Source organism: Streptomyces sp. NPDC051020 (assembly GCF_040683105.1).
GTDB lineage: Bacteria > Actinomycetota > Actinomycetes > Streptomycetales > Streptomycetaceae > Streptomyces.
Genome location: NZ_JBFBCG010000027.1, coordinates 1 through 55,540, shown reverse-complemented (window position 1 = coordinate 55,540; position 55,540 = coordinate 1). Strand labels below are relative to the sequence as shown.

The window sequence follows — 55,540 nt, the reverse complement described above, 5'->3', positions numbered from 1 at the left end:
CGTCGCCCCCGTCGAACGGGCTCTGTGGCTGCGCTACACCGACCAGTCCGAGCAGGCGCGGCGGCTGCTGCGCCGGCTCGCGCTGGCCGGGCGCGCCAGCCTGGGCGCGGCGGCGGCCGCGGCGCTGCTGTCCGCCGAGGAACAGGAGGCGCAGTCACTGCTGACGGCGCTGTCCCGGGCCGGGCTGCTCGACCATGTGCGGGGTACGCGCTACCGGCTGCACGATCTCGTACGCGGTTTCGCCCTGGCCCGGCTGCGCGACGAGGAGGAGGCGGCGGACCGTACCGCCGCGCAGGAGCGGCTGATCCACAACTATGCGGAGCTCGCCGGTGCGGTGATCCGAATGGTGGACGGGAAGATGTCCACCCGGGCGGGACAATTCGGTTCGCACGGGTTCGGTTCGCTCGACGCGGCGCTGCACTGGCTGGACGACGAGTCGAGCTTCATCACCTCCGCGCTGCGGCATGCGGAGGGCGTCGACCAGGGAGCCCTGCTGGACCTGCTGGGCGCACTGTGCGACTACTGCCTGCTGCGCGGCGACCTCTACCGCCTGGGTGAGATCAGCGAGCTGACACAGGCCGTCGACAGGGAGCTGCTGGAACGGTCGGTCCAGTGGCGTACGGGCATCGCGGCCCGGCAGCTCGGCGAGCTGGACAAGGCCCGCACCACACTGTCCTCGGTCGTCGGTCTCTACCGCGAGGCGCAGAACGACGCGGGCACCGCGCTGGCGCTCTGCTCGCTCGGCATCACCCTGCACCACCAGGGGAACCTCACCGACGCGTCGGCGCGGCTGCGCGAGGCGATCGCACTGCAGTCCTCCGACGGACAGGCCGAGGACCGGGCGTGGTCGCTGCACGCCCTGGCCGCCGTCGAGCGCGACCGGGCGAACCTGGCGGAGGCCCTGACCCTCCTCGAAACAGCACTGACCCTGCACCGGGAGGGCGAGTCGCTGCACGGCGAGGCGTGGACGCAGTTCCAGCTGGGCCAGGTGCGGCTACGGATGGGCGATGTGCCCGGAGCCGAGGAGACGCTGCGTACGGCCCTGGACCTGTACGGCCGCACCCGTGACGAGCGCGGCGAGGCGTGGGCGCTGACCCAGCTGGCCCGCGCCCGGCTGCTCGACGGCGCCCCGGACGCGGCGGTCGACGAGTTGCGCCGGGCGCTCTCCCGCCACCGTGACAACGAGGACGCGCGCGGTGAGGCCTGGACGCTGTACTACCTGGGCCAGGCGCTGGAGGAGGCGGGCGACACCGACCAGGCGGTGCGGGAGCTGGAGCGGTCGCGCACGATGTTCTCGCGGATGCGGGACGTCTACGGGCTGGCGTGTGCCCGGCACCACTCGGGCCGGGTCACCCGCGACCAGCGGGCCGCCCAGACCGGCAATCTGCGCAACTCCGGTTTCGCCCGTCAGCTCCTGGTCGACGCCCGGGCCGACTTCCGGCGCATCGGGGTCGCCCACGGCGAGGCGTGGACGTGTCTGGAACTGGCCCTGGTCGACGCGGGGAACAACCGGGCGGCCCAGGCGCTCGCGCTGTGCGACGAGGCGGTGGGGCTGTTCGGCTCGTACGGCGACTCGCGGGGTGCCGACTGGGCCCGCTTCCTGCGCTGCACTCTGCTGCCGTACGCGTCCGCGGGCGGCACGGAGGTGGGCACCGTGGTGGCCCAGCAGGAACTCGCCGACCTGCTCCGGGCCGGGCACCCGAACCGCGACAGCAAGCTGGAGGACTGTGCGGAGGCGTTCACCGTGGTCCTGAACCGCGGGATCGACCTGGAGGACGGCTGGCAGGCCTGGCGCCTGGGCATGACGCCGACCCGGCACGCCCGGGAAATCATGGGCGTGGCAGTGGAAGCACGGTCATAGCCGCCGTCCCGGCACCGTCGCCGGACGGGCCTCTTAAGACCGACCGGTACATGGGGGGTGGCGTCGCGGGGTTGGGTGCGTACATCTGCGGCGTTGTCGTCGGTCAACAACTCCCCCATGGCCCGAAAGGCGTGGGAGGGGGCCCCTTCGCGTTGCCTCCCTCCTCCGCCTTGCAGCTGCACGCACCCAGCCCCGCTCCTTCTGCCACCCCCATGTGCCGGGCGGCCTAAGCCCGTCCGGCGATTGAGGACAAGGGCGCCAACGGGGTGCGCCGGAACCCGCTACTTCGCGGACCCGGCCCCCGCGCCGGATACGTCGGCCCCGGCCGACCCCGCATCCGGATCCGGCGCCTCCTCGAAGTTCACCTTGCCCATGTGCCGGTTCATGGACTTCATCAGCAGCCACACGCCCACCGCGAGCGCCGCGAAGACGAGGAAGCCGAGGACGCCGGGTGTCACCTTGTTCTTGTCGAATTCCTGGGCGAGAGGAACGACGTGGGTCAGTGCCTGGGTCGCGTACATATCAGGCATTGTCGCGGATACCCGCGAAGAGGTCGCTCTCGGGGAGGGAGGTATCGACGAGAGACTTCGCCAGCTCGTACTCCTCGGTCGGCCAGACCTCCCGCTGGATGTCCATCGGCACCCGGAACCAGCCGCCGTCCGGATCGATCTGCGTGGCGTGCGCGATCAGCGCCTTGTCCCGGGTCTCGAAGAACTCCGCGCACGGAACGTGCGTGGTCAGCGTCCGCTCGACGCGCTCGAACTCCTTCCAGCGCTCCAGCCACTCGCCGTACGGCGACTCCAGGCCGCGGGCGAGCAGTGCCTCGTGCAGCGCCACCGTGCGCGGACGGTTGAAGCCCTGGTTGTAGTAGAGCTTCTGCGGCTGCCAGGCGGGGCCGAACTCGGACTCGGGGAACGTCTCGGTGTCCGTGGCGCCCTCGAACGCGATCATCGTGATCGTGTGGGTCATGATGTGGTCGGGGTGCGGGTAGCCGCCGTTCTCGTCGTACGTGGTGATGACCTGCGGCCGGAACGCGCGGATGGAGCGGACGAGACGCCCTGCCGCCTTCTCCTCGTCCTCCAGCGCGAAGCAGCCTTCGGGCAGCGGGGGCAGCGGGTCGCCCTCGGGCAGCCCCGAGTCGACGAAGCCGAGCCACTCCTGCTTGACGCCCAGGATCTCCCGGGCCTCGTCCATCTCCTTCTTCCGTACCTCGTGGATGTGCTCCTCGATGTACGGGTCGCCCTGGAGTTTCGGGTTGAGGATGGAGCCGCGTTCGCCTCCCGTGCAGGTCACCACCAGCACGTCCACCCCCTCGGACACGTACTTGGCCATGGTGGCCGCCCCTTTGCTCGACTCGTCGTCGGGGTGGGCGTGGACGGCCATCAGTCGAAGCTGTTCAGTCAAGACTCGATCCTCAGTGATTCGGCCGCCATCGGGCGCCGTCCCGGAGGGACGTCGGTGTGGGGCGGCGGTCGGGTGGCGGGTGGGAGGCTTCTATAGTGACCGAACCGGGGGGCGGAAAATTCCTCGATCCCCGGCACGGGAGGAACGATCATGACTGCGGTGCGTGAAGCATTTCCGGAGGGCCGCTACGGGCGCTCCGCGGACGAGCGCGCGGACCGCAAGCTCAAGATCATCGGCTCGGTGCTGGGCGTGGCCCTGCTCGGCGTGGTCGGCTGGATCGGTTACGACTACGTGACCGGCCAGGGCATCAGCGCCGAGGTGATCAAGTTCAGGATCGCTTCGGACGACCGGGTCGACGTCCACCTCGAGGTGCGCAAGGACCGGGACGCGAAGGGGTACTGCACCCTCCGCTCCCAGCAGGTGGACGGCAGCGACGTGGCCAGGAAGGACGTCCGTTTCGACGACCGTTCCGACCGGATCGACCGGATCGTCTCGCTGCGTACGACCGCGCGGGCGACCAGCGTCGAGCTGCTGGGCTGCACGGTTGACGGCGGGTCGTCGAACTGACCGGCGCGGACCGGCTCTGACCTGCGACGATCGTGGCTGACCTGCGTTGACGCGGTCGTAGCGGTTTACCTTCTCCCCCTTTTCCTGGGGAATTGTTAGGCTCGTGGTTTCGCCCACCCTTGGAGGCACATGCTTCTGGGTAGGGCGATGCTTTGTATTCCCAGTACCGACGCTTGAATATCCAGTACCGACTAGGAGCACCTGTGACCCAGACCAGCGAAAACGTCACCTGGCTCACGCAGGAGGCGTACAACCAGCTCAAGGCCGAGCTGGAGTACCTGTCTGGTCCCGCGCGCACGGAGATCGCCGTCAAGATCGCGGCGGCCCGTGAGGAGGGTGACCTCCGGGAGAACGGCGGGTACCACGCGGCCAAGGAGGAGCAGGGCAAGATGGAGTTGCGGGTGCGCCAGCTCACCCAGCTCCTGGAGCATGCGAAGGTCGGCGAGGCCCCCGCCGACGACGGCGTGGTCGAGCCCGGCATGGTCGTCACCATCGCGTTCGACGGTGACCCCGACGACACCATGACGTTCCTGCTCGCCTCGCGCGAGTACGCGAGCGCGGACATCGAGACGTACTCTCCGCAGTCTCCGCTCGGTACCGGCGTGAACGGCAAGAAGATGGGCGAGGACGCCGAGTACGAGCTGCCGAACGGCAAGCGGGCCTCGGTGAAGATCCTCGCGGCGAAGCCCTACTCGGGCTGAGCCGGCCACCGGACCCCGCAGAACCAGGAAGCCCCGGCCGCCGACGGCCGGGGCTTCCTGGCGTTCCTCAGGCGGTCGCCGAACGGTACTTGCGGACCGCGAGGGTCCGGAAGACCACGATGATCAGCACGGACCAGATCAGCGAGGCCCAGACGGGATGCTGCATCGGCCAGGCATCGGACGGGGAGACGCCCGGGTTCCCGAAGAGTTCGCGGCAGGCCTGGACGGTCGCGCTGAACGGGTTCCATTCGGCGACCGGCTGGAGCCAGCTCGCCATGTTCTCGGTGGGCACGAAGGCGTTCGAGATGAACGTGACCGGGAACAGCCAGATGAGACCGCCCGACGTGGCTGCCTCGGGGGTGCGGACCGACAGACCGATCAGCGCCCCGATCCAGGAAAAGGCGTACCCCAGCAGGAGCAGCAGCGCGAAGCCGCCGAGCACCTTGCCGACGTTCTCGTCGGTGCGCCAGCCGACCAGCAGGGCGACGGCCGCGAGGACGACCAGGGTGAGCGTCGTCTGGACGAGGTCGGCGAGCGTACGGCCGGTGAGGACCGCGCCGCGCGCCATCGGCAGCGAGCGGAACCGGTCGATGAGGCCCTTATGCATGTCGTCCGCGATGCCCGCACCGGCGCCCGCGGTGGCGAAGGTCACGGTCTGCGCGAAGATGCCCGCCATCAGGAAGTTGCGGTAGTCACTGGGGCTGGTGGAACCGCCGATCATCATGGAGCCGCCGAAGACGTAGCTGAACAGCACCACGAACATGATCGGCTGGATCAGCCCGAAGATCACCATCTCCGGGATCCGGGTCATCCGGATCAGATTCCGCTTGGCGACGACGAGGGAGTCGCGGACCGACCCGCTGATGCCGCCGCCCGCCCTGGGGGCTGCCGCGAGGTGCGGCGTGTCCGTCGTGGCAGTCACTTCCTGACCTCCTGTCCGGCCTTCCTGCCGGTCGGCGCGGCGGGACCCGGGACCGTCCCGTTCTCGTCGGTCTCCGGTGCCTCGGCGACATGGCCGGTGAGCGAGAGGAAGACGTCGTCGAGGGTCGGGCGGCGCAGTCCGATGTCGTCGATCTCGACCCCGCGGGTGTCGAGATCGCGGATGATCTCGGCGAGCAGCTTGGCGCCGCCGAAGACCGGGACCGTCAGTTTGCGGGTGTGCTGGGCGACGGTGACCTCGCCCTTGCCGAGGTGGGCGAGGACGGCGCGGGCCGGATCGATCTGGTCGGGGTGGTGGACGACGACCTCGACGCGCTCGCCGCCTGTCCTGGCCTTCAGTTCGTCGGAGGTGCCGCGGGCGATGACGAGGCCGTGATCGATGACGCAGATGTCGTGCGCCAGGCGGTCGGCCTCCTCCAGATACTGCGTGGTCAGCAGCAGCGTCGTGCCGCCTGCGACGAGCTCCTCGATGACCTCCCACAGCTGCTGCCGGTTGCGCGGGTCGAGTCCGGTCGTCGGCTCGTCCATGAACATCACCGGCGGGGAGACGACGAGCGCCGCCGCCAGGTCGAGGCGGCGGCGCATGCCGCCGGAGTACGTCTTCGCGGGGCGGTCGGCCGCATCGGCGAGGTTGAACCGCTCCAGCAGCTGCACGGCGCGGGCCTTCGCGTCGCGCCCACTCATCTGGTAGAGCTGACCGACCATCTGCAGGTTCTCGCGGCCCGTCAGATACTCGTCGACCGCGGCGAACTGGCCGGAGAGGCCGATCGAGCGGCGTACCTCGTTGGGTTTCTTCAGCACGTCGATGCCTGCCACGACGGCCCGGCCGCTGTCGGGTCTGAGGAGTGTCGTGAGGACACGCACGGCAGTCGTCTTACCTGCGCCGTTGGGACCGAGGAGGCCCAGGACCGTCCCCTCCGGCACGTCGAGATCAACACCGCCGAGTGCTCGTACATCGCCGAAGGTCTTCACCAGACCTTCGGCGTAGATGGCGCCTGGCATACGGGATTCCCCCAGAGCGATTTTCGGCTTCCTCGACAGATCCTAGGTTTGTGCGCCTTTCCCCGCCCGGTGAACGCCAAACCCGACGGCGTGTCAGTCCGTCACCACCAGGTAGCCCGCACCGCGCAGTTCCGCGGTGACCTCCTCGCAGTGCTCGGGACCCTTGGTCTCCAGATGCAGGTCGACCTCCGCCTCGGTGAGTCCGAGCCGCGGATCGGTCCGCACATGGCCGATGTCGAGGATGTTGGCGTCGGCGACGGTCAGCACGGAGAGCAGCGTGGCCAGTGCCCCCGGACGGTCCGTGAGCCGGACCCGCAGGCTGAGATAGCGGCCCGCGGTCGCCATGCCGTGGGTAAGGATGCGCTGCATCAGCAGCGGGTCGACATTGCCGCCCGACAACAGGGCGACGACCGGTCCGCGGAACGACTCCGGGTTGCTCAGCAGCGCCGCCACCGGGCTCGCCCCCGCCGGTTCGACGACCAGCTTCGCCCGCTCCAGGCAGAGCAGCAGCGCACTGGAGAGTTCGGCCTCGGAGACCGTACGGACCTCGTCGACCAGTTCCTGGACGAGCCCGAACGGTACGTCGCCGGGGCGCCCCACCTTGATGCCGTCCGCCATCGTCTGGAGCGATCCGATCGCCACCGGGTAGCCGGCGGCGAGCGACGGCGGGTAGCAGGCGGCGCCCGCCGCCTGGACTCCGACGATTCGCACGTCGGGCCGGATCGCCTTCACGGCCACGGCGATGCCTGCGGCGAGTCCCCCGCCGCCGATCCCGACGACGATGGTGCGGACCTCCGGGCACTGTTCGAGGATCTCCAGGCCCACGGTGCCCTGTCCGGCGATGATGTCCGGGTGGTCGAAGGGGTGGATGAAGACCGCGCCGGTCTCCTGGGCGTACTCCTCGGCGGCGGCGAGGGTCTCGTCGACGACGTGGCCGTGCAGCCGGACCTCGGCGCCGTACTCGCGGGTCGCGGCGACCTTCGGCAGCGGCGCCCCGACGGGCATGAAGACCGTTGAGCGTACGCCGAGCAGTGCAGACGCGAGTGCGACACCCTGCGCATGGTTTCCGGCGCTTGCGGCGACGACTCCGGCCGCGCGCTCGACCGGGGAGAGGCCGGCGATCCGCACGTACGCGCCGCGCAGCTTGAACGAACCGGTCCGCTGGAGGTTCTCGCATTTGAAGTGGACCGGCGCCCCGACCAGCGCGGACAGGTGACGACTGCCCTCCATCGGGGTCATCCGGGCCACGCCGGAGAGCATCTTCCGTGCGCCGCGGACGTCGTCGAGGATCACTGGGGGAAACGGGTGTGGCGTACGGAAGTTCATAACCGCAAGTCTTGCAGCTGGACGCGGAGCCGGACGCCGCGCTGGTGTCGTCCTGCGTCGTTGTTCGCAGGTTTGTGCAGTGCTGGTACATGTTGCCCCGTGGCCGCGTACTCTGTCCCCCACCCATCCGAACACCGCACGAAGAGAGCCCCCGGCCATGCCCCCTCAGGACATGACGACTGCTGCGTCTCCTTCCGGGGGCGCCACCCCGGATTCCCTGGGTCCCGACCACCTCCTCGATGTTCTGCAGCACCAGGTGGCCGTCTTCGCCCGCCGTGCCGAGCAGACCCGCCTCGGCGGCGTCGGCCAGGTCCGCAACTCCATGGACCGGGCGGCGTATCTGCTGCTGAACCGACTGGACCGGGAAGGCCCGATGGGCGTCAAGGCGCTGGCCGCGGGCATGGGGATCGACTCCTCGACCGTGACCCGTCAGGTCGCGCCGCTCGTCGACACCGGGCTGGTCAAGCGGACCTCGCATCCGGAGGATGGCCGCGCGGTCGTGCTTCAGCTGTCGCCGCGCGGACACGCGCGGCTGGACGAGGTGCGTGCGTCGCGGCGGGAGCTGATGTCGCAGGTGACGGGGGAATGGACGGCGGAGGAGCGCGAGACGTTCTGCACGCTTCTGATCCGGTTCAACGCGGCGCTGGCTGCGCGGCAGCAGCAGCCCACGGGGGGCTGACCGCTGGAATACGCCTGCACAACCTCTTGACCCGCGGACCTCCCCGGCGCTGCGATGTGGGTGTGCGAGAGCGGCAGACGGGACTTCAACGGCGGCGCGCCCGGCAGTTCGAGACTTTTGTAGCGGGCGCCGCGGGCCGACTGCTGCATACCGCCACCCTGCTCACCGCCGAGCCCACGCAGCCGCCCGGCGCGAACGAACGGGCGCAGCGGCTGCTGACCGCCGCCCTGGCCCGCACGTACGCGGCCTGGGACGGGCTGCACGGTGAGGATCCATACGACCGCACCCGGCAGGAGCTGGCCCTCCGGTTCGCCCGTGAGGCGTGGCGGCACCATCGGCCGCGCGGCGGGCTATTGGATCCGCTGACCCCGCGGGAGCGGCTGGTTCTCGTGCTGCGGCTGTACGAGGGGGTCGCCGAGGAGCAGACCGCCGCATTGCTGGGGCTTCCGGTGGACCGGATCCGGGCGCTCTGCAACCGGTCGGTGGCCACGATGCGCGGCACCCGCAGGCCCACGGCGCGGCGGCTGTCCGTACGACTGCTGGGGGCGGGGTCATGAGACGTCAGGACCAGAAGGAGGACCAGGTCCGGCGGATGCTGGACGTGCCGCATCCGCAGGTCCCCGCCGATCTGGCGGAGCGGGCGGCCGAGCGGGGCGGCCGGATGCTGCGGCGGCGCCGTGCGCTCCGTGCGCTGGTGATGTTCGTGCTGTGCGCGGCCGTGGTCGCGTTCACGGTGTGGGTGGTGATCGCCGAGCCCTGGCAGGTGCCGTCCACGGAGACGACCCCGCCCCTGGACGGACCGTAAAGCCCGAAAAGCCCGGTTCCTGAAGGCTCGATTCCTGCGGTTCTATCCTGGATGTGACGGCATGCCGCACGAGCCGAGGAGGCCGTCATGACCAGGAAGATCGCGGACTGCCGCAAGCACCCGAGCGTCACGAACTGCTCGCTCACCATCGCCGGTGAGGAGGAGGAAGTGGTGCGGGCCGCGACGGAACACGCGGTCTCCGTCCACGAACACGCCGACAGCCCGGAGCTGCGGGAGCAGATCCGGGCGTCGCTGGAGGACGAGAAGCTCGACGCCTGACCCCCAGGACGCCGGACGGGCGGGACGAGTGCCTGCCCGCCCGGTTCTCTGCTGCGGGAATCCTTCCGGGGGCTCTCCCCCGGATCACGCCGGGCTCGCGAGCCCCGGCACGCACATCTGCCGCGTTGTCGTCGGTCGGCAACTCCCCCATAGCCCGAAAGGCATGGGAGGGGCCCCCTCCGCGTTGCCTCCCCCTCCGCCATGCAGCTGCACGCACCGGACCCCGCTCCCCGGTCCGGTCCGAAAGCAGGCCGTCAGCCGAGCGCCTGCGTCAGGTCGGCCAGCAGGTCGTCCGCGGACTCGATGCCGACGGAGAGGCGGACCAGGTCGGCCGGTACCTCCAGGGCCGAACCGGCCACGGAGGCGTGCGTCATCCGGCCCGGGTGCTCCACCAGCGACTCGACGCCGCCGAGCGACTCGCCGAGCGTGAAGAGCTTGGCCCGGTTGCAGACCTCGACCGCCGCCTCCTCACCGCCCTGGACCCGGAAGGACACCATGCCGCCGAACGCCTTCATCTGCTTGGCGGCGATCTCGTGTCCCGGGTGCTCCGGCAGCCCCGGGTAGAGGACCTGGGTGACCTTGGGGTGCCGGGTCAGCAGCTCGGCGACCTTCGCCGCGTTCTCGCTGTGCCGGTCCATCCGGACGGGCAGCGTCTTGATGCCACGCAGCACCAGCCAGGAGTCGAACGGTCCGGCGATCGCACCCATCGCGTTCTGGTGGTACGCCAGTTCCTCGCCGAGCTCCGCATCGGCGGTGATCAACGCACCGCCGACGACGTCGGAGTGGCCGCCCATGTACTTGGTCAGGGAGTGCACGACGACGTCCGCGCCGAGTGCGATCGGCTGCTGCAGATAAGGGCTGGCGAAGGTGTTGTCGACGACCAGCCGGGCACCCGCGGTGCGCGCCACGTCCGCGACCGCGGCGATGTCGGTGATGCCGAGCAGCGGGTTGGACGGCGTCTCGACCCAGATGACCTTCGTACGGTCGTTGACCTCGGCCCGGACCGCCGCCGGGTCCGAAGTGTCCGCGACGGAGTAGTCGACACCCCACCGCTTGACGACCTTGGCGAAGAGCCGGAAGGTGCCGCCGTAGGCGTCGTTCGGGATGACGACATGGGCGCCGGGGTGGAGCAGCGTGCGCAGCAGGCAGTCCTCCGCCGCGAGCCCGGACGCGAAGGCGAGACCGCGGCGGCCGCCCTCGATGGCCGCGAGGTTCTCCTCCAGCGCGGTGCGCGTCGGGTTGGCGCTGCGGCTGTACTCGTAGCCGCCGCGCAGTCCGCCGACGCCGTCCTGCTTGTACGTGGACACCTGATAGATGGGCGGAACAACGGCGCCGGTGAGGGGATCGGCGGTGTTGCCCGCGTGGATCGCGAGGGTCTCGAAACTCAGCTGGTCGCTCATGGGGCCCGAGCGTAGTTCGTCACAGGGGTGATGCACGGCCACTGCGCCGTCCGGTGACAATGGGGGCATGGAGATTCTCTGGTTCCTGATCGCGCTGTGCATGCTCGCCGCGGCCCTCGGCCCCTTCGTGCTGCGTCGCCGCTCCGGTATCCGCCAGGTCACGCCGGGCTCCCCCGACGCCGCCGACCCGGACACGTACGGCTTCGTGCGCCAGGAGCAGCTGGACATCCGGATGCCGGGACCCGACCAGGACCTCCTCGATGTCCTCGATGTCGTGCAGCGCACCCAGGACTGGCGCGCCGCCTCTCAGTTGCTGGCGGGGACGCCGAAGGAGGGTGAGGTGCGGTGGCAGCGCGTGCAGGCGTTCGCCGGTGCCGCCTCGCTGGAGCTGCTGCAGGCGCCCGGGGTCGGTGGTGCGTGGCTGCGGTCGTGGCGCGCCGAGTCACCGAAGGACGCGGGCGGGGCTGCGGTGCACGCCGAGTTCCTGGTCCAGCAGGCATGGCGGTCCTCCTCCGCGGGGACGGACGACTTCCGGATCATCCTGGAGGAGGCCCGTACGGTCTGCGGCGAGGCGGCCCTGCTGGCGCCCGGCGACCCGGTCCCGTACATCGTCGAACTGGCCGTCGCGCGTGGACTCGGCTACTCCCACGAGCAGTTCGACCAGCTCTGGGCGAAGATCATCGACCGCGCCCCGGCGCACATGGGCGCGCACATCGCCGCGCTGCACTTCTGGTGCGAGAAGTGGCACGGCTCCCGCGAGGAGGCCGAGCGGTTCGCGACGTCCGCCGCGGCCCGCGCCCCGCAGGGTTCGCTGCTGGCCGCGTTGCCGCTGTTCGCGGTGTACGAGCATCTGCCCGAGGTCAATCTGGTGCAGGGCTTCTACCGGGGCGTCGTGGTGACGAAGGCCGTCGAGGGCGCTTTGTTCGCGGTGCACGCGGCGCGCCCCGACGACCCGATGCTCGCCCATGTCCGTCATCTGCTGGTGCTGTTCCTCGTCCGGATGGAACGCTGGGCGGAGGCGATGCACCAGCTCGTCCACATCGACGGGCACGTGGGCGCGCTGCCGTGGACGCAGAACCCCGACCCGGCCGCCGAGTACACGGTCTACCGGGCGCTGGCGGTCGCCGGGTACGAGGCGAACGGCGGCAGCCCGGCGACGCTGCCGCGGTAATCGTGAGCTCCGGCGCTCGGCACTTGCTGTCGATGCGTCGGCCGGGGGCGACCGCCCGACGGCATACCGGTGACATCACCGGGGCAGCGGCCCGGCACCCGTTCTCCGGGCGATTGTCGGGGGTGGCGCGGCCCCGGTCCCGGGCTGCTGCCCGTATACCGCGTTGCCGTGCCCACCCACGGGACGACATACTCCGGTTCCCCACGCGCACCGCCACCCGTCCCCTTCCCGTGGGGGAATCCGCCCGATGAGCCCAACTCTGCGTGCCGTCCGCGCCGTTGTTCTGTTCGCCGGCTTCTACTTGCTGGGTATCCTCCTGCGGCACGGGCGCCTTTACGATCCCGCAGCACCCCATCCGGCGCCGCCTGCACGGCGTAGAGCGTTTTGTCATCACCCGTGGCGGAGAGTACTTCTTCCTGCCGAGCCTCAGCGCACTGCGCTGGCTGGCCGAGGTCAAGTGAACCGAGCGTCGGTCGATGGAGACCATCGTCCGTTCCAGGACCGGGCGGTTGTCCGCGTCGCTGCGGTAGGCCCGGCGTTCGGTCCACATCGCTGCTCGACCCGTACCCGTAGAGTTCGCCACGGTCACATGGGTACATCCTCGTAGGGACGGGCGTATCGTGCCCGATCGGTGTCGCGCCCGCGGACGGCTGACCTGCCGCCCGCCGTCTCGCGGACCTGCCTGAGGAGGAATCCCACCCGATGACAAGCGACGGCCTCGACAGCCTGGCCGCGATGCGCGGCCGCCCCTGGTTCATGGCCAACGAACTCCTGGCGTTCGTCATCGAGTTGGCGGCGCTGGCGTGCCTGTCGTGGTGGGGTTTCACCGCCGGCGGCGGGGCCGCTGCCCGGTGGCTGCTGGGGCTCGGAATACCGGCGGTGGCCATCGTGCTGTGGGGGCTGTTCGCCGCTCCTCGCGCCCGGGTCCGGCTCCCGCTGTGGGGCGTCCTGCTGGTGAAGGCGGTGGTGCTCGGCGGCGGGGTGTACGCGGTGTACCGCGTGGGTCATCCGGTGGCGGCGGCGGTGGCCGGCGTCGTGGTGGTCGTGAACACGGGGCTGGCCGAGTTCTTCCGGCGCCTTCCCGCGCGGTGACGGGGCTCTCGGGGCCTCTCGCGTTCGGATCACGCCGGGCTCGCGGGGCCTGATCGTGGAGAGACTCGCGGGGCCCGATCCGAAGGAAAGGGCCCCGACGCCACCGGCCCGGCCGCGGAGGCGGCCGGGCCGGTGGTGCGTACGGCGCGGGATCAGATGAGACCCTGCGCGAGCATGGCGTCCGCGACCAGTTCGAAACCGGCGATGTTCGCGCCGACCACGTAGTTGCCGGGGCTGCCGTAGCGGTCCGCCGTGGTGAAGCAGGAGTCGTGGATGTGGCGCATGATCTCCGCGAGCCGCTCCTCGGTGTGCGCGAAGGTCCATGAGTCGCGCGAAGCGTTCTGCTGCATCTCCAGCGCGCTGGTGGCCACGCCGCCCGCGTTGGCGGCCTTGCCGGGGGCGAAGGCGACGCCCGCTTCCTGGAGGACCCGCACGGCCTCCGGGGTGGTGGGCATGTTGGCGCCCTCGGCGACCGCCTGCACCCCGTTGCGTACGAGCGTCAGCGCATCGGCCTCGTGGAGTTCGTTCTGCGTGGCACACGGCAGGGCCACCTCGCAGGGGACGTTCCACACGCCCGTACCGGCGACGAAACGGACATGTGCGCCGCGCCGCTGCGCGTACTCCGAGATCCGGCCGCGACCGGCCTCCTTGATCTCCTTGAGCAGGGCGAGGTCGATGCCCTTCTCATCGACGACATAGCCGTCGGAGTCGGAGCACGTCACCACGGTCGCGCCGAGCTGCTGGGCCTTCTCGATCGCGTAGATCGCGACATTGCCGGAGCCCGACACGACGACCCGCCGGCCGTCGAGGGATCCGCCCCGACTCCTGAGCATCTCGTCGGTGAAGAGCACACAGCCGTAGCCGGTGGCCTCGGTGCGCGCCTGGGCACCGCCCCAGCCCAGGCCCTTTCCGGTGAGCACACCGGACTCGTACCGGTTGGTGATCCGCTTGTACTGGCCGAACAGGTAGCCGATCTCGCGGCCGCCGACGCCGATGTCACCGGCCGGGACGTCCGTGTACTCGCCCAGATGACGGTGGAGTTCGGTCATGAACGACTGGCAGAAGCGCATGACCTCGGCGTCGGAGCGGCCCTTCGGGTCGAAGTCGGCGCCGCCCTTGCCACCGCCGATCGGCATCCCGGTGAGGGCATTCTTGAAGATCTGCTCGAATCCGAGGAACTTCACGATGCCGAGGTCGACCGAGGGGTGGAAGCGCAGCCCGCCCTTGTACGGTCCCAGGGCGCTGGAGAACTCGACCCGGAAGCCGCGGTTCACATGGATGTGGCCGGAGTCGTCCGACCACGGCACGCGGAAGATGAGCTGACGCTCCGGTTCACAGATGCGCTCGATGATCCGGGCGTCCACGAACTCCGGTCGCTGCGCCAGGACCGGGCCGAGCGTCTCGAGGACTTCCCGTACCGCCTGATGGAACTCGCTCTCGCCCCGATTGCGCCGCAGGATCTCCGCGTACAGCGGCTCGATGACACGGATCTCGGCCGCGTGCGGCTCCGAGGAAACAGGGATGGCCGGCATCTGATCAAGACCTTCCATGGGTCGGCAACGTGCGCGAAGGCGCCCCCGTCCCCAGGGGCACCGCCGGTCCCCCTCCCCATTGAGGACGTCACCCAGACATCGTGAGAAGCGCACTCACCGATGCGACGTACGGGACCGCTGTGACGTATCGATTGTCCCAGGGAAGCCGCAAGATCCTCGGCCGCATCCACATACTGAGCCTTTCCCGAGCCTTCCGGCACCGGGCGTGTGGCTCAATCCGCACCGGATGGGGCCGGTCGGGCCGGAGGGATCAGGCCTCCTCGCGCCTGTCCCGCAGCATCCACAGCCCCACGCCGGACGCGAGGACGACCACGCCGGAGGCGACGCTCAGGGCGATGTGCAGGCCGGTGTCCTCCATCAGGTTGAGGCCGACATTGGCGACGACTGCGAGACAGAGCACGAGCCAGAGCAGCGGCTTCATGGGGGTTCCCTCCGTGGTTGATCCGACGTGATCCATTCTCCGGAGCGGGGCGCGCCGCAGGGAGGGACCCCTCCCCCGGAACGGGGGTGTACTCAGCTACACCTCGCTCAGAGCCGTCGGACCGGCCACGGGTCACCGTACGCGTTCCGGGCCGTTGCCCGTCAGGCATCTGCGGCCGCTGCCGCTGCCCGCATCGCGGCCGCGGTCGCCGACGCGTCGTACTCCGGTCCGACGCCTTCGACGAGCACCGCATCGCCCGCCATGTTCCGGGTCCGCAGCGGCAGCAGCTCCCGGTAGGCGTCCGACTCGTACCAGCCGCGGGCAGCCACCATGCTCGGGAACCCGATGATGACGAGCGCACCCGGCCACTCGCCCTCGATGACCTCGACCTGCGCGCCATGGACGAGGAAGCGGCCGCCGAAGGGATCCATGGTCGACTGGATGCGCTCGATGTAGGTGAGGACCTCCTCGCAGGGGTCGGCGGTCGGGTGCAGGTGGGCTATGGCGAATGCGGTCATGGTCTCGCCCTCCGAGATCTGCGTGCTGCCGTGTCTCCGTCAGCCGGTGTGCACCATGCTGCCCAGGCGAGTACGGAGCGTCGATTACCTCCGGGGTAGGGGGAGGGCTCAGTCGGTGATGCCCAGGTCCTCCCGCATCAGCTCCCGCATCGTGTCGAGGAACGGACTCGCCGCCCGCAGGTTCTCCAGGATCCGGGCCACGGTCTCGCCGTCGCGGGCGAGACCGCGGTCCAGGCGTTTGACGGCCCCGTCGGCGTTCGCGAGCACCTGGTTGAGGTCGCGGGAGGCCTGCAGGATCCGCTCCGGGACGATCATCTGCGCCTCGGCGTAGCGGTCGCGGTGGTCGAGGCGGGCCTCTTCGAGCTGGGTGCGCTCCTGCTCCGCATAGACGCCGTCCCTGATCCGGTGCAGGGCGTCCTTGAGGAGTGTGTGGAACTGCCGGGAGGCCCGGTTCATGGCCGTGTACTGGGCGCGCCGCTCCTCGAACCTCCGTCGTGTGTCGGCCAGTTCGGCCTCCTCCCGGCGCTCCCGCGCGGTCATCCGCTGCGCGAGCATCGGCGCGAACAGGGTGCCGAGCACACCGACGACTGCGGTGATCATGGCGGTGATGGCAGCGGTCATGATGCGAGATTAGACCGATCGCTCCACGGCCGGCCCGGCCGCCGCTGCAACTCTGGTACTGGCTGCGCCCGTTGCACTCCGGTTTCTCCGGTACGAGCGAGGGGCCGCGCCCTGTGGGCAGCACCCCGCCCGGCCGCCCGCGCGCGGACCTGTCCGCCGGCCTCTCCGGACCGCGCCAGGTCCGCCGCAGCGACCTCGCCGCGTACCGGGCCGGCCGCCTACGGAACCGTCAACGCCGGGCAGGAGCGATGGTGTCGGCGCCGTCACCCCTGCCCGGAAGGCCGGTGTGCCCGGCCGGTGTGTCCGTACGTCACACGTCCGCGTCCGTACGCCACATCGTGGCGCCCGCGCGTCAGGCCGCCGCGTTCTCCGTGATCGTGACACGGCCCTTGCGGATGGTCGCCAGCCGCGGCGCCCTGCGGGCGATCGCGCTGTCGTGGGTGACCATGACGAAGGTCAGCCCGTGCTCCTTCCACATCGTCTCCAGCACCTCCATGACCTCGTCGCGCATCGATTCGTCGAGGTTGCCGGTGGGCTCGTCGGCGAGCAGCACCTTCGGCTGCTTGACCAGCGCCCGGGCGATCGCCACACGCTGCTGCTGCCCGCCGGACATCTCGCTCGGGAGGTGCCCGAGCCGCTCACCGAGTCCGACGGAGTCCAGCGCCTCCGCGGCCCGCCTGCGCCGCTCCGCGGGCCTGCCACCGAGCGGGACGAGCGCGGTCTCGACGTTCTCCTGCGCGGTCAGCGTCGGGATGAGGTTGAAGCTCTGGAAGACGAAGCCGATGTTCTGCGCGCGCACCTTGGTGAGCTTGGCCTCGCTGAGCTTCGCGAGGTCCACACCGTCGAGTTCGACGCTGCCGGCCGTCGGACGGTCCAGACCGCCGAGCATCTGCAGCAGCGTGGATTTGCCGCCGCCGGTGGGGCCCTGGATGACCAGGCGGCCCCCGTCCTCGATGGTCAGATCGACGCCGGCGAGCGCATCGACGGTGGACTTTCCGCGGGTATAGCGCTTGGTGACGCCGCTGAGCGTGTACATGGGTCAACTCCTGCTGGACTGAGAGGGGTGGGGCTCGCGGGCGGGCTATTCGACGCGGCGCAGCGCGTCCGCGGGGCGCAGCCGGGAGGCCCGCCAGCCGCCGAACGCGCCGGCGATCAGCCCGCCCGCCACGGCCAGCGCGACGGCGATGAGGATGGTGGACAGGGAGACGGGTGCGGTCAGCGCGATGTCGAGGGACTTGGACGCCGCCTGGCCGACGGGGCCGCCCATGCCGCCGGGGCCGCCGGCCATGCCGCCACCGCCGCCCGAGCCACCGAGCTGCGCGGTGAGGGTGGGGCTGATGGCCGTCACGACGTACGCGCCGGCCAGACCGACCGCGATGCCGAGGACACCGCCCATCAGACCGTTGACGAGGGCCTCGCCGACAACCTGGCGGGTGACCCGGCCGCTCTTCCAGCCGAGCGCCTTCAGCGTGCCGAACTCCCGCACCCGGCGGCTGACCGCGGAAGAGGTGAGCAGTCCGGCGACCAGGAAGGCGGCCACGAGGACTGCGATCGACAGCCACGTGCCGACGCTGGTGGCCAGGTCGGAGGCGGTGGACAGGGAGCCGGAGACGGTGTCGGCGAGGTCCGCGGAGGTGGTGACGGTCGTGCCCGGGATGTTCTTCTGGATGGCGGACTTGACGCTGTCGATCTGCTGCGAGTCGGCGGCCTTGACGTAGACCGTGGTGACCTTGTTCTTGGCCTCGGCGAGGGTCTGCGCCTGCTTCAGCGGGATGTAGACGTTGGCGGCCGCGTCGCCGCTGTCCGCCGTCGAGACACCGACGATCTTGTACGTGGTCCCGGAGATGGTCACGGTCTTGCCGACCGCGAGCTTCTTCTGCTTGGCGTACGAGGCGTCGACGACCGCGACCTCGGCGTCGGCCTCGGTGGCCTTGAACGTACGGCCCTTGGTGATCTTCGACGAGGTCAGCGGGCCGAGGTCCTGCTCGGTGACGTCGGTTCCGCACACGGTGTACGAGTTGACGTCGAAGGAGGCGCCGCCGCCCTGGACCTCACCCTGCGGCTGCGTCGCGCCGCCGTCACCGCCGGGACCGCTCCGGCCGGTGGCGCCCGCGTTCCCGTTCTGCTTGAACTCGCCCGGCTTGAACCGGCCGTCCACTTTCAGGACGTTCAGGCTCAGCCCGCCGGCGGCGTCCGCGACACCGTTCTGCTTGCCGACCTCGTCGACGGTGGTGGAGGACAGCGTCTGGAAGCCCTGGACCATGACCCGGTCCGAACTCTGCTTCGAGTCATCGCCCTTGGCGTCGAACTCGAACCTGGGGCGCTGACCGCTGGAGCCCGGAGCGGCGGCGGCCTTGGTGACCGTCATGTCCGTACCGAGGCCGTACAGCGATTCCAGGACCTCGTCCTGGGCCTTGCTCATGCCGGAGGAGACCGAGCTGACGATGATGACCAGCGCAATACCCAGGGCGAGCCCCGAGGCGACGACCAGCGCCGCCTTTCTGCGGCGGCGCAGCTCGCGCCGGAGGTAGGTGAAGAACATGACGCGACGTTATGGATCGGTTGTGATGGCGAGTTAAGGCCGCAATGAGATCCGGATGAGAACGCTTCCGGACGACGAAGGCGGCGGCACCGGGGGTCCGAGGGGATCCGGGGTGCCGCCGCCATGCGTACGTACGGGGCGTCGGGGTTACGCGGGTACGCGGTCGAGCGTGGGATACGGAGGGCGTCCGGGGACGCCCTCCGGGGTCAGGCTGCGGAGCCTGCCTGCCAGTCGGCCCAGCTCATGTTCCAGCCGTTGAGGCCGTTGTCGGGGGTGATGGTCTTGTCCGGGGAGTTCTTGACGATGACCACGTCGCCGACCATCGAGTTGTTGTAGAACCACGCGGCGGGCTGGTTGGCGTCGCCCGCACCCTTGACGTCGGCGAGGCCGACGCAGCCGTGGCTGGTGTTGGCGCTGCCGAAGACCGACCGCGCGCCCCAGTAGTTGCCGTGGATGAAGGTGCCCGACGAGGACAGCCGCATGGCGTGCGGCACGTCCTTGATGTCGTACTCGCCCTTGCCGTCGGCATCGGTGAAGCCGACCGTCGCACCGTTCATCCGGGTCTCCTTGAACTTCTCGGAGATCACCATCTGACCGTTGTACGTCGGGTTGGCCGGGGAACCGGCCGAGATCGGGATGGTCTTGATCGTCTTGCCGTTCTGGGTGACGGTCATCGTCTTCGTGCTGGCGTCGACCGTCGAGACCTGGTTGCGGCCGACCTTGAAGGTGACCGTCTTCTGCTGCACACCGAAGACGCCGTTCGAGCCCTCGACGCCGTCCAGCGCCAGCTTCAGCGTGACGGTGGAGCCGCCCGTCCAGTACTGCTCGGGGCGCAGGTCCAGACGCTGTGAGTTGAACCAGTGGCCGACGACCTGCTGGCCGCTGCTGGACGTCACGGTGATCCCGGCCTGGACGGCCTTCTGGTTCGTGATCGGCTTGTTGAAGTTGATCGAGACCGGCATGCCGACGCCGACCGTGGAGCCGTCCTCGGGGGTGAAGTTCCCGATGAAGCTGTTGGCGGGCGACACGGTGGTGAACGAGGAGTTCTCGTGAGCCTCGCGGCCCTTCGAGTCCTTGGCCGTCGCGTTGATCTTGTAGGTGGTCGAGCGCTCCAGCTGCCCGCTCGGCTGCCAGCTCGTGCCGTCGGCCGCCAGGGTGCCCTGGACGCTCGCGCCGGCCGCCGTGGTCATGGTGACCTCGGTCAGCTTGCCCTTGGTGACGGTGACCTTGGCGTCGTTGTTGATGCTGGCGTTGGTCGCGCCGTTCTTCGGCGAGATCGCTATCTGCGCCTCAGAAGCGTCCTGGGCTGCCGCCTTGTCGGCCGCTGCCGCCTGCGACGTCTTCGAGCTCTCGGCGCTGGCCTTGTCCCCGCCGTCGCTGCAGGCAGTCAGCACCAGAACGCCGCCGAGCAGTGCGGACGCGGCCATCAGGCCCCTGCGTCGTTTGCTGTCCGTCATCACACGCTTCTCCATCGTTGCCGTATCCCCCATAACCCCGCACAGAGCCGCCGGCCGGCGGTACCCCGTCAATGTTCCAGGAACACCCGGGAGGGGCCCTCCGTTCCGCATCCGTCAAAGATGTGGGGAACACCACTCATCGACGCAGCCGTGGCGGCTGTGGTTCCAGGGGCCGAACACCTGGTGGCCCCTGTCCAACGGAAACGGGCCGGGGCCGGTGTGTTCACCGGCTGGACCGCTGTTCCCCGTCGTCGTCTTCCTCCCCATTGTGCGGGACGTCGTCGTCGTCCTCGTCGTCCTCGTCCTCGTCGTCGAGGTCCCAGGCGTCCGGTTCCTCGGGGTCGTAGTCGATGATCTCGCTGGTCCAGGAGGCCTGGGCCAGCTCGACCCCCGGCACCTCGCCGACCAGATCGAACGGGTCGACGAGGGAGGCGAGGGCCTCCGCACCGTCATCCCGTACCGCGGACTCGGCATGCATGCGCTCCTCGGCCAACTCGCCGCCGGGCTCGCCGTACTCGGCGGCGATGCTCTCCAGTGCCGTACCGCTGAGGGCGTCCGCGTCTGTGATCTCCAACACCATCTCCACGCGAAGGCGAACAAACCGTGATGTCTCTGAAGTGCTCATACGCCGGAGCGTAGGGCCAAGGGCTCCCCCGGCTTTCCCGCGACCCGCTGCTTTCATTAGCATCGGCGCACCCGGCTAGGACCGACCGCTGCCGGTCGGTCTAACTCACTGCTGTCACAAGGGGGATCGATTCCGTGGCCATAGCCCGCCGTCCGCTCCTGACCGCCACCGCGGCGGCCACGCTGCTGTGCGCCCTGTGGTTCGTCCCGTCGGCCAACGCGACGAACAATGCCGACGGTGCGGCCGGTACGCCGAGCAGACCGGTGGTCACGAACGCCGGGGACGAGGTGTCCGGGCCGGCGCTCGCCGAGACCGGAGCCGGGGTCGACACCACTCCGTATCTGATCGGTGGCACAGGGTTCCTGGCCATCGGCGCAGCGTTCGTCGCGCACTCGGGGCGCCGCGCGGGCGCCTGAGAGGCCGCGCACATAGGTGGGGCGGCCTCTCAGGCGTGTTTCGATCACCGGACGGGCTTGAGGGACAGGTCCGTCCGCGGAACCGCCTGATGCCCCCAGGGGGGTGTCCGCAAGACATCGCCGTCCGGCCGAAGCAGGGCGCCGGGATTCCCGAGCAGCGAAGCCACTTGGGCATCCCGGCAACTCTGCGGGCCGGACGGGACTTTGCGGACGTGCCCTACGCCAGTGCCCCGGTGACCGGCTCCACCGCAGCCACCAGCTTCCCGCTCCGCACGAACGCGTCCGCGGCAGCCAGATCCGGCGACAGGAACCGGTCCGGGCCGGGCCCCTCGACGCCGGCCGCCCGCAGCGCCTCGATCGCGGCGAGGGACGCGGGCGCCGGGGCGAGCCCCTGGTCGGCGCGCAGTTCGATGGCGCGGGTCGCCGCGTACAGCTCGACGGCGATGATCCGGCCGAGGTTCTCCACCGCGGTACGGAGCTTGCGCGCCGCCGACCAGCCCATGGAGACATGGTCCTCCTGCATCGCGGAGGACGGGATCGAGTCCGCCGACGCCGGGACCGCGAGCCGCTTCATCTCGCTGACCAGGGCGGCCTGCGTGTACTGGGCGATCATCAGACCCGAGTCGACACCGGCGTCGTCGGCGAGGAACGGCGGCAGCCCGTGCGAACGGTTCTTGTCCAGCAGCCGGTCCGTGCGGCGCTCGGTGATCGAGCCGAGGTCGGCGGCGACGATCGCCAGGAAGTCGAGTACGTAAGCCACCGGGGCGCCATGGAAGTTGCCGTTGGACTCGACGCGGCCGTCCGGCAGGACGACCGGGTTGTCGACGGCGGAGGCCAGCTCGCGGTCGGCGACGATCCCGGCGTACGCGAGGGTGTCCCGCCCGGCGCCGTTGACCTGGGGCGCGCACCGCACCGAGTAGGCGTCCTGGACGCGCGGCGCGTCGTCCTGGTGATGACCGGTGAGGCCGGACCCGGACAGCACCCGCAGCATGTTGTCGGCGCTGACGCCCTGGCCCGGGTGCGGGCGGATGGCGTGCAGCTCCGGGGCGAGGACCTTCTCCGTGCCGAGCAGTGCCTCCAGGCTGAGCGCGGCAGTGATGTCGGCGGAGGTGTAGAGGTTCTTCAGGTCGGCGAGGGCCATCACGAGCATGCCGAGCATGCCGTCGGTGCCGTTGAGGAGGGCAAGGCCCTCCTTCTCGCGCAGTTCGACAGCGGCAATGCCATGCGCGGCGAGGAGCTCACCGGCCGGGCGTACGACACCGTCGGGGCCCTCGGCGTCGCCCTCGCCCATCAGCGTCAGGGCGCAGTGCGAGAGGGGGGCCAGGTCGCCGGAGCAGCCGAGCGAGCCGTACTCGTGCACGACGGGGGTGATGCCCGCGTTCAGTACGTCGGCCATGGTCTGGGCAACCTCGGGGCGTACGCCGGTGTGGCCGGAGCAGACCGTCTTCAGGCGAAGGAACATCAGCGCGCGCACGACCTCGCGCTCGACGCGCGGGCCCATCCCGGCCGCGTGCGAGCGGACGATGTTGCGCTGGAGCTGGGCCCGCAGGTCGGGGCTGATGTGCCGGCTGGCGAGCGCGCCGAAGCCGGTGGAGACGCCGTAGACCGGCTCGGGCTTGGCGGCCAGCGCGTCCACGATCTCGCGGGCGGCGGCGAGTGCGCTGACTGCGGCTGCGGAGAGCTCGACGCGGGCTCCCGCGCGAGCCACGGCGATGACGTCCTCTGCGGTGGTACCGGACGTCCCCACCACGACTGTGTGCATATCCATATTCAGAAGCGTACGGACTGAATCTCACCATGTCACTAGTCGTCGTGCGGCCGGCCCCTTACCGATCGCGATCGCGGTTCCGTGCGAGCGCTACGGGCGGCTGCCGCGCAGCCGACGGCGGTCATGAGCGGACTTCGGCGGCGAGTCGGCCAGCCGGATGACCTCGCCGTCCCGCCCCGCCACCACCGGCTTCGTCGAGCGGGCCGCCTTCGCCCGGTACTGGGCGGCGTCCGCCAGCCGGAAGAGCCGCCGGGCCGAGACCACCGGACCGATCGGGTCGCCGGTCGACGCGATCCCGCAGGCGACCCCGTCGCCGTGCTCCAACTCCGATGCCCGATCGCAGAGTTCGGTGGCCACCCGGATCACCTCGTCCGCCTCGGGGCCCACGGCGAGCAGACAGAACTCGTCACCGCCGAGCCGGGCCGCGAGCGCTCCCGGCAGCATCGCGCCACACCGTGACAGCACCGAGCCGAAACGTTCCAGCAGTCGGTCGCCGACCGCGTGGCCGAGCGTGTCGTTGACCTCTTTCAGGCCGTTCAGGTCGCAGACGACCAAGCTGACCACCGAGCCGTCGGCATGGTGCCGTTCCACCGCCTCGTCGAGCCGCGCATCGACGAGGCGACGGTTGGCCAGCCCCGTCAGCGGGTCGGTGAAGGCGAGCCTGCGGACCTCTTCGAGGCGCTCCGTCTGGGAGATCCCGGCGGCGACGACGGCCGCCAACACGGTCGCGAAGTCCGCGTCCGCCCGCCCGAACGCCGGCGCCCCCACCGGTCGCGCCACATAGAGCTCACCCCAGGCCCGCCCGTGCAGCACGATCGGCGCGACCACACAGCAGCCGCGCCCGCGGCGCCGCAGAGCCGCCACGCGCTCATGGCGGTAACCGCTCCCGGGCCCGCCCGCACCCGCCGATTCCACGTCGGACGCGACACCGTCCTCGCCGACCGGCCCGTCGGCCGTCTCCACCCAGGCGTCCGGTTCACCGCCCCCCGCCCACCGCTCGTGCAGGAACTCGGTGATCTCCGGGAACTCGTGCACCGGGTACGTTTCCTCGTCGGGGAACTCCTCCTCCCCTTCGGCCCGTTCACCCGCGTTCACCAGCACCCGGAGCTGTCCCGGTCCGCGCTCCCACACGGAGAGCGCGGCGAAACTGCCGCCCAACGCCTCGCACGACCCCAGCGCGGCCGCCCGCCAGGACTCGCGCGGGGCCTGCGCCGCAGCCATCGACTGCGCAAGCGATACGACGGCCCGCAGCCGCACATCTTCACCACCCATCGTTACATCGTATGTAGATCTGTGGTGATTTGATCAATTTGAAGCCGCGAATCTCCTGCTCTGCGCGTCGGAGCCACGACGTACCGTTACTCGCCCGGCCAGTTCGGCTTCCGCTTCTCGTTGAACGCGGCCACGCCCTCGGCCCGGTCCCCGGAGAAGGCCACCGAGCGCCAGGCCGCGTCCTCCACTTCCAGTCCGGCCCGCAGATCGAGCCCGTGTCCGAGCCGCAGCGCCCGCTTCGCAGCGCGCAGACCCACCGGCGAGTTGGCCGCGATCCGCCCGGCGAGCGCGAGCGCCTGCGTCCGGTCCTCCCCGGCCTCCACCAGCTCGTCGACGAGGCCCAACTCCCTTGCCTCCGCGGCCTCCACCCGCCGGGCGGTGAAGACCAGCTCGGCGGCGCGCGCCGCCCCGATCCGGCGCGGCAGCAGCTGGGTGCCGCCGCCCCCCGGGATGACGCCGACCGACACCTCGGGCAGCCCCACCACGGCGGTCCGATCGGCGACGATCAGATCGCAGGAGAGAGCCAGCTCGAATCCGCCGCCGAGGGCGAACCCGTGCACGGCGGCGACCGTCGGCATCGGCAGGTCGAGGACGCCGGTGTAGGCGGCGCGGGCGGTGGGCCGCTGCCGGACGAGCTCGGCGTCGGTGAAGGAGTTCCGCTCCTTGAGGTCCGCACCCACACAGAAGGCGCGCTCGTGGCTGGAGGTGAGAACGGTGACCCGCACGGCGGGGTCGGCGGCGAGCGCCGCACAGGCGGCACCGATCGAGCGGGCCATGTCCGTGGACACGGCGTTCATGGCCTTGGGCCGGTCCAGAACCAGTTCGGCGACATGGTCCTGGCCCTCGTGGACCCGTACCACGACGAACTCCCCGAACCGCTGCTCGGACGTGACGGTCATGACTGCACCCCTCCGGTTAACGAGCGTTATCGGAGGGATCCTAGTGCCGCGGCCGGCAAGGTTTGCCTGTCAAGGAGCGGCGGCCGGTGCGTGTGATCGCAAGGCGGCCGGAAGCCCTGGTAGCGGAGCTACCTGGGCTTTTGGCCAACGCCGCGAGCGCGCGTGCCGGGCGTCGCGACGCGTGTCCGCGAGCGCGGTCAGGACGTACCGCGCCGGGCCAGGAGCCACGGCTCCACCACGCCGAGCCCGCGCACCGGCCGCTGCCACATCGGCTGCAGCCCGTACCGGTACTTCGGCACGGCCGACGGCTCCATGCCGTTCTCGCGCTCCTTCTCGGCCGCCGCGGCCTCCTCCGCCGCCTGCGCCTCGGAGGCCGGGGCGTCGCCCGTACGCGTCAGCTCCTCCGCGAACGCGCCGTCCACCAGCACGGCATCCTTGGGCGCTATCGAGGTGAGCCGGCTGGCGAGGTTCACCGTCGTGCCGAAGACATCGCCCATCCGGGTCGTGACGGTGCCGAACGCGATGCCGACGCGGAGCGCGGGCATCGTCTCGTCCTCGGCCATCGCTTCTATCAGGCGCAGCGCGATCTCGGCCGCCGTGCCCGCGTCGTCGGCGGCGAAGAGGACCTCGTCACCGAGGGTCTTGATGAGTCGGCCGCCGTGCGCGGCGACCAGGTCGGCGCAGGTTGTCTCGAACGACTCGACGAGCTCCCCGAGCTCCTCCTCCTCCAGCCGCCGGGTCAGCCGGGTGAAGCCCACCAGGTCCGCGAAGCCGACGGCAAGCCTGCGGTCCACCATCTCGTCGTCGTCGGCCGCCTGCACCACCCGGCCGGTCGCGGCGGCGAGCTGGCGCCGCCAGACATAGATGAGGAACTCCTCCAGCTCCGGCAGGAGCAGCTCCACCAGGGGATACGTGACCTCGGTGCGGGTCATGCCGGGCTCGGGCGGCTCGGTCAGCCCCTCCAGGAAGGAATCGATCTGCCATTCCGCCAGCCGGGCGGTGGTCTGTCCGGTGGACCGGGCGACCTGCACCGCCATGGGCTCGCTGAGCAGTCCCGCCTCCACGAGTCCGGCGAGCCGCCGCAGCGCCAGCACGTCCGCCTCGGTGAGCGCCTTCGCCTGCCCGATGTCGGCGAACCCCATGGCCCGCCAGAACCGCGACGCCAGGTCCATCGAGACACCGGCGGTACGGGCCGCCTGGAACGGGGTGTAGCGGCGGTCGGCCCCCAGGATCAGCTGTTCCAGCCGGATCGCGAGGGGATCGTCGGTCGGTTCCGCCGTGTGGTCGACTTCGTGATGCGGCGTCGCGTGGACCGAGGGTTCGGATGGGGGCTCCGCGCCCGCGCCGGAGCTCGTGTCGTCGACGGTCACCAGCCGCCTCCTGCCCGTTCCCTGCGCACTGCCCTGCCGATCTGTCGGTGGATCGCCTCAACGATACGGCAGGTGTGCGCTACCTCACTAAATGAGGGCGCCCGGGTACGGGGCGGGCCCGGGCCGGGGGCGTGGGTGGCTGCTCCCCGGTGCGTGGCTTCCACGGGGACGACCGCCGGACCGGACGCCCGGGTACGGGGCGGGCCCGGGCCGGGGGCGTGGGTGGCTGCTCCCCGGTGCGTGGCTTCCACGGGGACGACCGCCGGACCGGACGCCCGGGTACGGGGCGGGCCCGGGCCGGCGGCATGGGTGGCTGCTCCCCGGTGCGCGGTTTCCACGGGGACGACCGCCGGACCGGACGCCCGGGTACGGGGCGGGCCCGGGCCGGCGGCATGGGTGGCTGCTCCCCGGTGCGTGGCTTCCACGGGGACGACCGCCGGACCGGACGCCCGGGTACGGGGCGGGCCCGGGCCGGGGGCGTGGGTGGCTGTGGACGGCCCGGGCCCCGCCGCCCCCGGTACTGGCGGGGTCGCCGGGCCCTGGGCCGTCCCGCCCCCCCCATGTGCCGGTCGGTCTAAGGCACTAGGCAAGACCGCCGCCCTCCACGCTCCTCAGATGGACGATGTCGCCCGCCGACACCGGCTCCTGGAGGCCCTCCTCGGTGGACAGGATCAGGCGGCCGTCACCGTCGATCGCCACCGCCTCACCGGTGAGAGAGCGGTCGCCGGGGAGCTGGGCGCGCACCGTCCGCCCCAGCGTCGCGCAGCCCGCCGCGTACGCCGCCTGGAGGCCGCTCTCCGCCGCGTCGCCGTCGGCCGCGCGCCATTCCCCGTACCAGTGCTCCAGCGAGCGCAGCACGCCCCGCAGCAGCGTCTCCCGGTCGGTGGAGACCGCTCCGGCCAGGGCGAGGGAGGCCGCCGCGGGGACGGGGAGTTCGTCCGCGTGCAGGGAGACGTTGATACCGATACCGACGACGACGCCGTTCGCGGCGCGCTCGGCCAGGATGCCGCCCGTCTTCCGCTCCTCGCCCGCCACCGTGACCAACAGGTCATTCGGCCATTTCAGCGCCATGTCGACGCCCGCCGCCTTTGCCAGACCGGTCGCCGCCGCGACACCCGCGAGCAGCGGCAGCCAGCCCCAGCGATGGACCGGTACGCCCTCGCCGGGGGTCAGGTAGACGGAGAAGAACAGGCCGGAGCGGGCGGGCGCCGTCCAGGTCCGGTCGAGGCGGCCTCGGCCCGCGGTCTGTTCCTCGGCGATCAGGACCGTGCCCTCGCTGAGTTCCGCAGCCCGTCCCGCGAGGTCGGAGTTGGTGGAACCGATCGTGTTCACGACGTCGAGCGAGGTCCACAGTCCGCCCGGCCGCAGCAGTCCGCGGCGCAGCGCGGCGACATTCAGGGGTGGCCGGTCCAGGTCCGACCAGCGGTTCTGTGACGCATCCGGAGGTGTCATGCAAGCCACCCTAGGTGTGGCAAACGACGCACTGCCGAACGGTATCCGCGCCGATACGCTACGGATCAGTAGCCATTCAGCACCTTCGGCAGCTGCCCGCGCGGCCGTCCTCGCGCACCCGGCCGCGCGCACGCAGCCGTAGAACCCACCAGTCAGTCGTCCCCGTGACCAGGCAGGGAGCCGCCACCCGATGTCCGAGCCGGAAGAGATCGACATCCACACCACCGCGGGCAAGATCGCGGACCTGCAGCGCCGTATCGACGAGGCGACCCATGCCGGTTCCGCACGTGCGGTCGAAAAGCAACACGCCAAGGGCAAGTTGACCGCCCGCGAGCGGGTCGCTCTCCTGCTCGACGAGGGCTCCTTCGTGGAGCTCGACGAATTCGCCCGTCACCGCTCCACCGACTTCGGGATGGAGAAGAACCGCCCCTACGGCGACGGTGTGGTCACCGGCTACGGCACGGTCGACGGCCGCCCGGTGGCAGTGTTCTCCCAGGACTTCACGGTCCTGGGCGGCTCCCTGGGCGAGGTCTTCGGCCAGAAGATCATGAAGGTGATGGACTTCGCGCTGAAGACCGGCTGCCCGGTCATCGGCATCAACGACTCCGGAGGCGCCCGTATCCAGGAGGGCGTCATGGCCCTCGGGATGTACGGGGAGATCTTCCGCCGCAACACCCATGCCTCCGGGGTGATCCCGCAGATCTCGCTGGTCGTCGGCCCGTGCGCGGGCGGCGCGGTCTACTCCCCCGCGATCACCGACTTCACGGTGATGGTGGACCAGACCTCGCACATGTTCATCACGGGTCCCGACGTCATCAAGACGGTGACCGGTGAGGACGTCGGCTTCGAGGAGCTGGGCGGCGCCCGTACGCACAACACCACCTCGGGTGTGGCGCATCACATGGCGGGTGACGAGAAGGACGCCATCGAGTACGTCAAGTCGCTGCTGTCCTACCTCCCGTCGAACAACCTCTCCGAGGCACCCGCCTTCCCGGAGGAGGCGGATCTCACGGTGACCGACGAGGACCGTGAGCTCGACACCGTCATCCCGGACTCGGCGAACCAGCCGTACGACATGCACACCGCCATCGAGCATGTGCTGGACGACGGCGAGTTCCTTGAGACGCAGGCCCTGTTCGCGCCGAACATCATCACCGGCTTCGGGCGTGTGGAGGGCTACCCCGTCGGCATCGTCGCCAACCAGCCGATGCAGTTCGCGGGTTGTCTGGACATCAACGCGAGCGAGAAGGCCGCACGCTTCGTCCGCACCTGCGACGCGTTCAACGTGCCCGTGCTGACCTTCGTCGACGTCCCCGGCTTCCTGCCCGGCGTCGACCAGGAGTACGGCGGCATCATCCGGCGCGGCGCCAAGCTGATCTACGCGTACGCGGAGGCGACCGTCCCGCTGATCACGGTGATCACCCGCAAGGCGTTCGGCGGCGCGTACGACGTCATGGGCTCCAAGCACCTGGGCGCCGACATCAACCTCGCCTGGCCGACCGCGCAGATCGCGGTGATGGGGGCGCAGGGCGCCGTCAACATCCTGCACCGCCGCACCATCGCGGAGGCGGAGGACCAGGAGCCGACTCGGGCGCGGCTGATCCAGGAGTACGAGGACACGCTGCTCAACCCGTACGTGGCGGCCGAACGCGGCTACGTGGACGCGGTGATCATGCCGTCCGACACCCGGGCGCACGTCGTGAAGGGGCTGCGTCAGCTGCGTACGAAGCGGGAGTCGCTGCCCCCGAAGAAGCACGGCAACATCCCCCTCTAGAAAGGGTCCTGACCATGATCAAGGTCGTACGGGGCAACCCGACCCCGGAGGAGTTGGCCGCCGCACTGGCAGTGGTCCAAGCGCGCGCCGCGGCGACGGCGGCTGTGTCGTCCGGCGCGCCCGCGCTGCCCGAGCGGTGGTCCGACCCGGGCCGCATCGCCCGCCGGGAGCGCCATCGGCCTGGCCCGCAGGCCTGGGCGCGGACGTACTGGCCGGGGTAACCGTCCGGCCGCACGGTGTCCTCACAGGCCCGGAACCCGTCACGGCGGGTTCCGGGCCTCCGCCGTGCGGCCGCGGAACGATCCGGTGCGTACGCACCCGGTCTGAGTACCCGTACTCAGGCGCCGCGGGGGCGGCCGCAGCAGGATCGGGATCATGCTGTGGTCCGACCCCGAGAACAGGCCCCCGAAAGAGCTGCGCGACGCCCAGGACATGATGCGGCGTGTGTGGCTGGTGCTTGCGCTCGCCATGGTCGTCATCATGCTGGCGCTGGGCACCCGCTGACGCCGTGGGCGCCCGGTGCCCCGGCGCGCGCCGGGGTCGTGAACACTCGGTGCCGCGGCGTGCGCCGAGGTCGTGGATGCGCGGTACTGCGGCGTGCGCCGAGGTCGTGGATGCGCGGTACTGCGGCGTGCGCCGAGGTCGTGGATGCGCGGTACTGCGGCGCGCCGGGCCCTTCTACGATGGCCGGTATGACTGATCAGCGCCGTCTCGTGCTCGCCTCCGCCTCCCCCGCCCGTCTCGGCCTGCTGCGCCAGGCCGGCTTCGCACCCGAGGTGATCGTCAGTGGCGTGGACGAGGACGCGTTGACAGCCCCGACGCCGGGCGAGCTCGCGCTCGTCCTCGCCGAGGCGAAGGCCGCCGCCGTGGCCGGCCGTCCGGAGGCCGCGGGGGCCCTGGTCATCGGGTGCGACTCGGTCCTCGAACTCGACGGCGAGGCGCTCGGGAAGCCGGCGGAGAGCGAGGACGCCACCGCCCGCTGGAAGTCCATGCGCGGCCGGGCGGGGATCCTGCAGACCGGCCACAGCGTGATCGACACGGCGACCGGGCGTACGGCGTCCGCGACGGCATCCACCGTCGTCCGGTTCGGTGAGCCCACGGATGCCGAGATCGCCGCCTACGTCGCCTCGGGCGAGCCGCTCCATGTCGCGGGCGCCTTCACGCTGGACGGGCGCTCGGCACCGTTCATCGACTCCATCGAGGGCGACCACGGCAATGTCATCGGGCTCTCACTGCCATTGCTGCGCCGACTCCTGGGCGAACTGGGTTTCTCCGTCACCGACTTGTGGGTCTGACACGCACGGCTGACGCGCGGGCGGGTCACGCGGGCGCCGGAGCACCCTCTTCGGCGCCGCCGTTCCCGTCCGCCTCGCCGTCGCGCTTCTCGCGCCCGGTCCCGTGCGCGACCAGAGTCAGCACGATCAGTCCGAGCACGGCCATCATGAAGGCGAACGCGGCCCAGCCGACCAGCCCCACGGTCAGCGCGCCCAGCACCCCGTGCACCACGGCGCAGCTGATCAGGGCGAACCGGCCGACCCTGCCGGGGGCGCGGTCACGGATGCCGGTCACCAGCAGGACGAGACCGCACAGCAGCAGATAGAGGCCGGCCACGCCGCCCATCGCCCACGCCCCGGCGGACATGGCGGCGGGATCGAGCCCCGCCAGTGACATCTCCTGGTTGTCGATGACCGTCGCCAGGATGCCGTTGACGAGCACCATGCCCGCGGCTTCCACGAAGAGCACGATCGCGGCAACGAAAGCCACCGGTCTGCGCACCACGGCGCCCACCCCCTGTTACCTGCAGTACGTGCGATAGCGCGGACCCTACTAACGGGCAATCCTTCGGACAAGAGTTCAGACCGCCCTGCCTCCCGCTTTCCGCACCCGGACACGGATCACACTCGACACACGAACTCCGCGTTGTCGTGCCCCTCGTGCGTCGCGCAAAGAAAACCCCGCCCGTTAGTAGGTACCCAACAAAGAAACGCCAGGAGCCAGCACTCCTGTGAACAGAGACCCGGACCACACCTCGTGGCTACTGTGGGGTCATGAAACCCGGCGTACCGTGGTGCCACAAGGGATTTCGCGCTTCGAGCAGGCCTCGAATCACGCTCCGTGTGGGCAAGCTCACCAATGGGGACGGGTCGTAAGGCCGTGTCGGTAGTCCCTAAACTCAGCTTGTTTCAAGGAGGGAGCCATCGTGCGCAAGGTGCTCATCGCCAACCGTGGCGAAATTGCTGTCCGTGTTGCTCGGGCGTGCCGGGATGCCGGGATCGGGAGCGTGGCCGTCTACGCCGACCCGGACCGGGACGCTCTGCATGTGCGTGCGGCCGACGAGGCATTCGCTCTGGGCGGTGACACACCGGCCGCCAGCTACCTTGACATGGCCAAGGTGCTGCAGGCTGCCAAGGACTCGGGGGCGGACGCGATCCACCCGGGCTACGGCTTCCTGTCGGAGAACGCCGAGTTCGCCCAGGCCGTGCTGGACGCCGGGCTGACGTGGATCGGTCCGCCGCCACAGGCGATCCGGGACCTGGGCGACAAGGTCGCGGCCCGGCACATCGCGCAGCGTGCCGGTGCGCCGCTGGTCGCCGGCACCCCGGACCCGGTGTCGGGTTCCGCGGAGGTCGTGGCGTTCGCCGAGCAGCACGGGCTGCCGATCGCGATCAAGGCGGCGTTCGGCGGCGGCGGTCGTGGGCTGAAGGTGGCCCGGACGCTGGAGGAGATCCCGGAGCTGTACGAGTCCGCGGTCCGCGAGGCGGTCGCGGCGTTCGGGCGCGGGGAGTGCTTCGTGGAGCGCTACCTCGACAAGCCGCGACACGTGGAGACGCAGTGCCTGGCCGACAGCCACGGCAATGTCGTCGTCGTGTCGACCCGTGACTGCTCGCTGCAGCGCCGCCACCAGAAGCTGGTGGAGGAGGCGCCCGCGCCGTTCCTGTCCGAGGCGCAGAACGCGGAGCTGTACACGGCGTCGAAGGCGATCCTGAAGGAGGCCGGGTACGTCGGTGCGGGAACCGTGGAGTTCCTGGTCGGTATGGACGGCACGATCTCGTTCCTGGAGGTCAACACCCGTCTCCAGGTCGAGCACCCGGTCACCGAGGAGGTCACCGGTCTCGACCTGGTCCGCGAGATGTTCCGGATCGCGGACGGCGAGAAGCTCGGTTACGACGACCCGGCGGTACGCGGGCACTCGTTCGAGTTCCGGATCAACGGCGAGGACCCGGGCCGCGGCTTCCTGCCCGCCCCGGGCACGGTGACGGTGTTCGCGCCGCCGGCCGGTCCGGGCGTCCGCCTGGACGCGGGCGTCGAGTCCGGCTCGGTCATCGGCCCCGCCTGGGACTCGCTGCTGGCGAAGCTCATCGTGACCGGTGCGACGCGTGAGCAGGCTCTGCAGCGGGCGGCGCGCGCCCTGGCCGAGTTCAACGTCGAGGGCATGGCCACCGCGATCCCGTTCCACCGCGCGGTCGTCGCCGACCCGGCGTTCACCAGCGACCCGTTCCGCGTCCACACCCGCTGGATCGAGACCGAGTTCGTCAACGAGATCAAGCCCTTCGCCACCCCCGCCGAGGCGGAGGCAGAGGAGGAGGCAGGTCGCGAGACGGTCGTCGTCGAGGTCGGCGGCAAGCGTCTCGAGGTCTCCCTGCCCTCGTCGCTGGGCATGAGCCTGGCCCGCACCGGGCTCGCGGCGGGCGCCAAGCCCAAGCGCCGCGCGGCGAAGAAGACCGGCTCCGCGGTCTCCGGCGACACCCTCGCGTCCCCGATGCAGGGCACGATCGTCAAGATCGCCGTCGAGGAGGGCCAGGCGGTCAACGAGGGCGATCTGATCGTCGTCCTGGAGGCCATGAAGATGGAACAGCCCCTCAACGCGCACCGCGCGGGCACGATCAAGGGTCTGGCCGCGGAGGTCGGCGGCTCGGTCTCGTCCGGCGCCGTGATCTGCGAGATCAAGGACTGATCTACGGAGCCGTCCCGGGGCCCCTGCTCAGTCGTGCGAACGACTGAGCAGGGGCCCTTGCCTTCTGCCGGCGCCGTCCCGGTGCCGCCGCGGGGTTCCGGCCCGGCCCCGGCAAGCGGAGGGGACCTACGTTCACGCAATGGCATCCTGGACCCCGGGGGCGGAAAAGGGAGGACTGCGCAATGGCGATGAGCACGGCACAGACGCCGGGCCGGCCCATGCGCGCCGACGCGCGCCGCAACTACGACCGGTTGCTGTGCGAGGCCCGTACGGCGTTCGCGGAGCACGGCACCGATGCCTCGCTGGAGGACATCGCACGCCGGGCGGGCGTGGGGATCGGCACGCTGTACCGGCACTTCCCGAACCGGCACGCGCTGATGAGCGCGGTGTTCCAGGAAGCGGTCGCCTCGCTGCTCGCCCGCTCCCACGAGCTGGCGAAGGCGGATCCGTGCGCGGGTCTGGTGGACTGGCTCGGCGCGATCATCACCCATGCGGGTGAGTACCGCGGGCTCGCGCAGGCACTCATGTCGACGTCACGGGACGAGACTTCGGCCCTGTCCGACTGCAACGTGCCGCTGCGCGAGGCGGGGGCACGGCTGCTCGCACGGGCGCAGGAGAGTGGGACGGTGCGGGCGGACGTGTCGATCGGCGACCTGATGCAGCTGACGAATGCGATCGCGCTGGCGGCGGAGCAGGCGCCGGAGGATCCGGCGCTGGCCGGGCGACTGCTGACACTGACGTTGCAGGGGCTGAAGGGGCCGCGGGCGGCGGCAGGCTGAGACTGCTCCACAGTCTCGCCGGAGGGGCCGGGCTCCGTCGGCCCCATCAAGCCCGTCCGGCACGTGAGCGCTGGGGTTCGGGGCAGTGCCCCGATGGACTCAGCGGCGACGCAGGTCCGCCACACGGGCCCGGTCGCCCGGCGACTGATCCGTCAGGGTCGAAGCCGCGCTGCGCAGTTGCGGCCCCGGACCGCCATGCGTGCGGCGCTGACCGGGCAGGGGCATGTCGCGGCGCGCCGGACGCCCCGGCGGGTGGGAGTCGGTCCCGACCGGGCCCATCCCCGCCCCGGCCACCGCGATCTGTACGCCCTGGTCGGCCAGCGCCTGCAACTCGGTGGCGGACCGCTCGTCGTGGGCCGGAGGTTCGTCCGTCACCAGACGGGTGATCAGGTCCGTGGGCACCGTCTGGAACATCGTGTCGGAACCGAGCTTGGTGTGGTCCGCCAGGACCACCACCTCCGCGGCGGCCTGCACCAACGCCCGGTCGACGCTCGCCGAGAGCATGTTGGACGTGGACAGCCCCCGTTCCGCGGTGAGTCCGCTCCCGGACAGGAACGCGCGCGACACCCGCAGCCCCTGGAGCGACTGCTCCGCACCGCTGCCCACCAGGGCGTAGTTGGAACCGCGCAGGGTGCCTCCGGTCATCACGACTTCCACCCGGTTGGCATGGGCCAACGCCTGGGCGACCAGCAGTGAGTTGGTGACGACGGTCAGGCCGGGGATCCGCGCGAGCCGGCGGGCCAGCTCCTGCGTGGTCGTACCGGCTCCGACCACGATGGCCTCGCCCTCTTCGACGAGACCGGCGGCCAGGTCGGCGATGGCCGTCTTCTCCGCGGTGGCGAGATGGGATTTCTGCGGAAAGCCGGACTCCCGCGTAAAACCGCCCGGCAAAACCGCACCGCCGTGCCGGCGGTCGAGGAGTCCTTCTGCCTCCAGTGCCCGCACGTCCCGCCGTACGGTCACTTCGGAGGTCTGGACGACGCGGGCGAGCTCACGGAGCGATACCGCCCCGTTGGCGCGCACCATTTCGAGGATCAATTGACGACGTTCTGCAGCGAACACGAAACTGACAGTAACGTGACTAGCCGAGAGTTTTCAGCAGTTTGCGCCGAATAACAGAAGTTGTACACACAAGGGGCCGCCAAGTGATATAGGCGGCCCCGTTGTTGTCCCGTACGGATCGTCCGGCGGCTTCCCGGCCGCCTGAGTTGCCAGGGGTTGCCGGGGAATGCCGGATTCCCGAAGGCGCTTACGCCTCGCCCGTGAGCTTGGACCGACCGGCTATTGGGGGGGCGGCGTCACGGGGCTGGGGCACGCACCTCGCAATTACCGGTCGGTTTTACGGGTGTGCAACTGACGAGCCACTTCCGCGATCGATCCCGACAGGGACGGGTACACAGTGAAAGCGTTGGCGATCTGTTCCACCGTCAGATTGTTGTCGACCGCGATCGAGATGGGGTGGATCAGCTCGCTCGCCCGCGGCGCGACGACACAGCCGCCGACCACGATGCCGGTGCCGGGCCGGCAGAAGATCTTGACGAAGCCGTCGCGGATGCCCTGCATCTTGGCGCGCGGGTTGCGCAGCAGCGGCAGCTTGACGACCCGGGCGTCGATCTTGCCGGAGTCGACGTCGGCCTGGCTGTAGCCGACGGTGGCGATCTCGGGGTCGGTGAAGACATTCGAGGAGACCGTCTTCAGGTTCAGCGGGGTCACCGCGTCACCGAGGAAGTGGTACATCGCGATCCGGCCCTGCATCGCGGCGACCGACGCCAGCGCGAAGATGCCGGTGACGTCACCGGCCGCGTACACGCCGGGGGCGCTGGTGCGGGAGACCTTGTCGGTCCAGATGTGGCCGGACTCCTTGAGCCTGACCCCGGCCTCCTCCAGGCCCATGCCCGCGCTGTTCGGGATCGCGCCGACCGCCATCAGGCAGTGCGAACCGGAGATGACCCGGCCGTCGGCGAGGGTGACCTCGACCCGGTCGCCGACCCGCTTCGCCGCCTGGGCGCGGGAGCGGGCCATGACGTTCATGCCACGGCGCCGGAAGACGTCCTCCAGCACGGCGGCCGCGTCCGGGTCCTCGCCCGGCAGCACCCGGTCGCGGGACGAGACGAGCGTGACGCGGGAGCCGAGCGCCTGGTAGGCACCGGCGAACTCGGCGCCGGTGACACCGGAGCCGACCACGATGAGCTCCTCGGGGAGCTCGTCGAGGTCGTAGACCTGGGTCCAGTTCAGAATGCGCTCGCCGTCGGGGAGTGCGTCCGGGATCTCCCGGGGGTGGCCGCCGGTCGCGATCAGCACGGCGTCGGCGGTGAGCCTCTCCTCCGTACCGTCGGCCGCGGTCACGACGACCGTGCGGGAGCCGTCTGCGGCCTGGAGGCCTTCCAGACGCCCGCGGCCGCGCGTCACCCGGGCCCCCGCACGGGTGACGGAGGCGGTGATGTCGTGGGACTGGGCGAGCGCCAGGCGCTTCACCCGTCGGTTGACCTTGCCGAGGTCGACACCGACCACCCGCGCCGCCTGCTCGACGTGCGGCGTGTCGTCGGCGACGATGATGCCCAACTCCTCGTACGAAGAGTCGAAGGTGGTCATCACCTCTGCCGTCGCGATCAGGGTCTTCGAGGGCACGCAGTCGGTGAGGACCGACGCGCCGCCGAGGCCGTCACAGTCGACGACGGTCACCTCCGCGCCGAGCTGGGCGCCCACCAGTGCCGCCTCGTAGCCGCCGGGTCCGCCGCCGATGATCACGATCCGGGTCACGAAAAGTCCGCCTCGCGTATGTCATCCCGCGGCCGTCTGCCGCCCCGGCCGGGGGTCCGGGGGATCACCCCGGGGGTATGCAGTACGTACTCCATTGTCCCGCACGCGCCAACATGCTTCGCCCCGGGGCCCTCCATACGGGAGCCAGGACCGCGGAAGGAGGGCGGCGAGGTCCCCTCACAGAGGCCTCCACCGGTTCTCCCCGGAGGCGCCGACCGGGGTCTTCCGCCCAGGAATCGCCGCTCTCGGGGTCACCTCCCGTACCCTCGATCCCATGTCGCTCTACGCCGCGTACGCCGGCAACCTCGACGCGCGGCTGATGACGCGCCGCGCACCGCATTCCCCGCTGCGCGGCACGGGCTGGCTCAACGGCTGGCGGCTGACCTTCGGCGGGGAGCAGATGGGCTGGGAAGGCGCGCTGGCCACGGTGGTCGAGGCGCCGCGCTCGCAGGTCTTCGTGACGCTGTACGACCTCGCGCCGATGGACGAGGACTCCATGGACCGCTGGGAGGGTGTCGGCCTCGACATCTACCGGCGGATGCGGGTCCGGGTGCACACCCTGGACGGCGAGGAGCCGGCCTGGATGTATGTACTGAACGGGTACGAGGGCGGGCTGCCGTCCGCCCGCTATCTGGGCGAGATCGCGGACGCCGCCGAGTCGGCAGGCGCGCCGCACGACTATGTGATGGAACTGCGCAAACGTCCCTGCTGACCCGCCGGACCAGCACTTTTGCATGAATGTACAAGCAGGCGTGGGCAGACTCGGCGCAAAGGCATCTACGCGCGTAGGGAATCACCGGCTACCCTCTTCCGCGTGAACGCATCTGTTATTCCGGACAACATCCAGGGCGACCCGCACGCCGCCGCTGCCGACGCCGCTGCCCGCCTGCGCGAGCTGACCGGTGCCGAGACCCACGACGTCGCCCTCGTGATGGGTTCCGGCTGGGCACCTGCGGGCGACGCGCTCGGCACTCCGGAAGCCGAGTTCCCGGTGACCGAACTGCCCGGCTTCCCGGCACCCGCCGTCCAGGGCCACGGCGGCACGATCCGCTCGTACCGCATCGGCGAGAAGCGCGCCCTGGTCTTCCTCGGCCGCACGCACTTCTACGAGGGCCGCGGCGTCGCCGCCGTCGCGCACGGAGTCCGTACCGCCGTCGCCGCCGGCTGCGGGACCGTCGTCCTGACGAACGGCTGCGGCGGTCTGCGCGAGGGCATGCGCCCCGGACAGCCGGTCCTGATCAGCGACCACATCAACCTGACCGCGGCGTCCCCGATCGTCGGCGCCAACTTCGTCGATCTCACGGACCTGTACTCGCCGCGGCTGCGCGCGCTGTGCAAGGAGGTCGACGACACCCTCGAAGAGGGCGTGTACGTGCAGTTCCCCGGTCCGCACTACGAGACCCCGGCCGAGATCAACATGGTCCGGGTCATGGGCGGCGACCTGGTCGGCATGTCCACGGTGCTCGAAGCCATTGCCGCGCGGGAGGCGGGGGCGGAGGTTCTGGGCATCTCGCTCGTCACGAACCTGGCCGCCGGGCTGAGCGGCGAGCCGCTGAACCACGAAGAGGTACTGCAGGCAGGGCGGGACTCGGCGACCCGGATGGGGTCGTTGCTCGCGCGGGTGCTCGACCGCATCTGACCGGGCGTCGCCCTGCCGCGGGCGGTGTCTCCCGCCCGGGACGGCCCCGCGCTGCGTGCCACCCACCCGTACCCGGACAACACCTCACCCCGCAGAAAGGCGGACACCGTGCAGCAGGACCTCATCACGCAGGCCAGAACCTGGCTCGCCGAGGACCCCGACCCCGAGACCCGCGACGAGCTCGCCAAGCTCATCGACACCGAGGACCTCGACGCGCTCGCCGCACGGTTCGCCGGCACGCTGCAGTTCGGTACCGCCGGGCTCCGCGGTGAGCTGGGGGCCGGGCCGATGCGGATGAACCGGTCCGTCGTCATCCGCGCCGCCGCCGGGCTCGCCGCCTATCTGAAGGCGAAGGGGCAGACCGGCGGCACCGTCGTCATCGGGTACGACGCCCGGTACAAGTCCGCCGACTTCGCCCGCGACACCGCGGCCGTGATGACCGGTGCGGGGCTGCGCGCGGCGGTCCTCCCCCGCCCGCTCCCGACCCCCGTCCTGGCGTATGCCATACGTCACCTGGGCGCCGTCGCGGGCGTCGAGGTGACCGCGAGCCACAATCCGCCGCGCGACAACGGCTACAAGGTCTATCTGGGCGACGGCTCGCAGATCGTGCCCCCGGCGGACGGGGAGATCGCCGACGCGATCGCCGCGGTCGGCCCGCTGGTCGGCGTGGACCGGCCGGAGAGCGGCTGGGAGATCCTCGGCGACGAGGTCCTGGACGCCTATCTGGCCCGTACGGACGCGGTGCTCGACGCCGGGTCCCCGCGTACCGCCCAGGTCGTGTACACCGCCATGCACGGCGTCGGCACGTCCGTCCTGACCGCGGCCTTCGCCCGTGCCGGGTTCCCGGAGCCGGTGCTCGTCGCCGAGCAGGCCGAGCCCGACCCGGCGTTCCCCACGGTCGCGTTCCCGAACCCGGAGGAGCCGGGGGCGATGGATCTCGCGTTCGCCACCGCCCGGCTCGCGCACCCGGACATCGTCATCGCCAACGACCCGGACGCCGACCGCTGCGCCGTCGCCGTCCCGGACCCGTCCGTGGACGGCGGCTGGCGGATGCTGCGCGGCGACGAGGTCGGCGCGCTGCTCGCCGCCCATCTGGTCGCCCGCGGCGCCACCGGGGTCTTCGCCGAGTCGATCGTGTCGTCGTCGCTGCTCGGCCGGATCGCCGAGAAGTCGGGGAACGGGTACGAGGAGACGCTGACCGGCTTCAAGTGGATCGCCCGTGTCGACGGCCTGCGGTACGGGTACGAGGAGGCGCTCGGCTACTGCGTCGACCCCGACGGCGTCCGTGACAAGGACGGCATCACGGCCGCGCTGCTCGTCGCCGAGCTGGCCTCCGTGCTCAAGGAGCAGGGGCGCACGCTCCTCGACCTCCTCGACGACCTCGCGGTCGAGCACGGGCTGCACGCCACCGACCAGCTGTCGGTCCGGGTGGAGGACCTGTCGGTCATCGCGGACGCCATGCGGCGGCTGCGCGAGGCCCCGCCGACCTCGCTCGCGGGGCTCGCCGTCACCTCGGCCGAGGATCTGTCGGAGGGCACGGAGCAGCTGCCGCCCACCGACGGACTCCGCTACCACCTGGAGGGCGCCCGGGTGATCGTCAGGCCGAGCGGCACGGAGCCGAAGCTCAAGTGCTACCTGGAGGTCGTGGTGCCGGTCGGTACGGCGGACGAGCTGCCCGCGGCCCGTGCGCGGGGTGCGGAGCTGCTCGCCGGGATCAAGCGGGACCTGGCGGCGGCGGCCGGGATCTGACCGCTCGCAACGATCGGCTTCACGTACGCATCAGGTACGTGAAGCCGGTGTCCGGGCCCACGCAGGACTGGAGGGTCAGGTCGCCCCAGAGGCCGTGGGCCGGGGCGCCGGGCCCCGCCGTCCGTGCGGGCGGTGCACGGCGCGTCGCACCGGCGGACGCAGGCGGTCTCCCGGCCGGCGGGGGACGTCCGGGCGATCAGGCGGACGCGATGTGCTCACACACCCCGTCGCTGATCGTCTTGGGCCGCCCCCCGCTCCGTTTCGGGTCCACCACGTCCGCTACTTGATGTTGAGCAACTGCTCCAGCGGGTCGATGGCGAAGTAGACGAGGAAGAGCGCCGCGGTGCCCCAGAGCAGCCAGTGGACTTCGCGGGCCTTGCCCAGACACGCCTTGATGACCACGTAGGCGAGGAAGCCGGCACCGATGCCGTTGGTGATGGAGTAGGTGAACGGCATGACGGCGATGGTCAGGAAGGCGGGGATAGCGAGTTCGTACCGGTCCCAGTCGATGTGCTTGACCTGGGTCATCATCAGGAACCCGACCGCGATGAGGGCGGGGGCCGCAGCCTGGAGGGGCACGATGGTGAGAACGGGGGTGAAGAAGAGAGCGAGGGCGAACAGGCCGCCGGTGATGAGGTTGGCGAAGCCGGTGCGTGCGCCTTCGCCGACACCGGCGGCGGACTCGATGTAGGTGGTGGCGGACGAGGCGGAGGCTGCGCCGCCGACGACGGCGGCTGCGCCGTCGATGAGCAGCACACGCCCCAGACCGGGGACCTGGCCGCGCTCGTCGAGGAGTCCGGCTTCAGCGGTGACGCCGACGACGGTGCCCATCGTATCGAAGAAGTCGGACAGGATGAGGGTGAAGACGAGCAGGACGACGGTCAGCACGCTGACCTGACCGAACGAGCCGAACAGATCGAACTTGCCCAGGAGCCCGAAGTCGGGTGCGGCGACGGGATGGTCGGGCAGCGACGGCTCGGTCAGACCCCAGGACTTGATGTCGGCGATCCCGTTGATGACGACGGCGACGACGGTCATCACGACGATGCTGATGAGGATGGCGCCCTGCACCTTGCGGGCCAGGAGGACGATCGTCATCAGCACGCCGAGACAGAAGACGAGCATGGGCCAGCCGGTGAGGGCGCCTGTGCCGATCTGAACGGGCACGGTGGTGTGCGCGGCGTCCGGCACGCGGGTGACGAACCCGGCGTCCACGAAGCCGATGAAGGCGATGAACAGGCCGATGCCGACACTGATAGCTTGTTTGAGGGGCTGCGGAATGGCATGCATGATGGCCTCGCGCAGGCCGGTCACCACCAGTACGCAGATCAGCAGGCCTTCGAGCACGATGAGGCCCATCGCGTCGTCCCAGCTCATCAGGGGGGCGATCTGGAAGGCGGTGACCGCGTTGAGACCGAGGCCCGCGGCAAGGGCGAGCGGCAGGTTGCCGCCCACACCCATGATCACGGTCATCACGGCGGCCACCAGGGCTGTGGCGGTGGCTAGTTGGCCGGCGTCCAGCTGGTGGCCGAACTTGTCCTCGGTACTGCTGAGGATGATCGGGTTGAGTACGAGGATGTACGCCATCGTGAAGAAGGTGGCGAACCCGCCGCGTATCTCACGGCCGTACGTCGAGCCGCGTTCGCCGATGCGGAAGAACCGGTTGAGCGGGCCACCGGGTCTGATTGTCGGCGCTTTGGCTGGGCCTGTCGTGCTGGTGTGCATGACTGCGTCTCCTGGACCTGCAGGTGCGAGGGAAAACATGGCAGTGGCGCCAGAAGCGTGTGCCAGTCGGCTGCACGAACACACATACGGCGCTTTGCGAGCGGATCATACGCGGCAAAGACGCGATCTCAATCGCCATGCGGAATCCATTAGTTGACCTTCCCGCACCGCCCCTGTCGATTCCTCCAAAATCACCGGCGACCTATCCAGCCAAACCGGGATGCGGGCGACAGCGGCCATGGAGTTCACCCCGGGTGACTCCTTACTCTCAGTCCGTGCATCCACCGCTCCCCTTCAACGCGCGCGCCGCCCGCATCCTGCGCGAGAAACTCGGGATGGCCCCCGGCCACGTCGCTTACGGCATGCGCGCCTCCTACGGCACGACCCACATCACCCCCGACCACATCACCGCGTGGGAACGCGGCACCGCACTGCCCACCGCCAGCGAACTCACCGCCCTGGCCGGCGCCCTGTGGTGCAACCCCCGCGAACTCATGGGCGCTCCCCGCACCCTGCGGGAACACCGACTCGCCCGCAGACTGGCCGCCGAGGACGTCGCCCGCGCCACCGGCCTCACCCTCGACGCCTACCACCACATGGAAGAAACCGACCAATGGACCGGCGACAAAAGGCAGTCCGCCAAACTCGGCACCCTCCTCAGCCTCCCCCCACGCGACTTCATCGCCATCACCGGCCTCGAGGACGAACTCGCCCGCCTCCTCACCGAAGCCGTCTCCACCCGCTGGCAGGCTCACATCCGCGCCATCGCCCGCCTCGTCTCCATGGAACGCCGCGACCTGCAAGACCCCCTGCGCGACATGCACCACGAGTACCAGACCCTCATGGCCGCCACCCTCAGCCGAGCCGGCGGCACCACCGCCTCCGGCGAAAACGGGCGACGCTACATCGACGACATCGTCAACCACTTCTGGTCCTGGCTCCCGGAGGACTAGGGCGTGTTTCGAAAGTCCCGCCTGCCGGGCGACGCCTGGCACGCACGCTCGCCGCACCGGCCGAAAACCCAAGTACATCCAGTACGAGGGCTTCCGGCCGGCACGCCGACAGCACGCACCGGACGCCGCTCCTTTACGGGCAAACGTTGCCTGCCGCGGCACCAGTCAGGCCGCATCCGCGCGGCCGAGGCAGCGCAACCGGGCAGCAGCCGGGAAAGCGTCGGCGAGCAGGGCCTGCGCGGGGACGGATTCTCGATGCCGCGGCGCGGCGGTTCTATGCCGACGGCGTAGCGGCGGCAGGGATGGACACGATCACGGCTGAGGCGGCGTGGCAAAAATGAGCCTCTACAACAACTTCGCCTCCAAGGCCGACCTCGTCCGCGCCGCCGACCACGCCGATCTCGCCTACGAGCACGGCTTCCGCAGCTGCGGGCTGCTCAACGCGGCCGCCGAACTGCCGGCCGGGCACGAGGGCCGGGCGGTGGTGCGCTGCCACAAGGAGGAGTCGAGAGCCTGCTCACGACCCACCTCCAAGAGCTGCTGCCAGGCCAGGACGAGCGGACCCGGGCCACGGCGGAACACTTGGCGTTCCTGCTCGAAGGGGCCATCGTGCGCGCGGACCTCGAAGGGGACGGCGTACACATGCGGCATGCCCGCGACATGGCAGCGCGCCTGGTGGACGGCCTGTGACGCGGCCTGCCGGGCGCGCCGCCGGACCGGGGCGGGCGCGCTCGCCGTGCTGCTGGCCTCGGTGCCCTCGAACCGGCCTCGACCGTCACCAGCGGCACGGGCGTGCAGGTGTGCGCCTACCGGCCGGCCCCGGAGGACTGACCCGGCGGACGGAGCTGCCTCACGACCGAGACCGCCCGCGTGCGTACGCCGGGGTCCGATCGTCGTGCAGGCGTACTCCGGCCTGCCTCAGCCGGTCGCGAGCAGCACCACCAGCAGCACCACGCCCACCACCGCCGGGGCGATCAACTCGTACGCCCAGCGCGCCGAAACCGAAGACGCCGAGGATTCCGAGGATTCCGAGGATTCCGAGGATTCCGAGGATGCCGAGGATGCCGAAGGCTGTGCAGCCGCACTCGCACCCGTTCCCGTCTTCGCCCGCTCCATCAGCTCGCGGAGGTCCGCCGTGGTCTGGTCGGCCGTCGCCATGCGGGACCTGCTGTCGCGGACATCGGCGTGGACGGACGTCCGGCCGTACGGGTCGTCCTGCGACTGGCGCGACTGCTGCCGTGCCGCCTTCTTGCGCTGCCGCACCGACACCGGCACCGCCCACAGCTGGTACTTCGCGCCGTCCTCGGTGAACAGTTCGGTGGAGTAACCGGCGCGCACATCCGCGACCGCCGCCCACGGCGCCGTGATCGTCCGGAACGGGTTGCGGATCCGGATCCGCTCCTTGTTCACCGACACGACCGGTCGCAGCGTGAACGCGACGATCAGCGGCACAGCCGTCAGCAGCCCGGCCAAGGCCAGCCACGGCGTCCGCCCGTCACCCCTGATCAGGGCATCCACGCCGAGCCAGCCGACCAGCAGGAGCAGCAGGACACCGCCCGCCATCCCGGCGGGCGACCGGAAGGTCCGGTCGGCGTAGGTCGGCTCGGTGGGAGGTGTGGGGCTCGTCATGTGGCCGATTCTGCCTGACGTGCACAAGCCCCGCCGGAGCGGCCACCCCGCAGCCGAACGGCACCGCGCACCCACGCCTGTATCCCCTCCCCGCTGTACAGGCTGCTACGCGCGTAGATATGCTCCCCTGGTGACCATGTCCACCACTGCACCCGCATTCTCCGACGCCACCGCGTCCGACAGTGCGCTGCGCCGCTTCCTGCACGGGCTGCCCGGCGTCGACGCCGTCGGCCTCGAAGCGCGCGCTGCGTCTCTCGGAACCCGTTCGATCAAGACGACGGCCAAGGCGTACGCCATCGACCTCGCCATCTCGATGATCGACCTGACGACGCTGGAAGGCGCGGACACCCCGGGCAAGGTCCGGGCTCTCGCCGCCAAGGCCGTCAATCCCGACCCGACCGACCGGACGACCCCGCGCACCGCCGCGGTCTGCGTCTATCCCGACATGGTGGCGACGGCCGCCGCCGCGCTGGCCGGTTCCGGCGTGAAGGTGGCGTCCGTCGCGACGGCCTTCCCCGCCGGGCGCGCCGCGCTCGATGTGAAGCTCGCGGACGTGCGCGACGCCGTGGCCGCCGGGGCCGACGAGATCGACATGGTGATCGACCGGGGCGCCTTCCTCTCCGGCCACTACCTCAAGGTGTACGAGGAGATCCTCGCCGTGAAGGCCGAGTGCGCCCGTGCCGACGGCACCGACGCCCGCCTCAAGGTCATCTTCGAGACCGGCGAGCTGTCCACCTACGACAACATCCGCCGCGCCTCCTGGCTCGGCATGCTGGCGGGCGCGGACTTCATCAAGACGTCGACCGGCAAGGTGGGGACCAACGCCACGCCCGCGAACACCCTGCTGATGCTGGAGGCCGTGCGCGACTTCCGGGAGCAGACTGGGGTACAGATCGGTGTGAAGCCCGCCGGCGGCATCCGCACCTCCAAGGACGCGATCAAGTTCCTCGTCCTGGTCAACGAGACCGCCGGCGAGGACTGGCTGGACAACCACTGGTTCCGCTTCGGCGCGTCGAGTCTGCTCAACGACCTGCTGATGCAGCGCCAGAAGCTGGCCACGGGCCGCTACTCCGGCCCCGACTACGTGACGGTGGACTGATCCCCATGGCATCTGCATTCGAGTACGCCCCCGCCCCCGAGTCGCGCTCGGTCGTCGACATCGCGCCCTCGTACGGTCTCTTCATCGACGGCGAGTTCACCGACGCGGCCGACGGCAAGGTCTTCAAGACGGTCTCGCCGAGCAGCGAAGAGGTGCTCTCCGAGGTCGCACAGGCCGGCGCCGCGGACGTCGACCGGGCCGTGAGGGCAGCCCGCAAGGCATTCGAGAAGTGGTCGGCACTGCCGGGCTCCGAGCGCGCCAAGTACCTTTTCCGGATCGCCCGGATCATTCAGGAGCGCTCCCGCGAGCTCGCCGTTCTCGAAACCCTCGACAACGGCAAGCCGATCAAGGAGACCCGTGACGCGGACCTCCCGCTGGTCGCGGCGCACTTCTTCTACTACGCGGGCTGGGCCGACAAGCTCGACCACGCGGGTTACGGCACGAACCCGCGCCCGCTCGGTGTCGCGGGCCAGATCATCCCGTGGAACTTCCCGCTGCTCATGCTGGCGTGGAAGATCGCCCCGGCGCTCGCCACCGGCAACACCGTGGTCCTCAAGCCCGCCGAGACGACCCCGCTCTCCGCGCTCTTCTTCGCGGACATCTGCCGCCAGGCGGGGCTGCCGAAGGGCGTCGTGAACATCCTCACCGGGTACGGCGACGCGGGTGCGGCCCTCGTCGAGCACCCGGACGTGAACAAGGTCGCCTTCACCGGCTCGACCGCGGTCGGCAAGGCCATCGCCCGCCGGATCGCGGGCACCGACAAGAAGGTCACCCTGGAGCTGGGTGGCAAGGGCGCCAACATCGTCTTCGACGACGCCCCGATCGACCAGGCCGTCGAGGGTGTCGTCACCGGCATCTTCTTCAACCAGGGGCAGGTCTGCTGCGCGGGCTCGCGCCTCCTCGTGCAGGAGTCGATCCAGGACGAGCTGCTGGACTCCCTGAAGCGCCGGCTGTCCACGCTGCGCCTCGGCGACCCGCTGGACAAGAACACCGACATCGGTGCGATCAACTCCGCGGAGCAGCTCTCCCGGATCACGGCACTGGTCGAGACGGGCGAGGCGGAGGGCGCCGAGCGCTGGTCGGCCCCGTGCGAACTCCCGTCCTCCGGCTACTGGTTCGCCCCGACGCTGTTCACGAACGTCACCCAGGCGCACACCGTCGCCCGCGACGAGATCTTCGGCCCGGTGCTCTCCGTTCTGTCGTTCCGTACGCCGGACGAAGCGGTGGCCAAGGCCAACAACAGCCAGTACGGCCTGTCGGCCGGCATCTGGACGGAGAAGGGCTCCCGCATCCTCGCGGTGGCGAGCAAGCTCCGGGCGGGCGTCGTCTGGGCCAACACGTTCAACAAGTTCGACCCCACCTCGCCGTTCGGCGGATACAAGGAGTCGGGCTTCGGCCGCGAAGGCGGCCGTCACGGTTTGGAGGCCTACCTCGATGTCTGACGGGCGACTGAGCGTTTTCAAGACCTACAAGCTGTACATCGGGGGCAAGTTCCCCCGCTCCGAGAGCGGCCGGGTGTACGAGGTGACGGCGAAGACATCTGCCGCTGACGCGGCGGGCAAGGGCACGTGGCTGGCGAACGCCCCGCAGTCCTCCCGCAAGGACGCACGGGACGCGGTCGTGGCCGCCCGCAAGGCGTTCGGCGGCTGGTCGGGCGCGACGGCGTACAACCGCGGTCAGATCCTCTACCGCATCGCGGAGATGCTGGAGGGCCGTAAGGGCCAGTTCGTCCGGGAAGTGGCGGACGCGGAGGGGCTGTCGAAGTCCAAGGCGGCGGCCGTCGTGGACGCGGCGATCGACCGCTGGGTCTGGTACGCGGGCTGGACCGACAAGATCGGCCAGATCGTGGGCGGGGCGAACCCGGTCGCGGGCCCGTTCTTCAACCTGTCCACGCCCGAGCCGACGGGTGTGGTCGCGGTCGTGGCGCCGCAGAAGTCGTCGTTCCTGGGTCTGGTCTCCGTCGTCGCGCCGGTGATCGCGACCGGCAACACGGCGGTCGTCGTCGCGTCCACCGACGCCCCGCTCCCGGCGCTGTCCCTGGGCGAGGTGCTGGCCACCTCCGACCTGCCGGGCGGTGTGGTGAACATCCTGTCCGGCAAGACGGCGGAGCTCGCGGCCCCGCTCGCGTCCCACCAGGACGTGAACGCGATCGACCTCACGGGCGCCGACGCCGATCTGGCGAAGGAGCTGGAGATCGCGGCAGCGGACAACCTGAAGCGAGTTCACCGCCCAGCCGTCTCCCGCCACCACCCCGAGAAGGAAGCGCAGGGCGCCGCTCATCCACAGGCTGTGGACGGAAACGACTGGTTCGCCGACCCGGGCACGGACCGCCTGACGGCGTTCCTGGAGACCAAGACGGTCTGGCACCCCACGGGCGCGCTCGGCACCTCGGGTTCGTCCTACTGACCGACGCGGCTGCGGCCCGCACCTCCGGCAACACCGCGGAGGGGCGGGCCGCAGCCCTGTGCGCCGGGATCAGCGGTGCACCAGCCCCGTCACCTGCCCCGCCAACGGCTGGTCGTTCAGCGCACCACCGCTGCTCAGCGAGTCGGTGACGGTGCCCGTGGTGACCGGCTTGAAGTCGGCGATCTGCGTCCCCACCCTGTTGCTCAGCGGGTCCACACCCGTCTTGGCCAGCGGGTCGAGCTGAAGGTTCGTGACCGGAGAAACCCCGTGTCCGACTGCCCCGGTCGCCGCGTCGAGGCTGCTGTCGGCACCCGGGGCCGAAGCGATGGGCAGCGGCGCCGCCTGGGCCGCCGCACCCCCCGCACCGAGCGCGGCGCCCACCGCGGTGACGGTCAGACCTGCGCGCAGCAGCGCGCGGCGCCGGGACCCGGAAAGTGCATGTCGTGCCATGGAATTCCCACCTGATCGATACTGATCGAGTAATCGTCTGCACACGTAGAGTAGTTGAGGTGTGATGCTGGATACCAACACGGGCACCGGGGGATCCCCTGCGCGAGTCGATGCCTCACACTCGTGTCCTGTGATTTCCCAACCGATCCCGACCCGCGTCGTGCTGCTCGCGGGCCCCTCCGGCTCCGGCAAGTCCTCCCTGGCCGCCCGCACCGACCTTCCGGTGCTGCGCCTGGACGACTTCTACAAGGAGGGCGACGACCCCACACTGCCGCTGGTACCGGGCAGTTCGGACATCGACTGGGACTCCGCACAGTCCTGGGACGCGGATGCGGCGGTCGCCGCGATCACGGAGCTGTGCCGCACGGGGCGTACGCACGTCCCGGTGTACGACATCGCGACCAGCTCCCGGATCGACCGCGAGGCGTTCCACATCGAGCGGACGCCGCTGTTCGTGGCCGAGGGCATCTTCGCGGCGGACATAGTCGAGCGATGCCAGGAACTGGGTGTCCTGGCGGACGCGCTGTGCCTGCGCGGCCGCCCGACGACGACGTTCCGCCGCCGGCTGCTGCGGGATCTGCGCGAGGGCCGCAAGTCCGTGCCGTTCCTGCTGCGACGGGGATGGCGGCTGATGCGCGCGGAGCGGCGGATCGTGGCACGGCAGACGGCGCTGGGCGCTCACCCGTGCGGGAAGCAGGAGGCGCTCGGGCGCCTGGCGGCGGCTGCGGCAGGGCGGTGCCGCCGGGCACCGGTGGCGTAGCCGGCCGGACGCCGGGGGCTCACGCGTCCCGCAGCCTCAGGACCAGCCCCCCTCCCAGCAGTGCGGCCACGGCCCATCCCGTGAGCACCCCCAGCCCTGCCCACGGGCCGATGGGCAGGCTGTCGGCACCGGTCGTGGACTGTACGGCGAGCCCCGCCGTCATCGGGGCGATCTGCTGCAGGTGCCGGTGCCAGGCCGGGTCGGTGACCAGCTGCGTGAGGATCGGGAGGACGAAGAGCAGGCCGAGTACGACCCCGACCGCCGCCGCCGGGTCCCGGACCGCGGTGGCGGTGCCCAGGCCGAGCAGGCCGATCAGCACCAGGTACAGCACCGACCCGGCCGCCGCGCGCAGCGTCGGACCGTCGGTCAGGGACAGCATCGCTCGGCCCTGCGCCGTCGTGAAGCCGTTGCCCGGCAGGATCAGCCCCGCCACCAGCAGGCAGCCGAACACCGCGACCGCCCCGGCGACCAGCACCACCCCCGTGAGGACGGCCGACTTCGCGGCCAGGACCGTGAACCGGCGCGGTGTCGCCATCAGGGTGGTGCGCATCATCCCCGTGCTGTACTCGCCGCTGATCACCAGCACGGCCAGGACGACGACGACCGTCTGCCCGAGAAGGATCCCGGTCAGACCGAGCCTGACGACGTCCTGGTGACAGCCCGTCGACGGGCACTCCGCGGCGGCGGCCGTCGCGGCGCTGACCGCCACCGTGAGCACGACGAGGGCAAGGAGCAGCCGCCCGGGGGCCGTCACGGTGCGCAGCTTCGTCCACTCCGCGTGCAGGGTCTGCTTCATGCGTCCCTCCGGCGCATCATGAACACCGCCGCGCCCAGCGCGACAGCCGTCCACCCGCACAGCACCGCGAATCCGCCCCACGGCGGCAGCGGGAAGTAGCCGAAGGCCGGTGTGTAGTCGCTGTCCACCTGCGCGTACTGCGGCATGTTCTGCTGAATGGCGAAGCCCGCTGCCGGGGTGACCCGCAGCAGCCACTGCGAGGGCCCGGCCGGCAGGATCGAGGCAGTCGCGAGGATGTACGGCAGGACGATCGCCGCGAACACCAGGGTGACCGCCCCGGCGCTGCGCCGCAGTATGGTGCCGACGGCCAGGGCGAGCACCGCGGTGACCGCGAGCAGGGCCGCCGTGCCGGCCACCACGCGCAGCTCCGTGAGCGTGCCGACCGGGAAGTCGAAGCCACCGGGGCGCACCAGCCATTCACCGAGCAGCACCGCCGCCGCCGCGGCGGGCAGCCCGGCCGCAAAGGTCACGGCGGCGAGGACGACGGCTTTCGCGGCCGGCGCCCTGCCCCGCCGTGGGCTCGCCATGAGGGTGGTGCGGATCAGTCCGCGCCGGTACTCGGCGGTGATGAACGTCGCCCCGACGACGATCACCAGGATCAGCCCGACGAATGTGCCGGCCAGGCTGCGCTCGATGGTCTGACCGCCCGCGGTCATGGGGCCGCCCACGGCCGGTGCGATGTCGCCGGACCCGGTGACGGTGAACGTGTCGTCCACCCGGTGGAACGTGCCGTCCGACGCGAAGTCGTCGGCGGGTCCGCCCATCTGCTCACCGTGCCACGCCGCGTCCCCGGACTCCGCGCCGCTGAGAGCGACGTGGTCGAAGACACCGGTGGCCCGGGTGGGCGCCCCGCGGTTGCTCAGCCCGCCGAACTTCTGGCTCGTCGACTCCGTGGCGGGCGGCGAGGCGGCGAACATCCCGGCCTGCACCTGCGACGGCAGTCCGGTCAGGCGCGCGGTGCCGACCGCGGTCCAGCGCGCCCCGTCGGCCGACCGGTAGCCGGTCACCGTGTCCCCGGTCCGGGTCAGCCGCAGCCAGTGCGGGGACGCGGCGGAGACGGCGCCGGGGGCACCGGCTGTGTCATGCGAGTAGTTGTGCTGCATCCGCACGCCGTGCCCTGCGGTGGCCATGACGGCCGCGTACGCCGACCCCGCCCGGTCGCCTGCCTTCAGGACGATCCCCGCCTTCGCCCACGGCGGCAGCCCGCCCTTCGCACCGTCCGGGGCCAGCGACGTGATCCGTACGGTGATGCTGCCGTCCCCGGTCAGCGGCTGGTGCACGAAGTAGAACCGGTCCGTCACGGCCTCGCCGCCCGGCCCCCTGGCACCGGTGCAGGGCTGGTTCGGGTCCTCACAGGTGGGCCGCTCGGTGTGAGCGCCGATCAGCCCGATCAGGACGATCACCAGCGCCGCGGCCGCGAGTCCGGCGACCCAGCCCCGTACCGTACGGAACTTGGTCCACTCGCCCCGCAGTTGCTGGGCGAACCCGGCGTGTACGGTCGCCGTCCCGGAGCGGTACGACGTCGTGGTCTGGGTCATCGGGCCGGCTCCTCGGCCACCGCGGCGCGGAACTCGACGGCGTCCCGGGTGAGTTCCATGTACGCCTCCTCCAGTGTCGCGCGGTGCGCGGACACTTCGGAGAACGGCACCCCGCTCTCACCGAGCAGCGTCACGATGTGCTCCGCCGCCAGCCCGGAGACGGTGAGGGTGTCGCGGTCGGTGGCCGCCACGGTGGCTCCGGCGTACGCCAGCGCCGTCATCGCCTCCGACCGTGCCGAGGTCCGCAGCGTGACCCGGTCGCCGGACGCGGTCCCGATCAGCTCGCGCACGCTGGTGTCGGCGATGACCCTGCCGCGTCCGACCACCACCAGATGGTCGGCGGTGTCCTGCAGTTCGCTCATCAGGTGGCTGGACAGCAGCACCGCCCGGCCCTGTGCGGCCAGCGCGCGCTGGAAGTCGCGCATCCACATGATGCCTTCCGGGTCCAGGCCGTTGAACGGCTCGTCCAGCATGATCACCGGCGGGTCGCCGAGCAGTGCGGCGGCAATCCCGAGGCGCTGCCGCATGCCGAGCGAGAAACCCGCCGTCCGGCGCCCGGCGACCGGCCCCAGACCGGCCTGCTCGATGACGTCGTCGACCCGCCGCGCGCCGAGGCCCTGCGAGTGGGCCAGCCACAACAGATGGTTGCGGGCGGTCCGGCCCGGCTGCAGTGCGGCGGCGTCCAGCAGCGCCCCGATGTGGTTCAGCGGGTTCCGCAGGTTCCGGTACGGCTGGCCTCCGATCAGCGCGGTGCCCTCGTCGGCCGTGTCCAGGCCGAGGATGACCCGCATCGTGGTGGACTTGCCGGCGCCGTTGGGCCCGACGAAACCGGTGACCTGTCCGGGCCTGACGGTGAACGTCATCCCGTCCAGCGCGGTGGTCGGCCCGTAGCGCTTGCGCAGGCCGGTGACTTCCACGGTTGCTTCCATGTCCGGCAGGCTAGGCAGACCGGTGCCCCGCGGTCGTCACGCCGGACAGCGACTTCTGCCCTCCCTGGAGCGAGGGATGTCCGGTGCCGCAGGTCCCTCATGAGAGGGATGCCAGGGTGCGCCACCTGCGGCAAGAATGACGGACGTGGACGAGCACCGGTGGAGCGGACGGGCCGAGCGGGGGCGGCGCATCGGCGCCGGCCCTCGTACGGCTGCCGTGGCCGGGACGGCCCTGGCGCTGCTCGCGGTGACCGAGTCGTTCGCGCGGACGGCCGACAGCGGAGTCACAGTCCGGTTCGGCCTGCTCATCGGCCTGCTCGCGCTGGCCACCACGCTGCCGTCGGCGCTCTTGAGCCCTGCCGCGGCCGCCGTGTCGGTCACTGCGGCAACCGTGCTGTCGCTGGCCCCGTTCCGCTCGCTGACCGTCGCAGGGCTCTGCGCCCAGCTGATCGTCCTGCACCGGCTGGGCCGTGCGGGCTCACCGCGGTCGGCGGCGCTCCTCGCCATGCCGTTCCTGCCGCTCGCCCTCGCCCGGCTCGCCCCGGCGCACTCCGAAACCGGCGTCCTCACCGTGCTGCTGGCCTCGCTCGCCCCGGTCGCGGCGTGGGCGGGCATCGCCCGACGGGCCCGCGGCGAGGCACTCATCCACAGCGCCGCGCACCGGGCGATGAGCAGCACCCTGCTCGAACACACGGCACGCGCCGAACGCGCTCGGATCGCCCGCGAGTTGCACGATGTCGTCGCCCATCACATCTCCATGATCGCCGTCCAGGCGGAGACGGCCCGGCTGACCACTCCCGGGATGCCCGCCGCCGGTGCGCAGCGGCTGTCGTCGATCGGCGACACCGCGCGGGCGGCACTGACCGAGATGCGACGGCTGCTCGGCGTCCTGCGCGAGGACACCGGGTCCGATACGGCCGACCGGCAGCCGCAGCCGGGCCTGCGACAACTGGTCGACCTGCTCGACGAGGCCCGGGACGCGTCCGGGACGGGCACCCGCCTCATCGTCCGCGGCCGGCAGGCGGCGCTCGACCCGGGCGTCGAGCTCGCCGCATACCGCATCGTCCAGGAAGCCCTCACCAACGCCCGGCGGCACGCACCCGGCGCCGCCGTCGACGTGGAACTGCACTACACCGCCGGCACCCTCGCCCTGCGCATCCGCGACAACGGCCCGGGCCCGCCTCCCGCGCCGCCCGCGGGCGGCCACGGCCTGTCCGGCATGCGCGAGCGTGCCGCCACGGTCGGTGGTGAACTGCGCACCGGCCCCGCGCCCGGCGGCGGCTTCCTCGTCGAGACCGTACTGCCGACCCACGCGGAGACGACCGGATGAGCACCGAGCCACAGCCCGCCGTACGGATCGTCGTCGCCGACGACCACCAGGTCGTCCGTACGGGCTTCGCCGCCCTGCTGGACACGCAGCCGGACTTCACCGTCGTCGGCACGGCGTGCGACGGTGCCGAGGCGGTCCGGACGTGCGCCGGCCTCCGGCCCGACGTCGTCCTCATGGACGTACGGATGCCGGGCACGGACGGCATCGAAGCGACGAGACAACTGGCCGTGTCGGGCCCGGACGGCCCCCGCATCCTCATCCTGACCACGTTCGACCTGGACGAGTACGTGTACGACGCCTTGCGCGCCGGAGCCAGCGGCTTCCTGCTCAAGGACGTCACCGCGGAGCGGCTCTTCGACGCCGTGCGCGTCATCGCGGCCGGCCAGGCCCTGCTGGCACCGACGGTCACCCGCCGCCTGATCAGCGAATTCGCCGCCCAGCACCGCGCGCCGGACCCCGTACCCGCGGCGGTGCTCGCAGCACTCACCCCCCGGGAGACGGAGGTCCTGCGCCTGGTGGCGGAGGGGCTGTCCAACTCCGAGGTCGCGGCGCGCCTGCTGATCACGGAGGAGACGGTGAAAACGCACGTCAGCCGAATCCTGGCCAAACTGGCCCTGCGCGACCGCACCCAGGCGGTGGTGACGGCCTACGAATCGGGCCTGGTCGTCCCGGGCTCCCGGGGCAGGACCCCGGATCCGGCGCCGTCACGCGATTGAGGACCGGGGTCCTGGGCCGAGCCCCGCGAGGCCTCCTGCCCTCCCCGCGCCCGCCCCGCCCCGGACGCACCGCAGGGCCGGACAGGACCCCCCGGCCCATCCGACCCCGCTGCGTTCCCCCGTAAGACCGACCGGCACATGGGAGGCGGCGTCGCGGGGCTGGGTGCGCACATCTGCGGCGTTGTCGTCAGTCAGCAACTCCCCCATAGCCCGAAAGGCATGGGAGGGGCCCCCTCCGCGTTGCCTCCCTCCTCCGCCTTGCAGCTGCACGCACCCAGCCCCACTCCTTCTCCCGCCCCCCATATGCCGGTCGGTCTAAGCTTGGCTTTAAACCCCACCAAGATCATTTCTTGGTGGGGTTTGTCGTTCGCCTGACAGCTGAGCGGCCTCTGCTTGATCATGTGTTTCCGCCA

54 protein-coding genes and 1 pseudogene (1 of these 55 cut by a window edge) are annotated in these 55,540 nt (G+C 70.8%); 27 read left to right on the top strand and 28 right to left on the bottom strand.

Annotated elements, in window-relative coordinates:
• A protein-coding gene (locus AB0N06_RS17005) for a tetratricopeptide repeat protein (RefSeq protein ID WP_366135462.1) crosses the window boundary here: on the top strand, window positions 1–1,861 show its 3' portion. The gene continues 1,397 nt to the left of window position 1, outside the view; the window shows 1,861 of its 3,258 coding nt (coding positions 1,398–3,258); its start codon lies beyond the left edge, outside the window; the stop codon is at window positions 1,859–1,861.
• A 281-nt stretch (window positions 1,862–2,142) separates the two neighbouring features.
• On the opposite strand, the gene AB0N06_RS17000 is transcribed toward AB0N06_RS17005, so the two are convergent.
• Window positions 2,143–2,382 (bottom strand): hypothetical protein, encoded by a 240-nt coding sequence (locus tag AB0N06_RS17000; protein WP_366135461.1) that lies wholly within the window; start codon window positions 2,380–2,382, stop codon window positions 2,143–2,145.
• A gap of 1 nt (window position 2,383) precedes the next feature.
• A complete protein-coding gene (gene mca, locus AB0N06_RS16995; RefSeq protein WP_366135460.1) occupies window positions 2,384–3,265 on the bottom strand; it encodes a mycothiol conjugate amidase Mca in 882 nt (293 codons plus the stop codon).
• Between the two features lie 150 nt (window positions 3,266–3,415).
• On the opposite strand from mca, the gene AB0N06_RS16990 reads away from it, so the two are divergent.
• Together AB0N06_RS16990 and greA are read left to right on the top strand one after the other, a co-directional pair.
• On the top strand, window positions 3,416–3,832 hold the full coding sequence (locus AB0N06_RS16990) for a DUF4307 domain-containing protein (RefSeq protein ID WP_366135459.1): 417 nt from the start codon (window positions 3,416–3,418) through the stop codon (window positions 3,830–3,832).
• Between the two features lie 203 nt (window positions 3,833–4,035).
• Window positions 4,036–4,533: a transcription elongation factor GreA gene (gene greA / locus AB0N06_RS16985; protein ID WP_037688517.1), complete on the top strand. Its 498-nt coding sequence runs from the start codon at window positions 4,036–4,038 to the stop codon at window positions 4,531–4,533.
• Window positions 4,534–4,600: 67 nt separating this feature from the next.
• Here the strand turns inward: greA and AB0N06_RS16980 are convergent, their stop codons facing one another.
• From AB0N06_RS16980 to ilvA, 3 genes are all read right to left on the bottom strand, one after another.
• Window positions 4,601–5,455: an ABC transporter permease gene (locus tag AB0N06_RS16980; protein ID WP_366135458.1), complete on the bottom strand. Its 855-nt coding sequence runs from the start codon at window positions 5,453–5,455 to the stop codon at window positions 4,601–4,603.
• The gene (locus tag AB0N06_RS16975; RefSeq protein WP_366135457.1) at window positions 5,452–6,474 is read right to left on the bottom strand and encodes an ATP-binding cassette domain-containing protein; all 1,023 of its coding nucleotides are present in this window, start codon (window positions 6,472–6,474) and stop codon (window positions 5,452–5,454) included. The genes AB0N06_RS16980 and AB0N06_RS16975 overlap by 4 nt, the downstream gene beginning before the upstream one ends.
• A 93-nt stretch (window positions 6,475–6,567) precedes the next feature.
• Complete coding sequence (gene ilvA, locus AB0N06_RS16970) at window positions 6,568–7,800, bottom strand: threonine ammonia-lyase (RefSeq protein WP_358857848.1); 1,233 nt, start codon at window positions 7,798–7,800, stop codon at window positions 6,568–6,570.
• 157 nt (window positions 7,801–7,957) lie between these two features.
• Between ilvA and AB0N06_RS16965 the strand changes: the two genes are divergently transcribed.
• The 4 genes from AB0N06_RS16965 (at window position 7,958) to AB0N06_RS16950 (ending at window position 9,563) form a co-directional block, all read left to right on the top strand.
• Window positions 7,958–8,479: a MarR family transcriptional regulator gene (locus tag AB0N06_RS16965; RefSeq protein WP_366135456.1), complete on the top strand. Its 522-nt coding sequence runs from the start codon at window positions 7,958–7,960 to the stop codon at window positions 8,477–8,479.
• A 62-nt stretch (window positions 8,480–8,541) separates the two neighbouring features.
• The gene (locus AB0N06_RS16960; protein ID WP_366135455.1) at window positions 8,542–9,036 is read left to right on the top strand and encodes a sigma factor-like helix-turn-helix DNA-binding protein; all 495 of its coding nucleotides are present in this window, start codon (window positions 8,542–8,544) and stop codon (window positions 9,034–9,036) included.
• Window positions 9,033–9,284: a hypothetical protein gene (locus AB0N06_RS16955; RefSeq protein WP_366135454.1), complete on the top strand. Its 252-nt coding sequence runs from the start codon at window positions 9,033–9,035 to the stop codon at window positions 9,282–9,284. The genes AB0N06_RS16960 and AB0N06_RS16955 overlap by 4 nt, the downstream gene beginning before the upstream one ends.
• Window positions 9,285–9,371: 87 nt before the next feature.
• Window positions 9,372–9,563, top strand: a complete 192-nt coding sequence (locus AB0N06_RS16950; RefSeq protein WP_366135453.1) for a DUF1059 domain-containing protein — start codon at window positions 9,372–9,374, stop codon at window positions 9,561–9,563.
• Between the two features lie 254 nt (window positions 9,564–9,817).
• Here the strand turns inward: AB0N06_RS16950 and AB0N06_RS16945 are convergent, their stop codons facing one another.
• Complete coding sequence (locus tag AB0N06_RS16945) at window positions 9,818–10,963, bottom strand: cystathionine gamma-synthase (RefSeq protein WP_366135452.1); 1,146 nt, start codon at window positions 10,961–10,963, stop codon at window positions 9,818–9,820.
• Window positions 10,964–11,030: 67 nt separating this feature from the next.
• Here AB0N06_RS16945 and AB0N06_RS16940 point away from each other — a divergent pair, with 67 nt between their 5' ends.
• Both AB0N06_RS16940 and AB0N06_RS16935 read left to right on the top strand, forming a co-directional pair.
• Window positions 11,031–12,134 carry a hypothetical protein gene (locus AB0N06_RS16940; protein WP_366135451.1) on the top strand — a complete coding sequence of 368 codons (1,104 nt, stop codon included), beginning with the start codon at window positions 11,031–11,033 and terminating at the stop codon, window positions 12,132–12,134.
• Window positions 12,135–12,836: 702 nt separating this feature from the next.
• Window positions 12,837–13,226: a YrdB family protein gene (locus tag AB0N06_RS16935; protein ID WP_366135450.1), complete on the top strand. Its 390-nt coding sequence runs from the start codon at window positions 12,837–12,839 to the stop codon at window positions 13,224–13,226.
• 152 nt (window positions 13,227–13,378) lie between these two features.
• Here the strand turns inward: AB0N06_RS16935 and gdhA are convergent, their stop codons facing one another.
• The 8 genes from gdhA to AB0N06_RS16895 all read right to left on the bottom strand — a co-directional run bounded on the left by gdhA (window position 13,379) and on the right by AB0N06_RS16895 (window position 20,918).
• Entirely contained in the window at window positions 13,379–14,758 is a 1,380-nt protein-coding gene (gene gdhA / locus AB0N06_RS16930) for an NADP-specific glutamate dehydrogenase (protein ID WP_366135500.1), read from the bottom strand.
• Window positions 14,759–15,029: 271 nt separating this feature from the next.
• Entirely contained in the window at window positions 15,030–15,200 is a 171-nt protein-coding gene (locus tag AB0N06_RS16925; protein ID WP_366135449.1) for a hypothetical protein, read from the bottom strand.
• Window positions 15,201–15,361: 161 nt separating this feature from the next.
• On the bottom strand, window positions 15,362–15,718 hold the full coding sequence (locus AB0N06_RS16920) for a DUF1330 domain-containing protein (protein WP_366135448.1): 357 nt from the start codon (window positions 15,716–15,718) through the stop codon (window positions 15,362–15,364).
• A gap of 108 nt (window positions 15,719–15,826) precedes the next feature.
• Window positions 15,827–16,339: a hypothetical protein gene (locus tag AB0N06_RS16915; RefSeq protein ID WP_366135447.1), complete on the bottom strand. Its 513-nt coding sequence runs from the start codon at window positions 16,337–16,339 to the stop codon at window positions 15,827–15,829.
• A 352-nt stretch (window positions 16,340–16,691) separates the two neighbouring features.
• Window positions 16,692–17,375: an ABC transporter ATP-binding protein gene (locus AB0N06_RS16910; RefSeq protein ID WP_366135446.1), complete on the bottom strand. Its 684-nt coding sequence runs from the start codon at window positions 17,373–17,375 to the stop codon at window positions 16,692–16,694.
• Window positions 17,376–17,420: 45 nt separating this feature from the next.
• Complete coding sequence (locus tag AB0N06_RS16905; protein ID WP_366135445.1) at window positions 17,421–18,881, bottom strand: ABC transporter permease; 1,461 nt, start codon at window positions 18,879–18,881, stop codon at window positions 17,421–17,423.
• 206 nt (window positions 18,882–19,087) lie between these two features.
• The gene (locus AB0N06_RS16900; RefSeq protein ID WP_366135444.1) at window positions 19,088–20,353 is read right to left on the bottom strand and encodes an Ig-like domain-containing protein; all 1,266 of its coding nucleotides are present in this window, start codon (window positions 20,351–20,353) and stop codon (window positions 19,088–19,090) included.
• Window positions 20,354–20,561: 208 nt separating this feature from the next.
• Window positions 20,562–20,918, bottom strand: coding sequence for a hypothetical protein (locus tag AB0N06_RS16895; RefSeq protein ID WP_366135499.1), 357 nt, complete (start codon window positions 20,916–20,918; stop codon window positions 20,562–20,564).
• Window positions 20,919–21,097: 179 nt separating this feature from the next.
• On the opposite strand from AB0N06_RS16895, the gene AB0N06_RS16890 reads away from it, so the two are divergent.
• Entirely contained in the window at window positions 21,098–21,379 is a 282-nt protein-coding gene (locus AB0N06_RS16890) for a hypothetical protein (protein ID WP_366135443.1), read from the top strand.
• Between the two features lie 217 nt (window positions 21,380–21,596).
• Here AB0N06_RS16890 and hutH read toward each other — a convergent pair whose 3' ends face one another.
• From hutH to AB0N06_RS16865, 5 genes are all read right to left on the bottom strand, one after another.
• Window positions 21,597–23,147, bottom strand: coding sequence for a histidine ammonia-lyase (gene hutH / locus AB0N06_RS16885; protein WP_366135442.1), 1,551 nt, complete (start codon window positions 23,145–23,147; stop codon window positions 21,597–21,599).
• Between the two features lie 90 nt (window positions 23,148–23,237).
• Window positions 23,238–24,419 carry a GGDEF domain-containing protein gene (locus AB0N06_RS16880; protein ID WP_366135441.1) on the bottom strand — a complete coding sequence of 394 codons (1,182 nt, stop codon included), beginning with the start codon at window positions 24,417–24,419 and terminating at the stop codon, window positions 23,238–23,240.
• An 86-nt stretch (window positions 24,420–24,505) separates the two neighbouring features.
• Window positions 24,506–25,318 carry an enoyl-CoA hydratase-related protein gene (locus tag AB0N06_RS16875; RefSeq protein ID WP_358857829.1) on the bottom strand — a complete coding sequence of 271 codons (813 nt, stop codon included), beginning with the start codon at window positions 25,316–25,318 and terminating at the stop codon, window positions 24,506–24,508.
• 197 nt (window positions 25,319–25,515) lie between these two features.
• Complete coding sequence (locus AB0N06_RS16870; protein WP_366135440.1) at window positions 25,516–26,688, bottom strand: adenylate/guanylate cyclase domain-containing protein; 1,173 nt, start codon at window positions 26,686–26,688, stop codon at window positions 25,516–25,518.
• 582 nt (window positions 26,689–27,270) lie between these two features.
• Window positions 27,271–28,140 carry a biotin--[acetyl-CoA-carboxylase] ligase gene (locus tag AB0N06_RS16865; protein WP_366135439.1) on the bottom strand — a complete coding sequence of 290 codons (870 nt, stop codon included), beginning with the start codon at window positions 28,138–28,140 and terminating at the stop codon, window positions 27,271–27,273.
• 190 nt (window positions 28,141–28,330) lie between these two features.
• On the opposite strand from AB0N06_RS16865, the gene AB0N06_RS16860 reads away from it, so the two are divergent.
• The 4 genes from AB0N06_RS16860 to AB0N06_RS16845 all read left to right on the top strand — a co-directional run bounded on the left by AB0N06_RS16860 (window position 28,331) and on the right by AB0N06_RS16845 (window position 31,209).
• Window positions 28,331–29,914, top strand: coding sequence for an acyl-CoA carboxylase subunit beta (locus AB0N06_RS16860; protein ID WP_366135438.1), 1,584 nt, complete (start codon window positions 28,331–28,333; stop codon window positions 29,912–29,914).
• A 14-nt stretch (window positions 29,915–29,928) separates the two neighbouring features.
• Window positions 29,929–30,135 carry an acyl-CoA carboxylase subunit epsilon gene (locus AB0N06_RS16855; protein WP_366135437.1) on the top strand — a complete coding sequence of 69 codons (207 nt, stop codon included), beginning with the start codon at window positions 29,929–29,931 and terminating at the stop codon, window positions 30,133–30,135.
• Between the two features lie 154 nt (window positions 30,136–30,289).
• A complete protein-coding gene (locus AB0N06_RS16850; RefSeq protein WP_366135436.1) occupies window positions 30,290–30,418 on the top strand; it encodes a hypothetical protein in 129 nt (42 codons plus the stop codon).
• 179 nt (window positions 30,419–30,597) lie between these two features.
• The gene (locus tag AB0N06_RS16845; protein WP_366135435.1) at window positions 30,598–31,209 is read left to right on the top strand and encodes a nucleoside triphosphate pyrophosphatase; all 612 of its coding nucleotides are present in this window, start codon (window positions 30,598–30,600) and stop codon (window positions 31,207–31,209) included.
• 25 nt (window positions 31,210–31,234) lie between these two features.
• Here the strand turns inward: AB0N06_RS16845 and AB0N06_RS16840 are convergent, their stop codons facing one another.
• Window positions 31,235–31,690: a hypothetical protein gene (locus AB0N06_RS16840; protein WP_366135498.1), complete on the bottom strand. Its 456-nt coding sequence runs from the start codon at window positions 31,688–31,690 to the stop codon at window positions 31,235–31,237.
• A gap of 424 nt (window positions 31,691–32,114) precedes the next feature.
• Here AB0N06_RS16840 and AB0N06_RS16835 point away from each other — a divergent pair, with 424 nt between their 5' ends.
• Both AB0N06_RS16835 and AB0N06_RS16830 read left to right on the top strand, forming a co-directional pair.
• Window positions 32,115–33,869, top strand: a complete 1,755-nt coding sequence (locus tag AB0N06_RS16835) for a biotin carboxylase N-terminal domain-containing protein (RefSeq protein ID WP_366135434.1) — start codon at window positions 32,115–32,117, stop codon at window positions 33,867–33,869.
• A 182-nt stretch (window positions 33,870–34,051) separates the two neighbouring features.
• The gene (locus AB0N06_RS16830; RefSeq protein ID WP_366135433.1) at window positions 34,052–34,648 is read left to right on the top strand and encodes a helix-turn-helix domain-containing protein; all 597 of its coding nucleotides are present in this window, start codon (window positions 34,052–34,054) and stop codon (window positions 34,646–34,648) included.
• A 99-nt stretch (window positions 34,649–34,747) separates the two neighbouring features.
• On the opposite strand, the gene AB0N06_RS16825 is transcribed toward AB0N06_RS16830, so the two are convergent.
• Together AB0N06_RS16825 and AB0N06_RS16820 are read right to left on the bottom strand one after the other, a co-directional pair.
• Complete coding sequence (locus AB0N06_RS16825) at window positions 34,748–35,710, bottom strand: DeoR/GlpR family DNA-binding transcription regulator (RefSeq protein WP_366135432.1); 963 nt, start codon at window positions 35,708–35,710, stop codon at window positions 34,748–34,750.
• A gap of 264 nt (window positions 35,711–35,974) precedes the next feature.
• Window positions 35,975–37,408, bottom strand: a complete 1,434-nt coding sequence (locus AB0N06_RS16820; protein ID WP_366135431.1) for an NAD(P)H-quinone dehydrogenase — start codon at window positions 37,406–37,408, stop codon at window positions 35,975–35,977.
• Between the two features lie 274 nt (window positions 37,409–37,682).
• Here AB0N06_RS16820 and AB0N06_RS16815 point away from each other — a divergent pair, with 274 nt between their 5' ends.
• The 3 genes from AB0N06_RS16815 (at window position 37,683) to AB0N06_RS16805 (ending at window position 40,796) form a co-directional block, all read left to right on the top strand.
• Window positions 37,683–38,120, top strand: coding sequence for a gamma-glutamylcyclotransferase (locus AB0N06_RS16815; RefSeq protein WP_358857946.1), 438 nt, complete (start codon window positions 37,683–37,685; stop codon window positions 38,118–38,120).
• A gap of 102 nt (window positions 38,121–38,222) precedes the next feature.
• Window positions 38,223–39,047, top strand: coding sequence for a purine-nucleoside phosphorylase (locus AB0N06_RS16810; protein ID WP_366135430.1), 825 nt, complete (start codon window positions 38,223–38,225; stop codon window positions 39,045–39,047).
• A gap of 108 nt (window positions 39,048–39,155) precedes the next feature.
• Window positions 39,156–40,796, top strand: coding sequence for a phospho-sugar mutase (locus tag AB0N06_RS16805; protein WP_366135497.1), 1,641 nt, complete (start codon window positions 39,156–39,158; stop codon window positions 40,794–40,796).
• A gap of 279 nt (window positions 40,797–41,075) precedes the next feature.
• On the opposite strand, the gene AB0N06_RS16800 is transcribed toward AB0N06_RS16805, so the two are convergent.
• Window positions 41,076–42,521 (bottom strand): NCS2 family permease, encoded by a 1,446-nt coding sequence (locus AB0N06_RS16800; protein WP_366135429.1) that lies wholly within the window; start codon window positions 42,519–42,521, stop codon window positions 41,076–41,078.
• Between the two features lie 275 nt (window positions 42,522–42,796).
• Here AB0N06_RS16800 and AB0N06_RS16795 point away from each other — a divergent pair, with 275 nt between their 5' ends.
• Entirely contained in the window at window positions 42,797–43,474 is a 678-nt protein-coding gene (locus AB0N06_RS16795; protein WP_366135428.1) for a helix-turn-helix transcriptional regulator, read from the top strand.
• 248 nt (window positions 43,475–43,722) lie between these two features.
• Window positions 43,723–44,164 (top strand): annotated as a pseudogene (locus AB0N06_RS16790) (helix-turn-helix domain-containing protein).
• 228 nt (window positions 44,165–44,392) lie between these two features.
• Here AB0N06_RS16790 and AB0N06_RS16785 read toward each other — a convergent pair.
• Window positions 44,393–45,103 (bottom strand): PH domain-containing protein, encoded by a 711-nt coding sequence (locus AB0N06_RS16785; protein ID WP_366135427.1) that lies wholly within the window; start codon window positions 45,101–45,103, stop codon window positions 44,393–44,395.
• 136 nt (window positions 45,104–45,239) lie between these two features.
• Here AB0N06_RS16785 and deoC point away from each other — a divergent pair, with 136 nt between their 5' ends.
• Genes deoC through AB0N06_RS16770 form a run of 3 tightly spaced genes read left to right on the top strand, consistent with a single transcriptional unit; the run spans window position 45,240 to window position 48,608 of the window.
• Window positions 45,240–46,202 (top strand): deoxyribose-phosphate aldolase, encoded by a 963-nt coding sequence (gene deoC, locus AB0N06_RS16780; RefSeq protein WP_366135426.1) that lies wholly within the window; start codon window positions 45,240–45,242, stop codon window positions 46,200–46,202.
• Between the two features lie 5 nt (window positions 46,203–46,207).
• Window positions 46,208–47,644 carry an aldehyde dehydrogenase family protein gene (locus AB0N06_RS16775; RefSeq protein ID WP_366135425.1) on the top strand — a complete coding sequence of 479 codons (1,437 nt, stop codon included), beginning with the start codon at window positions 46,208–46,210 and terminating at the stop codon, window positions 47,642–47,644.
• Window positions 47,637–48,608 (top strand): aldehyde dehydrogenase family protein, encoded by a 972-nt coding sequence (locus tag AB0N06_RS16770; RefSeq protein ID WP_366135424.1) that lies wholly within the window; start codon window positions 47,637–47,639, stop codon window positions 48,606–48,608. The genes AB0N06_RS16775 and AB0N06_RS16770 overlap by 8 nt, the downstream gene beginning before the upstream one ends.
• Before the next feature lie 69 nt (window positions 48,609–48,677).
• Here the strand turns inward: AB0N06_RS16770 and AB0N06_RS16765 are convergent, their stop codons facing one another.
• Window positions 48,678–49,058, bottom strand: a complete 381-nt coding sequence (locus AB0N06_RS16765) for a hypothetical protein (protein ID WP_366135423.1) — start codon at window positions 49,056–49,058, stop codon at window positions 48,678–48,680.
• Between the two features lie 64 nt (window positions 49,059–49,122).
• Between AB0N06_RS16765 and AB0N06_RS16760 the strand changes: the two genes are divergently transcribed.
• Window positions 49,123–49,818, top strand: coding sequence for a uridine kinase (locus AB0N06_RS16760; RefSeq protein ID WP_366135422.1), 696 nt, complete (start codon window positions 49,123–49,125; stop codon window positions 49,816–49,818).
• 19 nt (window positions 49,819–49,837) lie between these two features.
• Here AB0N06_RS16760 and AB0N06_RS16755 read toward each other — a convergent pair whose 3' ends face one another.
• From AB0N06_RS16755 to AB0N06_RS16745, 3 genes are read right to left on the bottom strand one after another with little or no spacing between them, the layout of a single operon-like run.
• The gene (locus AB0N06_RS16755; protein ID WP_366135421.1) at window positions 49,838–50,614 is read right to left on the bottom strand and encodes an ABC transporter permease; all 777 of its coding nucleotides are present in this window, start codon (window positions 50,612–50,614) and stop codon (window positions 49,838–49,840) included.
• Window positions 50,611–52,152 carry an ABC transporter permease subunit gene (locus tag AB0N06_RS16750; RefSeq protein ID WP_366135420.1) on the bottom strand — a complete coding sequence of 514 codons (1,542 nt, stop codon included), beginning with the start codon at window positions 52,150–52,152 and terminating at the stop codon, window positions 50,611–50,613. Before AB0N06_RS16750 ends, AB0N06_RS16755 begins: the two co-directional genes overlap by 4 nt.
• Window positions 52,149–53,081 carry an ATP-binding cassette domain-containing protein gene (locus AB0N06_RS16745; protein WP_366135419.1) on the bottom strand — a complete coding sequence of 311 codons (933 nt, stop codon included), beginning with the start codon at window positions 53,079–53,081 and terminating at the stop codon, window positions 52,149–52,151. Before AB0N06_RS16745 ends, AB0N06_RS16750 begins: the two co-directional genes overlap by 4 nt.
• A gap of 247 nt (window positions 53,082–53,328) precedes the next feature.
• Here AB0N06_RS16745 and AB0N06_RS16740 point away from each other — a divergent pair, with 247 nt between their 5' ends.
• Window positions 53,329–54,411: a histidine kinase gene (locus AB0N06_RS16740; RefSeq protein ID WP_366135496.1), complete on the top strand. Its 1,083-nt coding sequence runs from the start codon at window positions 53,329–53,331 to the stop codon at window positions 54,409–54,411.
• A complete protein-coding gene (locus tag AB0N06_RS16735) occupies window positions 54,408–55,127 on the top strand; it encodes a response regulator transcription factor (RefSeq protein ID WP_366135418.1) in 720 nt (239 codons plus the stop codon). Before AB0N06_RS16740 ends, AB0N06_RS16735 begins: the two co-directional genes overlap by 4 nt.
• Window positions 55,128–55,540 lie beyond the last annotated feature (413 nt).

Bases quoted from the DNA above. Each gene is read 5' to 3' on its own strand.
- AB0N06_RS16910 (WP_366135446.1), bottom strand. From the start codon at position 17,375: ATGTACACGCTCAGCGGCGTCACCAAGCGCTATACCCGCGGAAAGTCC.
- AB0N06_RS16875 (WP_358857829.1), bottom strand. From the start codon at position 25,318: ATGACCGTCACGTCCGAGCAGCGGTTCGGGGAGTTCGTCGTGGTACGG.
- AB0N06_RS16920 (WP_366135448.1), bottom strand. From the start codon at position 15,718: ATGACCGCATTCGCCATAGCCCACCTGCACCCGACCGCCGACCCCTGC.
- AB0N06_RS16800 (WP_366135429.1), bottom strand. From the start codon at position 42,521: ATGCACACCAGCACGACAGGCCCAGCCAAAGCGCCGACAATCAGACCC.
- hutH (WP_366135442.1), bottom strand. From the start codon at position 23,147: ATGGATATGCACACAGTCGTGGTGGGGACGTCCGGTACCACCGCAGAG.
- AB0N06_RS16850 (WP_366135436.1), top strand. From the start codon at position 30,290: ATGCTGTGGTCCGACCCCGAGAACAGGCCCCCGAAAGAGCTGCGCGAC.
- deoC (WP_366135426.1), top strand. From the start codon at position 45,240: ATGTCCACCACTGCACCCGCATTCTCCGACGCCACCGCGTCCGACAGT.
- AB0N06_RS16915 (WP_366135447.1), bottom strand. From the start codon at position 16,339: ATGACCGCTGCCATCACCGCCATGATCACCGCAGTCGTCGGTGTGCTC.
- AB0N06_RS16950 (WP_366135453.1), top strand. From the start codon at position 9,372: ATGACCAGGAAGATCGCGGACTGCCGCAAGCACCCGAGCGTCACGAAC.
- AB0N06_RS16830 (WP_366135433.1), top strand. From the start codon at position 34,052: ATGGCGATGAGCACGGCACAGACGCCGGGCCGGCCCATGCGCGCCGAC.
- ilvA (WP_358857848.1), bottom strand. From the start codon at position 7,800: ATGAACTTCCGTACGCCACACCCGTTTCCCCCAGTGATCCTCGACGAC.
- AB0N06_RS16955 (WP_366135454.1), top strand. From the start codon at position 9,033: ATGAGACGTCAGGACCAGAAGGAGGACCAGGTCCGGCGGATGCTGGAC.
- AB0N06_RS16905 (WP_366135445.1), bottom strand. From the start codon at position 18,881: ATGTTCTTCACCTACCTCCGGCGCGAGCTGCGCCGCCGCAGAAAGGCG.
- AB0N06_RS16750 (WP_366135420.1), bottom strand. From the start codon at position 52,152: ATGACCCAGACCACGACGTCGTACCGCTCCGGGACGGCGACCGTACAC.
- AB0N06_RS16855 (WP_366135437.1), top strand. From the start codon at position 29,929: ATGATCAAGGTCGTACGGGGCAACCCGACCCCGGAGGAGTTGGCCGCC.
- AB0N06_RS16945 (WP_366135452.1), bottom strand. From the start codon at position 10,963: ATGAGCGACCAGCTGAGTTTCGAGACCCTCGCGATCCACGCGGGCAAC.
- AB0N06_RS16975 (WP_366135457.1), bottom strand. From the start codon at position 6,474: ATGCCAGGCGCCATCTACGCCGAAGGTCTGGTGAAGACCTTCGGCGAT.
- AB0N06_RS16745 (WP_366135419.1), bottom strand. From the start codon at position 53,081: ATGGAAGCAACCGTGGAAGTCACCGGCCTGCGCAAGCGCTACGGGCCG.
- AB0N06_RS16940 (WP_366135451.1), top strand. From the start codon at position 11,031: ATGGAGATTCTCTGGTTCCTGATCGCGCTGTGCATGCTCGCCGCGGCC.
- AB0N06_RS16815 (WP_358857946.1), top strand. From the start codon at position 37,683: ATGTCGCTCTACGCCGCGTACGCCGGCAACCTCGACGCGCGGCTGATG.
- AB0N06_RS16880 (WP_366135441.1), bottom strand. From the start codon at position 24,419: ATGGGTGGTGAAGATGTGCGGCTGCGGGCCGTCGTATCGCTTGCGCAG.
- gdhA (WP_366135500.1), bottom strand. From the start codon at position 14,758: ATGCCGGCCATCCCTGTTTCCTCGGAGCCGCACGCGGCCGAGATCCGT.
- AB0N06_RS16760 (WP_366135422.1), top strand. From the start codon at position 49,123: ATGCTGGATACCAACACGGGCACCGGGGGATCCCCTGCGCGAGTCGAT.
- AB0N06_RS16900 (WP_366135444.1), bottom strand. From the start codon at position 20,353: ATGGAGAAGCGTGTGATGACGGACAGCAAACGACGCAGGGGCCTGATG.
- AB0N06_RS16735 (WP_366135418.1), top strand. From the start codon at position 54,408: ATGAGCACCGAGCCACAGCCCGCCGTACGGATCGTCGTCGCCGACGAC.
- AB0N06_RS16935 (WP_366135450.1), top strand. From the start codon at position 12,837: ATGACAAGCGACGGCCTCGACAGCCTGGCCGCGATGCGCGGCCGCCCC.
- AB0N06_RS16925 (WP_366135449.1), bottom strand. From the start codon at position 15,200: ATGAAGCCGCTGCTCTGGCTCGTGCTCTGTCTCGCAGTCGTCGCCAAT.
- AB0N06_RS16895 (WP_366135499.1), bottom strand. From the start codon at position 20,918: ATGGTGTTGGAGATCACAGACGCGGACGCCCTCAGCGGTACGGCACTG.
- AB0N06_RS16845 (WP_366135435.1), top strand. From the start codon at position 30,598: ATGGCCGGTATGACTGATCAGCGCCGTCTCGTGCTCGCCTCCGCCTCC.
- AB0N06_RS16765 (WP_366135423.1), bottom strand. From the start codon at position 49,058: ATGGCACGACATGCACTTTCCGGGTCCCGGCGCCGCGCGCTGCTGCGC.
- AB0N06_RS16965 (WP_366135456.1), top strand. From the start codon at position 7,958: ATGCCCCCTCAGGACATGACGACTGCTGCGTCTCCTTCCGGGGGCGCC.
- AB0N06_RS16755 (WP_366135421.1), bottom strand. From the start codon at position 50,614: ATGAAGCAGACCCTGCACGCGGAGTGGACGAAGCTGCGCACCGTGACG.
- AB0N06_RS16775 (WP_366135425.1), top strand. From the start codon at position 46,208: ATGGCATCTGCATTCGAGTACGCCCCCGCCCCCGAGTCGCGCTCGGTC.
- AB0N06_RS17000 (WP_366135461.1), bottom strand. From the start codon at position 2,382: ATGTACGCGACCCAGGCACTGACCCACGTCGTTCCTCTCGCCCAGGAA.
- AB0N06_RS16860 (WP_366135438.1), top strand. From the start codon at position 28,331: ATGTCCGAGCCGGAAGAGATCGACATCCACACCACCGCGGGCAAGATC.
- AB0N06_RS16785 (WP_366135427.1), bottom strand. From the start codon at position 45,103: ATGACGAGCCCCACACCTCCCACCGAGCCGACCTACGCCGACCGGACC.
- AB0N06_RS16865 (WP_366135439.1), bottom strand. From the start codon at position 28,140: ATGACACCTCCGGATGCGTCACAGAACCGCTGGTCGGACCTGGACCGG.
- AB0N06_RS16990 (WP_366135459.1), top strand. From the start codon at position 3,416: ATGACTGCGGTGCGTGAAGCATTTCCGGAGGGCCGCTACGGGCGCTCC.
- AB0N06_RS16770 (WP_366135424.1), top strand. From the start codon at position 47,637: ATGTCTGACGGGCGACTGAGCGTTTTCAAGACCTACAAGCTGTACATC.